Genomic DNA, 57,671 nt, shown 5'->3' with positions numbered 1-57,671 from the left:
AATTTCGTTTAAATAAAGTAGTTGACTAAAATCAATGTATATGATAAAATATTATGGAAATTAAATATGCTGGAGAGGTGGCCGAGCGGTCAAAGGCGCACGCCTGGAGAGCGTGTGACGGGCACAACCCGTCCGTGGGTTCAAATCCCACCCTCTCCGCCATAATATAAAAAATAGGAGCTTAAGCTCCTATTTTTTATATTAATATCTCCTATATAAGTTCACAACTTTTCCAATTATTTTCCATCTTAAATCTGGAGTTAAAATAATTGGTTCATACTTCGGATTTAAACTATATAACATTATAGTTCCATCAAATGTTTTCCTGAATACTTTAACCAGTGCGTCTTCACCATCATTTAATAATGCTATTACCCTATTTCCTGAATCTATATACGATTCCGGATCAACTATTACGTAGTCACCTTCTTTTATTTCTGGTTCCATACTATCCCCAACAACTTCAACTGCAAATGTTCCTTTCCAACCTTTTGGTATATAAATTTCATCAATAGGATAATCTACTGGTTGTGCTGCACCACTCACTCCTGCAGCAACTTTTTCATATACAGGAATTTTTTTCATTTCCACTCTTACATAAGTGTCATTACCTGATATATTATCCAATCCTAGCAAATAATCTGTACTTACATCAAAATATTTTGCCAATTCTATAATTACTTCAGCTGAAGGCTTGTTAATACCTGCTTCAATTCTATATACACTATTTCCCGCTATTCCGATAATAGCTCCAAGTTTTTCTCTTGATATTCCTTTTCTTTCCCTTAATTTTTTTATTCTTTCTCCAATTTCATTCTTCAATTTATTCACCTCACTTTTTTTATATCACTTATATTATACACCATTTTCTACCTTATAGTAGAATTGTAACATTAAAGTTACTCTTTCTTAATTGTATTAATGAAAAAAATATAGTAATATATAAATGTATTGATTATGATGTAGTAATTAAAAAGTATAAAAATACTAAAAGGAGGAAATAATATGATAAAAAGTGGTGAATTAGTAAAATGGTATGAAGAAAAAAAGCATTATTTTAAAAAATTCTTTATTAATCCAGATAATAATAAGTTTTACCTCGAATTAATTGGTCTGGAAAATGCTATCACAGAAAAAGATTTAACTTCTATTAATTCAATTGAAGAATTAGAAAGATATATTAAATATATTTTCGATATAGAAATTAAAAATATTTTTAAAAATAAAAACAAACAACCTCTTTCAGCATAAACGTAAAAAAAGCGGCTTTAAAAGCCGCCTTTATCTTATTGTGGATATTTTACAAAACCTATTAAATAATGTTGATATGGCATTATAGGATTATATGGAATAACTCTTACATTCCAGCCATACTGCCCTCTTTCATCTATTTCAAATTCACCTTCATACAAATATGTATCTTTATTTACTTCTTTTTTCAACTTCATATCAAACGATTTTAATGTAACTATTTTGTTGTCTTCCAATTTTGCTACAACAATTTGTGTAAGTACAGAATCCGGCCCAATTCCCGGTAAATAAACTTCTGCTTTTACTTCTATTTTTCCACCAGTTGAATATTCAATGTCTTCAGTTACATTTGAAAGAACTTTTATTCTAATATTTCCCCAGTTTTTCTCCAATATTTCTACCCAAGCAGAGAATTTCTTAGCTATTTCAAAATTATCTTTTACAAACTTTTCTCCTAATTCCGCTGCAGTCATATATAATTTTTGTGTATATTCTTTGAGCATTCTATGTGTATTAAAGAATGATGTAACTGATTTTATAGATTCTTTCATTATTTTTATCCATTCTCTTGAAACTCCCAATTCTTCATTATGGTCATAATAAAGAGGTACAATTTCTTTTTCAAGAGTATTATACATTGATGAACTATCTATTCTATCCTGTAATTCAAGGTCTGTGTAATCTCTTTCATCACCTATAGCCCATCCATTTTTTCCATTATAACCTTCAACCCACCAACCATCAAGAACACTAAAGTTCGGAGAACCGTTCATACCAGCTTTTTGACCACTTGTTCCACTTGCTTCTCTTGGTCTTCGTGGATTATTAAGCCATACATCAACACCGGCTACTAAATGCCTTGCAACATTCATATCATAATTTTCAATAAATACTATTTTATCTTTAAATTCAGGCATTCTTGAAATTTCGTAAATTCTTTTTATTAATTCCTGACCTGGTCTATCTGCCGGATGTGCTTTACCCGCAAAAATCAATTGAACAGGTCTTTCTGGATTATTTAAAATTTTACTGAGCCTTTCAAGGTCTTTAAAAATTAATGTAGCTCTTTTATATGTTGCAAATCTTCTTGCAAAACCTATTGTTAAAGCCTTTGGATTAAGAATATTTTCTATTTCTTCAAGTTGTTCTACTGTTTCACCATGTCTCATTCTTTGTTCTTTAGTTCTTTGATGTACAAATTCAATTAATTTTTTCTTTAAAGATTTTCTTACATTCCATAATTCTTCATCTGGAATCTCATCAATTTTTTTCCATAAATCAGGATCATCAATCTTTTCATGCCAGTCTTTTCCAAGATAATGAGCAAATAAATCCTGTAATTCTTTGGAAATCCATGTTGTTGCATGAACACCATTTGTTACATGTGTAATTGGAACCTCAACTGCTTCAAGTCCTTTCCATATGTCTTTTGCTAAATCCCGTGATACTTCACCATGTAATTTACTTACTCCGTTTGCTCTTGAGGATAAATTTAAAGCTAATGTTGTCATTGAAAATAATTCAGAACCATCAGCCCTTATTTCAGCTCCTAAGTCAAGAAATTCCCTTCTTGATGCTTTAAGTTGTGGCCAATAATCTTTGAAATATTTATCCATTAAATGAAAAGGAAATGCATCATGACCTGCTGGAACAGGAGTATGTGTTGTAAATACCGCACCAGCTTTTGCTGCTTGAACTGCTTCTCTAAATGTTAAACCGTGTTCCTGAACAAATTCTCTAATTCTTTCTAAACCTAAAAATGCAGAATGACCTTCATTCATATGCCATACCGATGGGTTATATCCAAGAGTTCTTAATGCTCTAACTCCTCCAATACCCAAAAGCATTTCCTGCCTTATTCGCATTTCCTGATCCCCGCCATATAATTGGTAGGTAATCATTCTATCTTCAGGATCATTTTGCGGAATATCTGTATCAAGATAAATTAAATTTATTCTTCCAACGGATAATTTCCATATCTTCGCATAAACTTTTCTATTATCCATTTCTACTGTTATATAAATTTCATTTCCTTCATCATCTTTTACTGGAACTACAGGAAAATTATCAAAATCATAAGGATTAAAAATAGCTTCCTGCCAGCCTTCAGAATTAATCCTTTGTTCAAAGTATCCCTGTTTATACAAAAGTCCAACAGCAACCAATGGAATTCCCAAATCACTTGCTGATTTTAAATGATCACCAGCTAATACACCTAATCCTCCAGAATAATTTGGAAATGATTCATGTAATCCATATTCAGCACAAAAATATGCAAATTCTCCACCTTTATATTGTTTATGTGTGGATTTAAACCATGTATTTTCAGTTTTCATATAATTTTCAAATTTTTCCACTACCTGAGAGTATAAACTCAATATAGCCTGATTTTGCGCTGCCTCGTTCAATTTTTTCTGGCTTACCTTTTTTAAAAATGCAACAGGATTTCTATTTACTTCAACCCATAAATCTTCATCAATTCTTTCAAAAATCTCCTGTGCATCATAATTCCAGGTCCACCAGAGATTTCTACTTAATTCTGGTAATTTTTTTAAATTTTCAGGCACTTTTGGTAATACATTTATCCTTGAAATAAATTCCATGGAAAGGCCTCCCTCCAATTTTTAATTTTAACAATACATATTATACCAAAAAAAGGTGTCTCAATTCAATATCTAAAGAAAAATTAAAATAATCAGGTTTATTTACTGTTTTTCAACTTTAAAAACGCAAAATTTTCTATATGAAAAGTATTTGGGAACATATCGAAAGGCTTTATTTTTTCTATATTATAGAATTCTTGCATTTTTGATAGATCTCTTGCCAGAGTGCTTGGATCACAGGATAAATAAAAGATATATTTAGGTTTCAATTCTGTTATCTTTGTTAAGATTTTCTTACTCAATCCACTTCTTGGCGGATCAAGAATGATTAAATCCAATTTTTTATCATAATTTTCTATAAATTTTTCCACATCTTCTTTTACGAAACTAACATTTTTTATGTTATTTATGTTCGCATTTGCTTTGGCGGCTTTTACAGACACATTATTACTTTCAACACCTGTAATGTGTTTTAATAGTGGGGCAAGATATATTGAAAATAGTCCAACTCCAGAATATAAATCTAATGCTGTTCCAGAAATTTTTTCAGATTTTACTATTTCAACAAACTCCTCTAAAATTTTCTTCGTTATAAAATAATTATTTTGAAAGAATGCTGTTGGTGGAATTTGATATTCAAAACCATCAAAATCCTCTTTTATTACTCCTTCACCTCTTAATGTTTTATATGGTCCTCTTAAAACAACAGAATCAGAACCATTCATGACATGGATAAAAGAATCTGCTTTTATATTTTTTAATATTAATTCCTTAAACTTCTTATAATTAGAAATGTATTCTGTTTTTGTTATAAAGATAGCCATAATCTCATTTTTTGAAAATGATTTTCTTAATACAAGATGTTTAAACTCTCCTTTTCTTCTTTTTGGATTATATATTTTCATATTTAAAGCTTCAAATATTTTTTTTACCTCTGTAATTATTCTATTAAATTCTTTTGGAGCTAATAAACAATTTTTTATATCTATAATTTCATTACTATTTCGTTGTTTTAATCCTAATTTTACTTCACCATTTTTATAAGCAAATGCAAATTCCATTTTGCTTCTATAATGGTTTATTTCATCAGATGGCACTACATTTTCTACAAGAGATTCATCGATTTTACCAATTCTTTTCATTTGTTCTTTTACAATGCTTTTTTTTATTTCCAATTGTTTTGAATAATCCATATCCAATAATTGACAACCACCACATTCATAAAAATGCGGACATACCGGTCTATTCCTATATGGTGCCTTTTCAAGATATTCAACAACTTCTGCAAAATACACATCTTTTTTATTATATTTTGTTTTTATCCTTACAAACTCACCAGGATATGCATGTTCAACCATATAAATTTTATTGTCATATCTGGCAAACCCATATCCTCCATATACCATTTTTTCTATAACAAGATCAATATAATCCATATCTCTCACCTCATTTTTATTTTTTATATTTAAATTATTATTTTTATTTCATTTTTACGCCTTTTTTTGATAAAATATAGTAGGTAGTTTATTGAGAATAAGTTTTGATATTCTACTATAATAAAATTTTATACTAATATATGCACCAGCTCCAATTAACGGCCAAAGATATCTGAATATTACTACATTAAAAAAAGATTTATACATAAAATAGGAAGACGCCACTGGTACGAGAAAAAATAAAATGTGGAGTATTTTCTTTTTTTTATCAACTACCAACCCCAAAACCGGCGGAAGTAAAAATGTGGTAAAAAATATCATTCCAAAAAGATCATTTATCATTAAAATTAAAAAACCCGTAGTTATTACAGAAATAATAAAATATTTCATATCCGTCAATTCATATACCAATACAAGCGGAATTAAACTAAAAAAAGAAATTAAAATACCAAATACAGGTATAAACATTTGAGCTGAAAATAATAATACCGCCAAAACGCTTAGTATAGCTGAGTAACTTATACTTTTCCCCATTTTAATACCTCTCTTTCTAAATATATATTATGAAATTATTAATAAAACAAAATAAGATAGGAGGAACATTATGGAAAAAACAAGAGTTCAAAACTTCGAAAAAATTATACGCGATATATGTTTCAAAGTTAAAGTTGAAGGAAGAAAAATTATAAAAAACAGTGATATTTCCCCTGCACAATTTGATTTACTCCAAATTTTATATTTCAGAGGTCCAAAAAGAGTCACAGATATCAGCCTTATTTTAGGAATTACTAAAAGTACTACAACAGGTCTTATTAATAGATTAGAAGCTTCTGGCTATTTAGAAAAAGTAAAAGATAAAAGAGATAAAAGAGTTACTACAATAACTATAACAGAAAAAGGTAAAAATGTTATTGATGAGGTTATAAAAGCTCGTGTTGAATTTATGCAAAAGGTTTTAGATAAAATGAAAAAACCAGAAGAAGTTATGGATCGTCTCGAGTGTCTTGATAAAATGATAAATGAGGTGAGGGAAAATGAAAAAGAATAAAATATTCCTGCTTTTATTTTTTATTGTCTTTAGTATATTATCCTTTTCATATCAATTAAAAATTTTTGCTCCAAAAGGTGCTTTAATCTATATCGATGGTCAGTATATTAAAGCTGTAAAAAATACTTTTGAATCCATCGATATTTCATCTGGAACTCATACAGTTACTATAAAAAAGTTTGGATATGAAGATTACATCAAAACCATGGATATTTCTTCTGATACCGAACTTAGGGTCTCTTTAATTCCTCTTGCCTCATTAAAAATTATATCAAATATTGAGCAATTTTATGTACAATATAACAATAAAAAATTCCTGGTAAATAATCATGATACGATAACAGTTCCAGTTAATATTAAAGATTTTTATTTTACTTTTGACAATTATAAACCTCAAAAATTACAAATTGACTTAAAACCTTTCGAAACCAGAGAATTATATTTAACCTTTATACCTGAAGGCATGATAAAAATAACTTCCAATCCAACATCAATATTATATATTAACAATGTAAAGATTGGTGAAACACCTTATTCTACAGTTTTAAATAAAGGAGTAAACTATAAACTAAAATTTGAGCGTAAAGATTATATCACTATTGAAAAAAACATTAATATTACTGAAAAAGTTAAAGATATATCTGTTCAATTAAAAAAGGGAATTAATTTATATGTGGACTCTTCACCAAGAAATGCTCTTGTTGTTATTAATAATAAAAAATACGGATATACACCTGGTAATTTCGTAGTCCCAGAAGGAACATTAAATATTGTAGTTTCTAAAATTGGATATATTTCAAAAAGACTAACCATAAACCTTGATAAAAAAACAAAATCCAAACAGTTATTTTTCGAATTATACGAAAATAGCAGAACTGTATTCTTTAAGGATGTCAAAAATTTAGAATTTTATCTTGATGGAAAATATATTGGCAAAGAAGTTGAGGAATTAGAATTAGATGGGATGCCGCATATTATAGAAATTGTATCTAAAAACGATAAAAATCTCTTTTTTAGATATATTATACATAAAGACGATCCAAAACAAATTGTTTTAAATCCAAAATTATATACATCTATAGAAGTTTTATCTTCAATTGATAAAGTCTTAACCTACATAGGTGATAAATTCGCATTTACTCCTTCAACAATATTGATAGATACAATGCAGGAAACCAAAAAAATTGATATTTATTATTTAAACGCAAAAAAAATGACAACTATTAGAAAAAATAGATCACAAACTGTATTTTTAACAGAAGATAAAAATGTTGGGGCGCTTTCATTATTTACAACATCTTCCAGAGCTTTAATATATATAGACGGAAATTATGAAAATACTGGATATCTAATAGGAAAAGTTTTAAAAACTGGAACACATAACATCACTTTTAAATTTCCTGATGGAAATATATATAATATAGATGTTTCTATTTCACAATATAATCATAAGGTTGTTTTCTTCTCGAGAGCAAATCTTGTACCCGTAAAAATATACAATAGAAAAGGATATGATTTATTTGTTGATGATGTAAAATATACAGGTTCAGAAGTAAATTTAAGGTTGGAATACGGTGTCCATAAAATTGCATTATATAAAGGAAATTTAAAAATCAAAGAAAAATACATTTATTTCACCGACGAAGGAAAATTTATTAACGTCGATAATTGGTATTAAGGGGGCTTTTATATGAAAAAAAGTTTTGTTATAGCATTAATTATTTTATTATTAAATACTTTAATTTTCGCTGAACTTGTTGATGTAAAACCTGCATCTCCTGTTTATCCACATGTACTAAAAGTAATAAATGCTGGTATTATGGATACGGACACTCAGGGAAAATTTAATGGTGCAATATCTGTTTCAAGATATGATCTTGCTATTTTTGGTTCTAAATTTCTTGATTATTTAGATGAAAATTATAAATTAAAAATTGAAACTATGGATGCTTCATTATCCAAGTTATTAAACGAAAAATTACCCGACAGAGTATACACTCTTGAAAATTTTATTTTTTCTCTTGATACTGATTATAAAAATACAAAAAATACAGTTTCAGAACTCAGTAAAGATGTATATTATTTAAAGCAGGCTATATCTATTAACTCTACTGAAACTAATAATCCAATTTTTAAAGCTATAGCTCAAAACGCTTCTATGATAGCCCAAAAAAAATCAGAAGAAACAATTAAGCAGTTATATGAAACAACACTTGCTACAATGATTACTTTTAGCAACAGAATGGATGAATTTGAAAAAAGCGTTGAACAGCTGGCAGAAGAATTTTCAAAAACCAAAGAATATATGATTAATACTCTTGATGATTATTTAAACAAAGAAAAAAATTATTATAAGTCATATATAGATGAACTATTTGAAAAAGAAAAAAACGGTCTAAAAGTTTATATTACAAATGAAATTTCTTCTCAAATTAGATGGAAGGGTAATACCGATGAAGCCACAATAACGCAATTGATGAATGAAATCAATACATTAAAAAATCAAATTGCCTCTTCAAATACATATGTAGATGATATTATCCAACAAAAATTTGATTTTGAAGTAAAACCTTTAATGGAGCTTACTTCAAAAATTCCAGAACTTGATAATCAAATTAAAATATTAAACGATAAAATAACAAAACTTGAAACTTCTGGAGTAAACATTTCAAATTCAGCAACTCTTTCAAATGATACGTTGTTATATAAAAAATTAAGAGATATTGATATGAAAGTAAATTCTTTACAGTCCTTACAAATAAAAGTTGAAGAACTTGAAAAAGCTGTAAATTCTTATTCCGCTATTTTAACTGATACAACTAATAGACTTAATAATATTGATAATAGAATCTTAGATATTCAAAAAAATATGAGTTCTTTAAAATCTGGAAATGGTGGAACTGTTCCTTCAGAAATTATCGATAGAATTGCTGTATTGGAAAATAGAGTATCCAATATAGAACGTCTTGAAAATGCGGCAGATGAAATTGATAAATTTAGTAAACAATTACAAAATTTCGATCAGAGAATAGGGTTACTTGAAGGTGCTGCTTTTGGTAAAGAAAATGAAAGCCTTTCAAATTTATTCACACGTCTTGACCAGATTGAATCAAGAATTAACACAAATGATTATGCTGTTTCTAATTTAACAGCTCAAGTTTTGAATATGTCAAAAGATCTCGATGCTTTCAGAGAAGCAGTAAAGGCAAGTGGCGTTAAAGACTCCTCTGAACTTTTAAAACAAATTGCTGAAGCTTTACCAAAAATAAATAATATTGAGGAATTGAGCAATAAAAATTATCAGGATATTCAGAAAATCAATGCTGATTTAAAATTAGTCTCTGAATTATCAGAACAGGTAAGAAATTTAAATAATATTGTTCAGTCATTGGCAATACAACCACCAACACAAAAATTACAAAATGAGGTTATTGCGAATTCAAAAACACTTTTTGAATTAAAAAGCGATTTCGATAAAAAATCAGCAAAAATCGATACATTAGAAAACAGATTAAAATCATTAGAAAAATCCATCTATACACTTGAAAATCTTCCTTCAAACAATCAAGATGCTTTAATAAATATAATAGATGATATGGTTTCACAGGAATTAATGAAAAAATCTGACGACATAAAAAATTATATTTATATGCAAATAAAAGATGATTTAATTAAGGAAAACATGAAATCATTAGAAGCTATAGTAACAAGATTAAACAACTTAGAAAATAAAGTAAACATGTCTGTTGATTCTTCTTATCTTGGCGATAAAATCTATAAAATAGAAGATGATATAACTGCTTTAAAAACTAAAAATAATCAGCTGGAAAATGAAATTCTTGAAATGAAAAAGAGCGAAATGTCTAATGATGCTTTAAATAGACGTCTTCAAAACCTTGAAGAACAATTACATTCACAAAATTTAATGTCTAACGTAATATATGCATTAATAGGTGGTGTAGTAGGCGGAATTGCAGTTTATATCCTATTAGGAGGGTTCTAATGAAAAAAGAATACGGATTAGCACTTGGAAGCGGCGGAATAAGGGGAATGGCACATATAGCATTAATTGAATATCTTGAAAATAAATATGAAACGCACCCAGTTGTAATAACTGGGTGCAGTGCTGGTTCATTAATAGGTGGATTATATGCTTTAGAACCAGATATAAATTCAGTATATAAAAAACTTTCTTATTCATTAAAAAATTTTGATACTGAAATAAAATCTATGAAAAAAAGTCTTGATTCAAAAATTTCTGGATTTACAAAATTGCTTTCCTCCATGGGAATTATGAAAAATGAAGTTCTATTTAGAATGTTAAAACCTTTGTTTTATAAGAAAAAATTTTCTGATTGTAAGATACCTTTTGGTGTTGTTGCTCTAAATATCGAAGAAGAAAAAACAGAAGAAATCACAGAAGGATATCTATTAGATGCCATTATGGCATCTTCAAATGTTCCTGGTGCTTTTACACCTACATTATTAGGGGGAATGGAATTATTAGATGGCGGAGTGCTTGAAGAAGTCCCAATACAACTTTGCAGAAAAATGGGAGCGAATTATGTTGTAGCTTCACATATTCCTTCTACGAATAAAAGTTTAAGTAGTGGATTTAATTATATAAATTATATTTCATCATTGAGTATAGATTTAGTTACAGATTTAAAACTTTCAGATGCTGATGAACCATATATATTTGAATCACAATATTCATGGTATGAGTTTGATAAATACGAGGAAATTTACAACGAGGCAAAGGCCAAACTAGCCCAACAAAAGAGTGGTGAAATAAATGTCGCAAATTAAAATTGCTTCTGGTGATTTTAAATACGGATTGTACTGGAATGCTGGAGTTGTTTCTTCTTTTTATGAAAAAAAATTAAATCCATTCTTAAAATTATCCGGTATAAGCGTTTTAATGCCGTTCTTTATTTCGAAATATAAAAGAAATTTTTTTGGAAAAATGATTGAATTCATTGAAAATACAAAAATTTTAAATAAGTTTGTGTTTAAAGACAGAATATATGAAAATTTATATAATCAAGCAACTGCGTTATTAAAATTAAACAAAAAAAAGCAATTTGAGTTCGAATCACATACAGAACTCACTAAAGAATTAAAAGCATATTTTGGAAATACAAAATTATCAGATTTAGGAGATTTTTTTCTAATCGAAGCATATGATATAAAAGATAATACAATATATTATTTTCAAAGAGAAGAATTATTCGTTGATGCATTAGTAGCCTCATTATCTTCACCTCCATATTTCAAATACTATGAATATAATGACAAATTTTTAATTCCCAGTGCAGAAATTTCACTATCGCCATTAAATATAGAAAATTATGACATAATAACCTCTTATGAATGTTCAATAAAATTACCAAAACCAAGAAATGGTGCTGAAATATTACTTTATTCGTTCTTTTTGAGAAAAAAGGAATTATTTGGTATAATTACTAAAGATAAAGATGTAATCTGCCCTCAAAAAGTAGAATTCTCTGCTTTAAATGCAAAAACTTATATGTACGCAAAAAGATTAGCTGACAAATGGATTAGCGATAAATTGGAGGGAAACAAATGAAAAAATGGTTGTTTTTATTAATCAGTGTTCTTTTATTTTCCATTGCACTTGCTGATACTATTCATGTAAGTGCAATAACCGTTAATGGTGGAGATGATTTTTATGTACTAAAAAATGATGTAAAGGTTATTAAAAATGATTTAGAAGTATTAACAGACCTCGCTACCGTAACTTTAGTAAATGAAGAATGGCGAAACCTCGAATCTTCAGGTGATATTTTTATTAAAACAGATACTATGGAAGCAACTTCTAATCTTTTAAAATATGATTTAAAAAAGGATATAGGTACTCTTTCAGGCGATGTTGAAACTACAATAAAATTAAAAGAAGACAATAAAATTATATATATTTTTTGTGATAAAATTGAATTTAATAATAAAGATAAAACATATTCTGGAAATATGAAAAGTGATGATGGTTTAGTAAAAATTTTAAAAGATGATTATGTAATTTTCGCAAAAAGTTTTGAATACGATGAAAATACAAAAATTCTTGTATTAAAGGATAATGTAACAATAAAAAATGATGTAAAAAAGATAAATATGAAAACATCAAAAGCTACCTTTAAAACAGATAAAAACGAAATATCTGCACAAAGAGTACAATTAACTCTTGAAATAAAAAATGATAATGAAAAAGAAGAGGAGGAAAATAAATGATAGATATAAAATTAATAAGAAGAAGTCCTGAAATTATCATTGAAGCTTTAGAAAAGAGAAATCATGAAACCGATTTAATCAATCGTATAAGAGAATTAGATGAAGAAAAACGTGAATATCAAAGAGAAGTTGAAGCTTTAAGAGCTGAAAGAAATACATATTCTAAACAACTTGCTAAATTAAAAGCAGAAGGAAAAATGGAAGAATTTGAAGAATTATCAAAAAAATCCAAAAGAATTGCTGATAAAATCAAAGAACTTGAATCAAAAATGAATGAAATTGAAGATAAAATACATATAAAATTACTATACATTCCTAATATTCCTGACGAAAGTGTTCCCGTGGGAAAAGATGAAAAAGATAATGTCGAGATAAGAAAATGGGGAACCCCTACAACATTTGACTTTAAACCAAAAGCACATTGGGATTTAGGTCCTGATTTAAAAATGCTTGATTTTGAAAGAGCTTCAAAATTAAGTGGTTCAAGATTTTCAATTATAAAGTCTCAACTTGCAAGATTAAATAGAGCTTTAATCAACTTTATGCTTGATGTCCATACACAGCAACACGGTTACACTGAAATTGTTCCACCACATCTTGTAAAACGAGATACAATGCTTGGAACAGGCCAATTGCCAAAATTCGAGGAAGATGCATACAATACAAAAGATGACGATTTATTCTTAATTCCAACAGCAGAAGTTGCTCTTGCTGGAATGCATCAAAATGAGATTTTAAGCTTTAAAGAACTCCCTTTAAAATATGTTGCATATACACCATGTTATAGAAGAGAAGCAGGAAGTTATGGTAAAGACGTTAGAGGAATGATCAGGCAACATCAATTTGATAAAGTTGAATTATTCTGGTACTCAGAACCAGAAAAATCCGAAGAAGCCCTTGAAGAATTAACTTCACATGCTGAAAAAATATTACAATTATTGAAATTACCATATAGAGTAATTACCTTATGTACAGGTGATTTAGGATTTGCAGCAGCAAAAACATATGATTTAGAAGTATGGCTTCCAAGTTATAATGCATACAAAGAAATCTCTTCATGTAGTAATGTAAAAGATTTCCAGGCAAGAAGAGGAAATACACGTTATAGAATGAAAAATAACAAAATGGCATATGTTCATACATTAAATGGTTCAGGATTAGCTATTGGAAGAACTTTAGTGGCTATTATGGAAAATTATCAGTTACCAGATGGAAGAATAAAGGTTCCTGAAGTATTGGTTCCATATATGAATGGCCTGGAGGTTATAGGCTAATGCCCAATGCCTTTTATGGTATTCTTTCTGATGAAAATTCAATTATACTTGATAAAAATGAAACTGCTCATCTTAAAATAGTGAGAATAAATATCGGCGAAGAAATCACCGTATATGATGGCACAGGAAATATTTATACATGCATAGTAGAAAAAATCTCAAAAAATCAAACAAAATGCAGAGTTTTAAATATACAAAATTACAATAAAGAATATAAACCAGAAATTGATTTTTACATTGGTGCCAGTAAATTCGATAGAATGAAAATTTTAATTGAAAAACTCGTTGAATTAAGAGTAAATAGAATACATATATTCCACGGTAAAAAATCTCAATTAACATTTAAAAATCTGGAAAAATTTAAAAAAGTAATAATAGAAAGTTCTAAACAATCTGAAAATCCAAAATTTCCTGAGATTTCATTTACTGACTTTAAAAAGATAAACAAGTTAGAAAATGCTATATTACTGGATTTAAAATCTTCTTTATCATTAAATGAAGCACTTTCATTAGAATATTTTAAAAAAAATAAAAAGATTTCTGTTATACTTGGTCCTGATATGGGATTTTCAAATGATGAACTGGAAAATGTTTCAAATAACATTATAAAGGTTAATCTCGGAAAAACTACTATGAGATTTGAAACAGCTGGAATATATGTAATGAGTATTCTTAATTATTTTTATAATAGACTTTATTAAGAACTTTTATCCCCTTTTATAAGTCATATTTAATGACTACATAATCACAAGGGGGGATTTGATGAAGTCATACGTAAAGTTTTATGAAGAAACAAAGAGGGAATATCATGAAATGCTTAACAAAGCAAAAAGACCTCAAGATGTCGTAGATGTTTTCGCAAAATATACACTCAATTTTTTAAAAAGCGCTTTCCCGGAAAAAATTACAGACGAACATTTAAATTATATTGTCTTTGATGAAGAGTTAGAAGATGGATATTATTTTGAAGAACCATTAATGGAATTATTAAAAGAAGAATTTGAAAATTCCGATTTACCTTCTATCCTAAAGAAAAAAGCCAAAGAGGCTAAAGATAGATATCTTCACATTATAAATGATAATGATAGAACAGAAACTTTTAGACTTTCAAATAACGCAAAAAGCTATTAATAATTAATAAAGCCGGCTCAAAAGCCGGCTTTTATATATAAAAACCATTACTAATGAATTTACTTAACTTTTCTGCAAATTTTTTACTTTCAGCATTAAAATTTACCTCCAATAATATTTCAATTAATTGGTTATTTATGTTATGCAAATGTCAAGTAACTCTGGAAAGGACCATTTTATTTTACCATTTACAATCATCTGGTTTTAATATTCCAAGCAATAATTTTATTGTTGTTGATTTCCCAGCTCCATTTGGCCCGAGATAAAAACAGATATCTCCCTTTTCTATTTCAAATGAAATTCCTTTAAGTGCTGTTACTACCTTGTCTTTTTTTAATTTATATTCTTTTACAACATTTTCAAATTTTATCATTTTTTTCACTCCTGTTTATTAATATTATATAATTTGAGAAATTTTTATCTTTATTTCTATAATATTATATATTAATTTTCATTTTCACTAAAATATGGAATTATATAAAACACCGTTATCAATATCCCTGTTATTCCTAAAAATATTAAATAATATCCACTGTGGATTTTATCTATTATTTTTCCTCCTATATATATTCCTACTATTGTTACTATTTGCATTATTACCATTTTTAATGATCCTATTCTACCTCTTATTTCATTATCTATACTCATTTGAAATTTCGAATTTATTATTACATTGGTAATTACAAGAGCTATATTAAATAAAAATAGCATTGTTGCTATTGATAAAAATTTGATAATTTCATTTGAATAATTCCAAAATATTATTATTCCTAAAAATAGAACTGCTATATTCATTATAATATTTGATAATTTAAAATATAATGTTTTTTTGTCATTTACCATTATAAAGGTTATTAGCGATGCACCTGCTAAAGAACCAACTGTCATAGCAGTTTCTGCTAATCCAACATATGTTGCAGAAAATCCTCCATCTCTTTTTATTATTACAGGTATAAATACTGCAAATATTGGTATCATCCATGCAGAATAATAGATAATTATATTCAATAGATGCTTTAACTCTTTTTTTCTTTTTAAATATTTTATTCCATCTTTTATTTCATCGTAAAAGGATATTTCTGATAATTTTTTCTTATTTTCCATATTATAATCATATTCAATATATAACTCACTTATTCCTGAAAGTAAAAAAGTTATTCCATTAATGAGCAATAGTATCTTAATTCCATATATGCTATATAATAAAGCACCTATTGGAGGACCTGACAATGAAGAAATATTTGAAACTATCAAAAGATATGAGTTTGCTTTTTCAAGATATTGATTTTCTACAAGTTCTGGCAACATTGCATAAGTTGATGTATCAAATAATGTACTCACAATAGATTGTACAATCAAATATATAAATATCGACCATATACTTATAATGTTATTGGCTATAAGATATGCCATAGTTAAACATAAAATACCACTAATAAAGTCCATTCCTACCATTATTTTTTTTCTATTATAATTATCAGCTATAACTCCTAAAAATGGTCTTATTATTATTTCAAAAACCATAATAAATATTGTTGCTAGTCCAAGTATTGTTGCCGATTGTGTAATATCCAACAATAACAACGGAAAACCTATAACCTGTATAGTATCCCCAAGATTGGAAATTAATCTTCCGAATATATATAACTTAAAATTTTTGTTCATACTTTTTCACTTCCTTAAATGAATGTATTATATATAATTAAATTATTGTTTATCCATTTATATATTAAATACTTAATCATTATCTTCTGCAAATATTATTGTTGAAAATATTATTATTCCTAAAAGTATTAATATAGTGATTTTTTCATATTTTCCACCTCCATTATTGATTTTACTATTTCTAACATGACTTTCAAGTGTTTTTTTTAAAATAAAAATCCGCTTTTTATCAGTATTTTAGAAGTTGATTTTTATTACATTTTAATTAACTCGTGTAACATCGAAAAATCCGGGATTTTATTTCGTTTTTTAAAATACTTTTATATTCATTATTTTGTCTTTTTCTTAATTCTTTATTATGTTACAAGAGAATGGTGATTTTAAAGTTTCTTACTTTCAAAAAAGATTAGTAAAAATATTTTTAACTTTTTGTAATTTGGAGGTTAAAAAAGTATTTGAAGAAAGCTGAAAGAAGATTATTGAATTCTGAAGATGTTGAAAATGCGGAATATAATATTTCACCATTTTATTTAGCAAGAAAAAAACTCATCACTGAGCTTTTTAAGAAAACAAAGAACTTTAAGGAATTTGTTTTTAATTATTTTAAGCTCAGTGATGAGGAATGAAAGTTTTTGATGTGTTTTTAAGAAATTGCGTTCGATACGATATTAAATGGCCCATTACTCCTTATCCAAAAGGAAAGGTTCGCGATTTTGCAATTAAATATGGTCTCGGTCAAAAACGTGTTGCTCTTGGTTATTACTCTTTTGAAGATGATGAAAGAGTTTTGATTGATGAGATTATTGAGAGGTTTTTATAACAAAATCCCCGTGAATAACACGGGGATTTTGTTATACTACTATTAAGCTATTATTGTTCTCATAATATCTGCTAAGTCTATAAATGATTCTTTTAATGATGCGCCTCCAACAAGACCACCATCGATATTTGGTTTTGTAAATAATCCAAAGTAATTTTCTGGTTTTACACTACCTCCATATAATATTGTTACTGATTCTGCAACATCTTCATCAAACATTTCGCTTAATAATTTTCTTATATATGCATGAACTTCTTCAGCCTGTTCTGGTGTTGCTACTTTTCCAGTTCCAATTGCCCATACTGGTTCATATGCAATAACTATTTTTTTGACATCTTCTTTTTCTATTCCATATAATCCTTCTTTAACCTGTTTTTCTATTACATTAAAAGTTAAGTCTTTTTCTCTTTCTTCTAATTTTTCGCCAATACAGAATATAGGTGTTAAATCTTTTTCAAGAGCTTTCTTGATTTTTTTGTTTATTATTTCATCTGTTTCACCAAAAATATTTCTTCTTTCTGAATGTCCAAGAATTACATAGTTTACACCTAATGACTTTAACATGTCAGCTGATACTTCTCCAGTAAATGCACCTTTATCTTCAAAGTGCATATTTTGAGCTGCAACATTTATATTTGTGCTTGCTGTTAAATCCACAGCCTTTTCTAATGCAAGGAATGTTGGAGCTATTACAACTTCAAATTTCTTTTCCTTGCCTATTTTTGCTGTTAATTTGGAAATGAATTCTGCTGCTTCAAGATTTGTTTTATTCATTTTCCAGTTTCCAGCAAGAATATATTTTCTTTTATTTATTTTTTTTTTAGATGCAATACTTGCTATACCTGGTAATTCTTTTCCTTCGAGGAATTCCAATGAAGCTCCTCCACCTGTTGAAACATGTGAAACCTTTCTTTCAAGACCGAATTTTTCTATGGCTGCTGCACTGTCTCCACCACCAATAATTGTTATTGCACCTTCATCTGTGATTTCAGCAACCATATTTGCAACTTCTTTTGTTCCTGTTGCAAAATCATCTATTTCAAATACACCCATTGGTCCATTCCATACAACAGTTTTTGCTCCAGCTAATTTTGACTTGAATAATTCTATGCTTTCAGGTCCAATGTCAAGTCCCATCCAGCCATCTTCAATGCCGTCTTCAATTTTTACTACTTTCTTTTCAACACCAGCTTCTAATTTCTGTGCAATAACTGCATCAACTGGCAATACTAATTCTACACCTTTTTCATTTGCTTTTTCCAATAATTCTTTTGCTAAGTCAACTTTATCTTCTTCAAATTTTGATGAACCTATTTCTTTACCTAATGCCTTGAGGAATGTAAACATCATAGCTCCACCAATTAATATTTTATCTGCAACTTCAAGTAAGTTTGTAATAACGCCTATTTTATCTGAAACTTTAGCTCCGCCAAGTATCACTACATATGGCTTTTCAGGATTAGCTGTAGCTTTTGAAAGGAATTTTATTTCTTTTTCCATTAAGAATCCTGCTACACTTGGTATATATTGTGCAATTCCAACATTTGAAGCATGTGCTCTATGTGCTGTTCCAAATGCATCATTAACATGAATATCTGCTAATTCTGCCCATTGTTTTGCAAGTTCAGGATCATTTTTTGTTTCGCCTTTCATATATCTTGTATTTTCAAGAACTAATACTTCACCTTCTTTTAATTCATCAACAGCTTTTTTAACTTCGTCTCCTACTACTTCTGGAACAAATTTTACTTCCTGGCCTAATAATTCTGCCAATCTTTCTGCTACTGGTTTTAATGAGAATTCTGGTTTTGGTTCTCCCTTTGGTCTTCCTAAATGTGATAATAATATCACTTTTGCACCTTCATTTAAAGCATGTTTTATTGTTGGCAATGCAGCTTTTATTCTTTTATCGTTTGTAATTACTCCATCTTTCATTGGAACGTTAAAATCAACTCTCATAATAACCTTTTTACCTTTTAATTCAATATCTTTAATTGTCATTTTATCCATTTATTCTCCCTCCCTTGTGTATAATCAGTAAAGGGGACTAATTAAAGTCCCCCTATTAAACTTATATTATATTAATTCTGCCATTCTTTCTGCTAAATCTACAACTCTTGTTGAGTAACCGTATTCGTTGTCATACCATGAAGCAACTTTAACTAATGTGCCGTCCATAACCTTTGTTAATGTTGCATCAAAGATTCCTGAGAATGTTGTTCCGATTATATCTGAAGAAACAATCATATCTTCATTGTATCCTAAAATGCCTTTTAAATATGTTTCTGCTGCTTCTTTCATAACAGCATTTACTTCTTCTGCAGTTGTAGCTTTTTCAACAACAACTGTTAAGTCTGTAATTGATCCATCTGGTGTTGGAACTCTCATTGCAATACCATCTAATTTACCTTTTAATTCAGGAATAACTACCCCAACAGCTTTTGCAGCACCTGTTGTTGTTGGAATAATATTAACTGCAGCTGCTCTTGCCCTTCTTAAATCGCTATGTGGTAAGTCTAATACTCTCTGGTCATTTGTAAATGAATGTACAGTTGTTAATAATCCTGTTTTTACACCAAATTTATCGTTTAATACTTTAATTACTGGTGCAATTGAGTTTGTTGTACATGATGCGTTTGAAACTACAACATGTTCTTTCTTTAATAATTCATCGTTTACACCTAAAACAACTGTTAAATCAACTTCACCTTTTGCTGGTGCAGTGATTATAACCTTTTTTGCACCTGCTTCAATGTGTGGCATAGCTTTTTCTTTGCTTCTAAATACACCTGTTGATTCAATAACAATATCTACTCCTAAATCTCCCCAAGGTAAGTTTGCAGGATTCTTTTCAGCAAATACCTTTATTTTTTTACCATTTACTACAAATCCATCTTCTACAACTTCTACTGTACCGTCAAATTTTCCATGTACACTATCGTATTTTAATAAGTGAGCTAATGTTTTTGGATCTGTTAAATCGTTGATAGCAACAACTTCAAAATTATCCCTTTTCATCATTTCTCTAAATACAACTCTCCCAATTCTCCCAAAACCGTTAATAGCAATCTTAATAGCCATTAATAAACACCTCCTGATATGTAATGTGAATTTACTTTGTTATTTTTTTCTCTAATATCATTATATCCCTTATTTTTAAAATTTATATTTTGCAATTATAAATTTTTGAAGTTGATTATATTTAATTAATGTTAATTACATTCCTAAATTTAATCCACCGATGTATTTTTGAGTAATTTTTTCTGTTTCTTCTTCTTTAAATTGTTTTGCTTTATCAATAGCTTCATTTGTAGCAGCAATAATCATATCTTTTATAATTTCAAATTCTTCATCTGCTAATTCTTCTGATATTTCAATATCTTTTACCCTTAAATCTCCAGTAACTATTACTTTTACAACTCCTCCACCACTTGTTGCTTCAAATTCCTTTATAGCTAATTCATTTTCAAAATTTTTAAGTTCTTGTTCCATTAATTCCTGAGTTTTTTGAGCTTCCTGCATTAATTTCATTAAATCGTTTTTCTTTCCACCTGATGATTTTAAGCTTCTTCCACCAAGTCCTCTGATTTTTTTAGCCATAATAACCTCCTTTGTCACTCTATTATTCTTTATGCTGAATTATCAGTTATATTATACCATAAATCTCAAATTTTAATGATTATGTTTAAATAAATTAAAAATTCTCATTTTTTGTATGAAATTTTTTTCATTGTTACTTAGACTATTTTTTCAATTTTTTTAATAAATATTTATATCCATCATATTCTACTATTTTTATACTTTTTTCTAATTCCTGAAATACCTTTTCTTTTTTATCCTTAAAATGATTTATTATTTTTTCTGCTTGTTCATATCTCAAAGGATGTTTTTCTGTAATATCTAATATTGCATCTAATGAATTGTTATATCTACTTACATCAAAATCGCCATCTTCCCTATATGCAATTGAGTATGCATTTGGTATTACAGATTGAGCATATTTTATTGCTTCTTCAGAAGGTATTTTCACCCATTTTTCAACCGGTGGTCTAACAGGTGTATTTATATATACCCTTTCCGGCAATGGATTAATAGAACCTATTATTTCAGCTAATTTATCTATATCTTTTCTGCTATCGTTTATTTCTTTCATTAACATTATTTCTATCCATATTTTTCCTGTATACTCTTTTGCAAATATCCTTAATCCTTCAATAATTTTTTTATATGAAATATTTTCAATAGGCCTATTTATTAACTTAAATTTTTTTTCATCCGGGGCATCAATACTCGGCAAAATAAGGTCAGCAAGTTTTAATTCTTCTCTTACTTTTTCATCATACATCAAAAATCCATTTGTTACTACAGCTATTTTAAATTTCTCTTTATGTTGTTCCTTTATCCATTTTATTATTTCACCTAAACCAGAATGCAATGTTGGTTCTCCATCGCCAATAAAGGTAATATAGTCAATTGGCAATTCTGTATTTTCTATTGCATATTTAAGTTCTTTGATAATTTCTTCGGTTTTTATATATTCTTTCCTTTGATTTGTAAAGTTTGTCGTTTTTCCTAATTGACAATAGATACATGCATAATTGCAGGTTTTTAATGGTGTTAAATTTATTCCAAGAGAATTTCCCAATCTTCTCGAAGGTACTGGACCAAATACATTACCCATATTATCATCTCCTTGTAATTATATATATAATACATATATAATTATACCACTATTTTGTAAAAAAATCCCCGACATTTTCATGTCGGGGATTGATGTTATTTCTTAAAAAATTATTCCTCCATTATTTCCACCTTTTGGTGCTTTTTTCATCTGATCAAGCTGATTAAGCAAGTCTGCTGGTGCAACACTAATATCTGGTGTATTCATAGCTTCTTGCTGCATTAAACTCTTTAATTGTTCTTCATATTCCTGCATTTTCTTTTTCATTTCTTCTAAATCATTTTTTACCCAGTTTAATATGTCATTTGACATTTCTTTTGCTTTGTCATCTGGAAGCTCTACATTTTTACCTTCTAATTCTGTGTGTGCCTTAAATTCATCTTTAATTGCTTCTACTAAGTTTTCCTCTGTTAAGATTTCATTTTTGTATAATACCCTTAAAGCAATATTTGTTCTAAATTTTAAATCTTCCATTGACATTTCAATAGCTTCAAGTCTTGCCATAATGATGTTTATTAATTGATCTAATGATACCTGCATTTTAATACCTCCCTGATTTTCAAAAAGTTCATCTTTCTGCTAATAAATTATATAAATTCTTTTTTAAATTATTATTTCTTTTTATTTCAAAAGAAATAATTTTATATATCATTTTAGGTTGTATCCAAGCCCTGTCATTTTTTCTGGATTTATCATTTTTTTTAGTTCTTTAATATTTTTGTTGTATTTTTCAGAGAGGTATTTAATGACGTTTTCAACTTCATAATCGTTTTTTTCAAGTGCTTCTGATACTATTTCATATCCAAATAATTCTATTAATGGAGTAATAAAGGTATATGAATTAATCAAATTTTTCTGACATCGCTTTTCATTGGCTTCTATTAGTTCTATATATCCTTTCAAAGCTGTAAGAGAATTATTAAGATATTCCATTGACTTCAATGTATAATGAATTATTAAAGGCGCCAGGTGGTTTAATTCAAGATTACCATTATAAGTTGCTGTTGTAATGAGGTTGTCAAACGAGATAACGCTTAGTGATAATTGAATTACATATTCTGGAATTACTGGATTAACTTTACCAGGCATTATTGAGCTTCCAGCTTGAATTTTGGGTAAAATTAATTCGTTATACCCTGATCTTCCTGATCCCAATAATCTTATATCATTTGATATTTTTATTAAATTTACAGCTAATGATTTTAATAATCCACTAATTTCCGAAAATACATCCCAATTTTGAGTGGCGTCAATAAGGTTTTCCGCTTTTGCAATTCCTATTTTTGTTATTTCTCTTACTACATTTACTATTTTTAAAACATACTCTTTTGGTGCCGCTATTCCTGTTCCTATTGCGGTTCCTCCAATGTTGACACTTCTTATTCTCTCTTCAACTTTGTACAATCGCCACCTGTCTCTACTCAATGCATCAGCCCATGCACCAAATTCCTGTCCAAGCATTATTGGTACAGCATCCATTAATTGAGTTCTCCCTATTTTTTTTATTTTCATAAACTCTTTTTCTTTATTTTGAATTATATCCTGTAATTTTATTACATTACTTACAACTTCTCTCAATTCTTTAATTATAGCTATTTTCCCTGCTGTTGGAAACACATCATTGGTTGATTGATGTAGATTTACATGATTCAATGGATTTACTATATATTCTCCCTTTTTTCCATTTAATATCTCTGTTGCTCGATTAGCAATTACTTCATTAAAATTCATATTAATAGATGTTCCAGCTCCTCCGGATAGAGGTTCAACAACTATATAATTTTTAAGATTTTTCCATTCATCGCAGGCTTTTACAATTGCCTTTGCAATATCTTTTTCTAAATATCCAAGTTCATAATTTAAAATTGCAGCGGCTTTTTTTATCATGAAAAAAGCCCAGATAAAATTCTCATTGTATTTTTCACCTGTAATCGGAAAATTTTTTAATGCTCTTGCTGTGTGTATACCATAATAAACATTATCAGGTATTTCCAACTCGCCAATAAAATCTCTTTCAACACGCATTTGACCACCTCATATTAATCCAATAACAATGATTCATATCCTTTATGTTTATTTCTTGATATTTCGGGGAATATTTCCAACGCTCTATCTATTGCTCCATGTAAATATGAAATTAATACACCATAATTTACTATTGGTATATTATACATAGTGGCAATATTTATACGTCTTAACATTGCTTTTCTCGTTAATGTACAACCTCCACAATGAATAATAAGCTTTGCATTTTTAACTTTTTCATATTCAGGAAATTCTGTTCCAGCAATAAATTCAAAATTTATATTTATACCAAGATGATTTGTAAGCCAACGTGGAATTTTCACTCTTCCTATATCCTCTGTAAGTGGTCTATGAGAACAACCTTCCATTATTATCACAGTATCTCCATCTTTTAATTTTTCAATGGCTTCCACGCTTTTTGATAATATTTCAAGATCTCCTTTATGACGAGCTTCTAAAATGGAAAATGTTGTAAGAGGAATATCGCTATCTATATTCGAAACAACTTTCATTACACTTTGAGAATCTGTAACTACAAGATCAGGTTTCCTTTGCAAATTTTCTAAGGTATGTTTTAATTCTCTTTCTTTTGTTACTATAGCTATTGCTTCACGATCAAGAATTTCTCTAATGGCTGTAACCTGTGGCATTATTAAGCGTCCTTTTGGTGCGCCAAGATCTATGGGAACAACTAAAACTATTAATTGTCCTGGTTCTATTAAATCTGCTATTAAAGGTATTTCCTCTTCTTTCGGTAATACTTTCGCTATTAATTCTTTTAAATCTTCAATCCCTTCTTTTTTTAATGCTGAAATTGAAATTACATTTTTTGTGTATTGTTTATAACTATTTTCTATTTCTATTATATTTTTTATTATATCCTTTTTGTTTATTACAACGATAAATGGAATTTTTAAATCTTTAAATATCTCAATAAGTTTTTTTTCATATTTGCTAACTTTATCATTTGTTACTATTAATCCAATGTCCGCTTTATATAATGCTTTATACGCTTTTTTTACCCTAAATTCTCCTATTTTACCTTCATCATCTATTCCAGGTGTATCAATAATAGTAACAGGACCTATTGGCTGCAATTCCATTGTTTTGAATACAGGATCAGTAGTGGTACCGGGAATATCGCTCGTAATAGCAATTTCTTGATCAAAAAGTGCATTAATAAGCGTAGATTTACCAGCATTTCTTCTACCAGCAATTGCTATATATTTTCTATATCCTTTCATAGGAGTAGCCATTTCTTTTCGCCTCCAAAATCCTTCTATATGTATACGGACTTAATTTTAAACCTTCTTCAAGAATTCTTTCCGCAGTTTCATAAAACTCAACTTTTATTTTTTCATCATATATATTGTAATTTTTCCTATATTTATCAGGAGTAATGTTTACCATTATTACATTACAACCACTTCTCAAAGCCTTAAATTGATAATCTCTTTTTAAAGTTCCCAAAGCTGTTGTTGCAGGCATTAATGCATATGGAATTGTTAATCTTGTTGCTGCATATGCATTTAACGTTAAATCAGCAGAACCATCTGGATATCCTTCTAATGGCGTATTATGCGTTGATATAAATGGTCCCATGCCAATCATTTTTATTCTATGATCTCTCATAAATATGATGTCATCAGCTATGTCTTTTTCTGTTTGCCCTGGAAGACCAATTATATTACCTGAACCTGTAATATATCCCAGGTATACAAGATAATCTAACAATTCTATTCTATATTCATAATCTTTATCTGGATGTATCTCATTAAATATTTTTTTGTTTATTGTTTCATGTTTTAGTAAAACCTTTGAAGCACCAGCTTCTTTAAATCTTTTATATGCTTCCTTGCTTCTTTCACCAATTGAAAGGGAAACAGATGTTTTATATTCATGATGAATTTTATATATTATTCTTTCCAGTGTTTCATCAGAAAAATACTCATCTTCTCCTCCCTGTAAAATTATGGTTGTTAAACCCATATCTACTCCGTTTTTTGCTATTTTTAATATTTCTTCTTCTGGTATTCTATATCTTTTTATACAATTATTTTGTACTCTAATTCCACAATAATTACAACTTTTATTACAATAATTGGTAAATTCAATTATTCCTTTTAATGTAATAAAGTCTGTAGTCAATGTTCTTGTTACTATATCTGCTACTTTATATATTTCTTCTTTTTTATTTTCGTTTTCTAACCTTAAAATCCATAATATTTTTTCATAATCCAATGTGAAGTATTTCAAAAAATAGTTTATTATTTCACTTACTTCTGAAGAAACATCATTTTGAATTTTTTTTAATTTCTCAATTAATCTTTCAAACCGTTTTGAAATATAAATCACCCCTTAGAAATATAAATCTCTTTCTCCAGCTTTTATTTTTTCTATTTTTTGAAGTAATTCTTTTTTTAACGGGGAATCTTGCATATTTTTAATTTCTTCTTCTATTCTTTTTGCACCAATTTTCTTTGTTGATTCTGGTGCATAGTCTTCTAAATATTCAAGAAATGTCAAAACAGCATTAGGAGTACAAAATCTCTTTACAAATCCCGGTATAGCAAATTCCATAAAATGTTCTCCTGTTCTTCCCAATCTATAGCATCCTGTACAGAATGAAGGCAAGTAACCTTCTTCACAAAGTTCTTCAATAATTTGATCTAATGTTCTATTATCTCCAAGCAGGAATTGACTTTTCTTTATCTTTTCTTCATCGGTTTCAGAATAACTTCCTACGCCTATACTTGAACCACCATCTATTTGGGAAACTCCAAACTTTAATACTTCATTTCTTATTTCCACAGGTTCTCTTGCTGTTAGTATTAATCCTGTATATGGTACTGCTAATCTTAAAATAGCTACCAGCTTTTTAAAATTTTTATCATCCAGTGCATATGGCGGTCTTTCTGCAATTGGTGTATCAAGTGCTGGTTCTATTCGAGGAAATGATATTGTATGAGGCCCAACATTAAATCTTTCTTCAAAATGTATAGTATGATATAATAATCCCATTGCTTCAAATTTCCAATCATATAATCCAAATAATGCACCAATTCCAACATCATCTAATCCTGCTTGAAATGCTCTGTCAAGACCATATAATCGCCATAAATAATTGGATTTTGGACCACTTATATGATATTTTTTATATGTTTCTCTATGATAGGTTTCCTGAAATATCTGAAAAGTTCCAATTCCAACCTCTTTAAATAATTTATAATCTTCAACAGTCTGTGGAGCTGCATTTACGTTTACTCTTCTTATTTCACCTTTTCCTTTTTTTGTATTATATATTGTTCTAATAGTTTCTGTCATAAATTTTGCATTATACTTCGGATGTTCACCAAAAACTACTATTAATCGTTTATGTCCTTTATCTTCAAGAGCTTCTACTTCTTTTTTCACTTCTTCAATACTTAAAGAACGTCTTACAATATTTTTATTAGTTACTCTAAATCCACAATACTGACAATTGTTTATACACTCATTTCCAATATACAAAGGTGCAAATAATACTATTCTATTTCCATATATTCTTCTTTTTAATTCTCTTGCACCTTCAAATATTTCTTCAAGCAACTCTTCATCTTCAACATTTAATAATGTTGCCATTTCCTCCGGATCTAATCGATTTTTATTAAGTGATTTTTGAATTATTTCACGAACTTTAAATTTGTCAGGATTTTTTGTAGTTTCTAAATATTCAAAGATTTTTTCTTCTGGAATAAAGGATTTTAAATTGTCTCTATCTTTTATATATAACATTATAAACACCTCCAGATAATTTAAATTTTTAAAGTTGTACTTTTAACCTTTACAGAATCAATTTGCCCTAATTTTCCAGATAATGCACCAAGCTCATCTGTTGTCATTTCCACCACAAGAAATATTATCGCTATTCCTTTTTCCTTCATTGGATAACCCACTCTCAAAAGAATTTTTTCACCATAATTGTGTAATAAATCACTTACTTTTTGATAAGCTAAGTCACGGTTATAAATTATTATGGACAATGTGCTTATCTTCTTTTCCATAAAAAAACACCCCTTCCTTTGGTATTTTCTATACACCAAGGAAGGGGAATATTGTATCCCTTATTTCCCCTCCCTTGATGTCAGGAATACTCCCTTCATCTCAGGAGAAAAATTTCACTTTTATATTTCGAGAAAATTATAACATACTTTTTTTACATAAATATTAACATATTAAAAAAATAAGGAGCATAAAGCTCCTTATTCTACTTCTATAACCTTTTCTGATTCCCATAAACCATGGAGGTTACAATATGAATGTGCTATTAAAGTTCCTTTTTTATCTAATTTTATATGTGTTAATACATGTGGTTCAGTTACTCCTGCACCAAATTCAAATCTTCCAAGATGAATGGTATTTGGATTATCCTCATAATGAACATATAAATCTATCCACGCAATATGATGTTCCACTGTATTTGGATGAGCTATATCTTTTCCAACCTGTACCTCAACTTTAAATGTCTCTCCTGCCTTTACCTTTTCAGGTGCATCTATAACTGGTACATGCTTTTCATTTTTGAAATCTGCTGATTTAATTACATCTCCTAATTTCATTTTTTCCCCTCCTTAAAACTCTTCAAATTGTGATGAGGTTGCACCACAAACTGGACATTTTTCTGGTATTTCATCAAATGTTGTATATCCACAAATCTTACATACATAAACCTTTTTATCTTCTAAATCTTCATTGGTTTCAAGATGCTTTTTTGCTTCTTTATACATTTCTTCATGTATTTTTTCAGCTTCTAATGCATAATGAGCACTTCTTACAGCTTCTTTTTCTTCCTGGAATTCTGAAGCATTTTTATATACTGGATACATTTCTTCAATTTCAAAGTGTTCTCCAGCAGCTGAATCTTCTAAATTATCTCCTACGCTTCCTAAATAGCCCAATGCTTTAAAATGATTTCGAGCATGTACAAACTCTGCATATGCAATTGCTCTCCATAATCTTGCAAGATTTTTTTTGCCCTGAGCTTCAGCATCTTCAGCATAAATTGTATACTTCATATGAGCTTTGGATTCACCACAAAAAGCATCTTCTAAAAATTTTCTTGTCATTTCTTTTTTTACCATAATTACATCCCCCTTATAGTTAAATTTTCAAATAAAAACAAATTTAAAATAATTACAAATATATTCTATACCGTTTATTTTACTTAAAAATTACAAAATTTTTACAGTTTGATTAGCTAACAAAAAAAGTGGGACGGTAAGCCGGATTCTGTTTTATCGGTCATTTATCTAAGCGGTCTACCTGGAAGGCGCCATAAAAGGCAAGCCGGGCAAGCTTAACCTTCCTATTTGACCTTGCTCAGGATGGGGGTTACCAGGCCATCAGGTTACCCTGATGCCGGTGAGCTCTTACCTCACCTTTCCACCCTTGCCATATTCGGCGGTTTTCGTTTCTATGGCCCTTTCCGAGGATCACTCCTCCCGGCAGTTAACCGGCATCCCGCCCTCAGAGTCCGGACTTTCCTCATGGCATGCGAGTATGCTGCCACGCGACCGATCGTCCCACTTTATAATATATTATCTATTTAAGTAATTAAATAATCTTCCCTGATAGGTATTTCTATTTTTCATTTCTTTTTCAAGTAAATTTATTATTTTAATTTTGGACATTCCCCAATTCCCATGCAAAACACCTTCTCTTGGTGGATCAGCTGCTAAACGATGAATTACAATTTCTGGATCAAGATATTCTAAAAATAATATATTTCTATTAATAAATTCTTCTAAACTTAAAGGCTTTACCTCACCATTTTTATACATTTTTCCAAGTACAGTATCTTCAGTTATATAAAGGGAATGCAATTTTACACCATCTACTTTTAATGCTGATAATATTTTTGCTCCTTCAATAATATCTTCTTCACTATCCCAGGGCAAATCCACTATCATATGCACTATCACTTCAAGGTTTCTTTGTTTTGCTCTATTAACAGCATCTATAAACTCTGCAAGTGAATGGCCTCTATTTAAAATTTTTAATGTGTTTATATTAACGCTTTGAAGTCCATATTCTATATAAACATCCATTTTTTCTTTATACGATGCAATTAAATCCAAAACATCGTCTGGCACTGTATCTGGTCGTGTTGAAATATCAAGAATTATTATTCTTTCATCTATTAATGCCGAATCGTAAATTTTTTTTAAAACATGTGTCGGTGCATATGTATTTGTATTTGATTGAAAATATGCCATAAATTTGTTTGCTCTACCTTCATATCTTTTCATCATTATTTGTATCTGTTCTGCAATAGGTGTTTTAGGAGATAATGCTGCAAACCCGCTCCCACTTTCTTCACAGTAGATACATCCACCAGTTCCTCTTACACCGGTTTTATTTGGACAGGTAAAACCAGCGTTTATAGGTAAACGCTGGACTCTTTCTCCATATCTTTTTTTTAAGTAATCACTTAATTTATTGTATAACACCTTCTCTGCTCCTTTTTTATCTTTTCGTTTCTCTAATATTATAAACGTTTATTTATTCTTTTTCTTTAATTTTATTTTCGAGATTAGTGTATAATTCATGAAATTTTTCGTAATAATTATTTTCTTTTAATTTTGGAAATTCACCATTGTAATAAACCCATTCGCCATTTACCATAGTTGCATAGACTCTATTGGATGGTGCTGAATATACTATATGAGATTTTAATCTATTTAAATCTACAGGATAGAATTCTATGTTATTTATATCAATAACTGCAAAATCCGCTTTGTAACCTTCTTCTATTCTTCCAATTTTTTCGTTTAGTGCATATCCTCCATTTTCCCATACCATTCTTAATGCTTCTTCTGTTTTAAACTTTTCAGGACCATATGATTTTTGTAATAATGCTGCTAATCTCATTTCTTCCCAGAGATTTAAAGTATTATTACTTGCTGCCCCATCTGTTCCAAGAGTTACATTGATTTCATGTTCCAGCATTTTTATTATAGGAGCAATTCCATTACCTAACTTTAAATTACTTGAAGGGTTATGCGCAACTGTTATCTCGTTTCTTGCCAGAATTTTCATATCTTTATCGTCTACATGAACACAATGTGCAGCAATTACGTTATTTTTAAATAATCCAGTTTTTTCTAAGTCTTCAAAGGAATACATATCCCTTTCATGTTTCGCCTCATATAAATGGATTGTAGCAAACGTATCGTATTTTTCCGTTAATTCAGCTATTTCTTCAAGTTTATTCATTGGACATGTATATGGAGCATGTGGTCCAAATCCCACTTTTATATTATATTTGTTATGATATTTTTCAAATAGCTCTATTGTTTCATCTATTCTTCTTTTCCATCCTTCATCATTATCATATCCCAATCCTCTTGTTAAATACGCTCTTACTCCTAAATCCTTTACTGCTTCTGCTGTTCCATTCATAAATAAATACATATCTACAATTGTTGTTGTTCCTTTGGATAACATTTCCATTGTTGATATTAAAGAACCATAATATGTGAGTTCATCTGTTAATAATTCTTCTCGAGGAAACATAACGTCAAACAGCCATTCTTTTAAGGTTAAATCATCACCTATTCCTCTGAACAAACTCATTGCAAGATGTGTATGTGTATTTATAAATCCAGGAAGTATGAGTTTATCTTTTAAATCTATTAATTCCACAGTATTGTCTTCATTTTCTATATTTTCTTCAATTTCTATTATAATTCCATTTTCAATTAAAATGTCCATTTTTTTTATTTCTGCATCCGCACTCATTAACACATATGCATTTTTTAATATTTTTTTCATTTTTTCACCTCTATACTATTGACATTATATTTTGAAATTATCCAATTTATTGTTCAACTCTTCTACTAATTTTTTTAATTCTTCTGCTTTTTCATTTACATTGCTTATTTCTTCGCTTTCTATCTGGATATCTCTTGTTATTTCGGATATTTCTTCAGAAATTTGATTTACCATTTGTGAAGTTTTTTCAGCTGCTGCCGCCATCTCTTCTGTTGAAGCACTTTGCTCTTCAGCACTTGAGGTTAACCCTTCGACTCGTTTATTTATATTTTCTATTTTTTCAAGGATTACTCCAAATTTTTCTTTTACATCATTAGCCTGATTTTCAACTTCATTTATTACTTCTACAGTTTCCTCTGTAGCTTTATTTGCCTGAATCGTACCATTTTTTATTTCTGTTAAGATTTTAGCAATTTCTTCTGTTGCATTTTTACTTTCTTCTGCTAATTTTCTTATTTCATCTGCAACTACAGCAAATCCTTTCCCGGCTTCTCCAGCCCTTGCCGCCTCTATTGCTGCATTTAATGCAAGTAAATTGGTCTGTTCTGTAATTGTTGTTATTGTATCAACAATTTCACCAATATTTTCAGCTTTTTCTGATAAGGTTTCAACTGCTTTTTCTGTTTCAGTTGATTTTTCTACTGCTTTTTGTATTATTTCATTAATTTGAATTATTGATTTTTCACCTTTTTCAGTTATTTCTGTAGCTTCATTTACTTCTTTTGATATTTCTGATGTATCGCTTGAAACCTTTTGAGCAGCAATTGAAACTTCATTTACACCTGTAGTTAGCATTTCTGTATATGATGCCGCATTTTCAGCATTTTCTTCTATATCCATGGCTTTTGATAATGATTCTTCATTTGCTCGCATTGTTTTGTTTGATATTTCCGTTAGTGTTTCTGCTGAATTTTCAATCTTATCTCCTGCTATTAGTATCCATTTTATTGTATCTTTAAGATTATTTGCCATATTTTGCAATGATTTTGCTATTAATGCCGTTTCATCTTTACTTTTTACTTTAAAATCTACTGTAAAGTCGCCAAGTGCAAATTTATCAACTTTTTTACTCAATTCAATTAGTGGACTTGATATTTTTTGTGAAAAGAATATTGATATGACTATTGAAATTATTAATATAATTACAGAGGTTATAGATAATATATTTCTGATTTTAACTGAATCTTCATAAGCCTCTTTTAATGAAACTTCTGCCACAAATATCCAGTTTATATCTTTAAAATTAAACAATGAATAGGCTACAATCACATCTTCATTGTTTATGTTTTTAGAAATCTCCCATCCAGAATTTCCTTTTAAAGCTTCTACAATATAGTCTGTATCAACTTTTTGTTTTAATAATGTATTTTTGTCTGGCAAATTACTTCTCATTATTTTATCTTTACCTACTATGTATGTAATTCCAGTTTTCCCCATTCCACTTCTATCCATAAAGATTTTTTCAAAATTTTCCACATTTAATCTAACTATTAAATAACCTATGTTTTGATTGTCATATATTAATTTCTTACCGGCAAAAAAAGCATATTTGCTGTCGCCTATATTATATTCTTCGATATCTGAAAAATGAACTTTATTTTCTTTATCTTCACTTAAAATTTTATATATCTTCGCCAAACTGGTATTTTTTAATTTTGACGAATTAATACTTTCTGCAAAATCATCGTTTTTCTTAACGGAATATAGTACGTATCCATCTGAAGATATGTAATAAATATCATAATATAAATTTTTAGTATTTATCAATTTTCTCAACAATGGATTTATTTTCTCATGAACTGAATTATATTGATATACTTCATCTAAAACATCTGAGGATATTTTATTTTGATCAAAATTGTCATCATAAAAGAAATTGTCAAGTTTTTCTTTTTCTTTATAAGGATTATTCTCATAATATATAAGTTTTAAATCTTTTAATAATGTATCAAAGTCATCTAAGCTTTTATAAAAATCTTCTTCGTCATAAAATCCTTTTAAATTTTCAACTATAGCATTCATATCGCTAAAGTAATCTAAATCATTTGAAACTTCCATCAATGTCTTTTGTAACAACATTATTTTTGAGTCCCGGGCTACTATTAATTTATTAACAAAACTCTTTTTTAAGGAATCCTGAGATTGCGTTAAACTTATCATAAAAAATACCAGAAATGATATAAACAACAAAGAAAATGTCAAAATCAATATTTTGGATTTTATTTTCATATTATCTCCCCCCCAAAAATTTTTTTAATATTTTTTATTCAATAAATTCAAAGATGGCTTCATAAAATTTATCTTTGTATTTTGGTTCATTAAATACTTCATGTTTGGCATATTTATGTTTTTTTAAGTATAAGGTATTTATTTTTTGAGATAACTTTTCAAGCTCATTGATATTCACAATTTTATCTTCTTCACCATATTGAAGTAATACTGGAATATCCAATTTTTCAGCACTATTCAGGGCTTTTTCTGCTTCAGAAAAAAGTTGTTTGGCAGTTTTCATTGAAATTCTATTGTGTACTAACGGATCATTTATATATTTTTCAACTGCTTCTTCGCTATAACATAATGCTGATGGAGATATTCCGTTACTTATTGTTAAACTTCCAAAAATACCTACTGTTGATAATAAAATTTTATGAAAAGAATTATATAATTTCCCAACTGCAGGTGAAGATAATATTAATTTTTCTGGTTTTTTCTCTGAAACTTCTGCATATCTTAAAGATATAAGCCCTCCTAAGCTATGTCCAAATAATATAAATTTATCAGGTGTTATTTCTTCTATATATTCATAAATTTTATAAAAATCCTTTATATGCCCTCTTTTACCTTCGCTTAAACCATGACCCGGTAAATCAAATGTAATTACCTGAAAATTTCTTTCTAACAACATTTCTATAAATGGTTTATACCTTCCTGAATGTTCTCCAAGTCCATGTACAATAACAAATGTAGCTTTTGGCTTAGAATCCTTTATAAATCTCTTTAAATACATATTATCCCCCCTGAAATTAAACTAATTTATAAATTTTTGCTTTTCAATTTCTTTGAACATTTTTTTATTTGTTTCATACTTTCTCATTAATCTGAATATCTCCATTATTGCTTCTTCTTTAGTAAGGTTATTTAGCCAATTTCTTAAAATCCATGAATATTTTAATTCTTCTTTTGAGAATAATAATTCTTCTTTTCTTGTTCCTGAAAGCTTTATGTCTATAGACGGGAATATTCGTTTATTTGCTAATTCTCTTGATAGAATCAATTCCATATTTCCTGTTCCCTTAAATTCTTCAAATATTACCTCATCCATTTTTGAACCTGTTTCAACTAAGGCCGTTGCAATTATTGTTAAACTTCCGCCTTCTCTAATTCTTCTAGCTGCTCCAAAGAATTTTTTAGGAAAGGTTAATGCCGATGGATCAACACCACCGCTTAATAATTTTCCGCTTGGGGGAACATACAAATTATATGCTCTGGCCAATCTTGTTAATGAATCCATTAAGATTATTACATCATGTCCAAATTCAACGAGCCTTTTTGCCATATTTAATGTCATTTCTGCAACTTTTATTTGGTTTTGCGGATCCATATCAAAAGGTGCAGCTATTACTTCTGCATCAACCGTTTCTCTAATATCTGTTACTTCTTCAGGTCTCTCATCTATTAATAAAACTATCCTTTTGGTTTCCGGATTATTTTTAGCAATTGAATTAGCCATATCTTTTAATAATGTTGTTTTACCTGCCTTAGGTGGTGCAACAATTAATCCCCTTTGACCTTTACCAATTGGTGAAAAAATATCTATTATTCTGGAACTTAAAGGACCATTTTCATATTCTAATATCAATCGTTCATTTGGATAAACTGGTGTTAAATTCTCAAATGAAACCCTATCTTTTGCTGTTTCAGGATCCTGGTAGTTTACAGCTTCAACACGTAATAATGCAAAGAATTTTTCTCCTTCTTTTGGAGGCCTAACCTGACCAGCAACTACATCACCTGTAGAAAGGTTAAATCTTCTAATTTGCGATTGTGAAACATATACATCGTCATTCCCTGTAAGCAAAGAATTATGGGTATTTCTTAAAAATCCATATCCATCTGGAAGAATTTCAAGGATTCCTTCGTGGAAGAAATATCCGAAAGATTCCGTTTGCTTGCTCAAAATTTTAAACTTTAATTCGTGATCTGTAAGAGTGGAATAATTTTCAATTCCGTATTTTCTTGCAAGATTGTATAATTGTCTCCGGCTCATTTGATTAAGTTTCCCCATATCTATTTCGACAGGGATAATTTCATCTTTTTGCTTTGATGCCTCTTTATTGTTTTCACTCATTTTCACACCTCTTTTGAAAGATTTTTGAAGTTTCTACCGAAGCTTCGATGGAGAGTTTTGAAAGAATATAACATTTAATTATATCATAATAAAACATTTTATTTTCAAAAATATAAATAATTTCTTTAGTTATTATAACATACTATAAAGATATAAAGGGCTTATAGATAAATAGCCCTTTATATTGATTATTTTATTGAATTGAGTATTATTATACTTATAACTGCTGTAAATATTGAAATTACTATATATTTAGTCAATGTTTTTTTAGTTCTATCAATTTTTATATTTATTTTCTTAGTTTGAATACCTTCTCCATTAAAAATAGTTAATGGTAAATTATATAACCCATCTTTTAATTCTTTCAAATTTATATATATAACATTTTTTCCTGGATTAATTTGTTTTATTATATTTAAAAATCCTATTTTCAAACTCGCTTTAGTATTGGAATACAGGATTATTTCTAAATCATCATTATACCAGTCATTATTTGGAGATATTTCTTTTGTATATTTATGAATAATCACTCTTGGCTGAATTTCTTTCTCAAAAGATATTTGAATGTTTTCTTTATTAAAATAGAACTCATATTCTTTTTCATGATATATTATTTTATTTTTACCAGAAGGAACTATAAATTTTTGTTCAGGAGAATATACTCTAATCTTTTCCCCGTCTATTATAACTTCTTCTGGATATTTACTTAATAAAAAAGTAACTGTGGAGATAATAGAATCTTCTATATATTTTATTTTTACTGTGTTTTCATAACTGGTTCCAGTACTTCCAATAGTAATTAAAAAACTAAAATTTATCTTTGTATATGCGAATAAAGAAATACTTAATAAAAGTATACATAATAATACTATTAATTTTCTCACTATAATCGCCTCACTTTGACCACCTTTCGGATACTGCAATATCCACTTTTAGAGGCACATCTAACTTAACAGCATTTTCCATAGTTTCCTTTACAATTAAACTAACTTCTTCAATCCTATCTTCAGGTAATTCTATTACAATTTCATCATGAACCTGAAGAATCATCTTAGCATATTCTGGCAAAACTTTATCTAATTTTATCATTGCCAATTTCATAATATCTGACGCTGTTCCTTGAATTGGAGTATTTACTGCAATTCTTCTTAAATCATTTTTGTTAAGATTCAACTTACTTAAAAATCTTTTTCTTCCAAATAATGTTTCGACATATCCATTTTTATTTAAATTGGATAATATTTCTTTCTGATATTTTTCTACATTTTTATATAGCTCAAAATACTTTTTTATGAATATTCCTGCTTCTTCTATAGAAATCCCTGTTCTTTCAGCTAAACCATATGAGGAAACACCATATATTATAGAAAAGTTTATCATTTTTCCAATTTGCCTCATTTTATTATCAACATTTTCTTCAGGAACATCAAACAATTTCGCTGCTGTAATTTTATGAATATCAAGGTTTTTATTGAATGAATCTATTAAAATTGGATCCTGACTCATATGAGCTAAAACACGTAATTCTATTTGAGAGTAATCCGCACTCATTAAAACATAATTTTCTTTTTCAGCTTTGACAGCTTTTCTTATCTTTTCCCCTTCCACTTCTCTAATTGGTAGATTTTGTAGATTTGGATCACTGCTGCTTAATCTTCCCGTGGCTGCCCCTGTTTGATTAAATGATGTATGAACTCTTCCCGTTACTGGATTTACTAATTTTGGTATTGCTTGAATATATGTTGATAAAAGCTTTTGGTATTTTCTATATTCTAATATAAGCTTAATTACAGGATGTTCATTTTTCAACTCTTCCAGAACCTGTGCATTTGTTGAATATTGACCGCCTTTTGTTTTCTTTTTCGGCTTTATTCCAAGTTTTTCAAATAACAATTCACGGATTTGTTTTGGAGAATTTGGATTAACACTATATCCTGCAATTTCCTGAATTTCATTTAAAATATTTTTGGTAATATTTTTATACTCTTTTTCAAGCTCTTTCAAATATGGAATATCAAAGAAAACTCCATTTAATTCCATTTTGGCTAGAACAGGAATTAGGGGATTTTCTATTTCTTCCATTACCTTTTCAAGTTGAAATTCATAGATTCGAGGTTTTAATACATAAAAAAGACGTAAAGTTATATCTGCATCTTCACCTGAATATTCCGCAACCTTTTCAGGATCTACATCTTTTAATGTATTGGCAAATAAGGTATCTTTTTTTACTATATCATCATATTTTATTGTTTCATAATCGAGATATTTTTTAGCTAAATCATCCATATTGAATCGTCGAGAATCTGGAGAAACAAGATATGCAGCAATCATTGTATCAAAATAAGGATTCTTTATCTCAAACCCATTAACCTTCATTATTGATAAATCGTATTTAAGATTTTGTCCAATTAAATCTTTTTCTTTGAGAATTAACCATATTTTTTTTAATATTTCAAGTTTTTCTTTTTTTTCAAGTTTTGATATATCGATGTAATACCCTATCCCTGGTTCTGTAGATAAAGCTATGCCAAGAATTTCTGCACGATACGGATCTACTGCGGTTGTCTCTAAATCAAATGATACAGGATTTGCATCCTTTATTTTCGATATTATTTCATCGATTTTATCAGGACTTATTAAATGATATTTTCCCTTTTTAGATAGATCTTCAAATTCCGGGATTTCAGGTGAGACTATTACTTTTTTTTCTTCCTTTAATCCTAATTCTCTAATTATTGATTTAAATTCAAATTCATTTAATAATTTCTCAAGTTCCTCTGTATAACCCCTATATATATAATCTTCCCAATTTATATCCAACTCAACATCTGTAATTAATTGAACCAATTTTTTACTTAAAAATGCCATATCTTTTCCTTCTGTTAATTTTTTCTGTATGGATTTAGTTGTATTTCTAACATTTTTATATATTTCTTCAAGAGTCCCATACTCTTTTATAAGCTTTGTAGCCGTTTTTTCTCCAATTCCTTTTACACCAGGAATATTATCCGCAGTGTCTCCAGTTAATGCAAGAAAATCTTGAATTTTTTTAGGTTCAAATCCATATCTCTCTTTAACTTTTTCTATATCATATTCTATTAAATCGGTAATACCTCTGCCAATTCTTAACATTTTTATTTTCTCATCTATTAACTGCATTAAATCTTTATCGGAAGAAAGAATATAAATATTTTTAAATTTTTCCTTTCCTTTTAAAGCCAATGTTGCTATAACATCATCTGCCTCAACACCTTCTTCAGCAATTATCTTTATTCCAAGTGCATTAACCATTTCAAGTATATAAGGTATTTGCTCTTTGAATATTTTAGGTGTTTCAGGTCTGTTAGCTTTATACTGTTCTAATAATTTGTGCCTATAGGTTACAGTTTTTTTATCCATTACGAAAATAACTGCATCTTCATTTGTTTTTATATATTTTTTTAAGATTTTTATAAGCATTTTGGTAACACCATAGATTGCATTAGTTGGAATTCCTGTTGATGTTTGCAATTCCTGATCCAATGCAAAAAATGCTCTATATGCTACTCCGCTTCCATCTATAAGATATAAATTACTCATATTTTCTTTATTCCCCTCTTACATATTTTTTTGTTCCATCTGGTAATTTAAATTTCACAACAACACCTTTAGCAGGTTTTTCTTCACCTCTATATATTTTATGCACATTTTGAGGAGTTACTCCATATTGAGCTCCTTCACTGCTAATATGTACATCAAAAGGATGTTCAGAATATACGAATACTGTAATTTCAACTTCTTTCATAATAACACCTCCAAATTTTTTTTAAAATGTTTTTTCTGAATCTAATAACAAAGTTACTGGGCCATCGTTTATTAACTCAACTTCCATTTCTGCTTGAAAAATCCCTCTTTCAACCTTTATATTATAATTGTCTTCAATATATTTCATAAACTTCTCATAATATTCATTAGCTTTATCGGGTTTCGCTGCATTTGAATACGAAGGTCTTCTGCCTTTTCTACAATCTCCATATAATGTAAATTGAGATACAACAAGTATTTCTCCCTTTATATCAAGCAAGGACAAATTCATCTTATCATTTTCATCTTCAAAAATCCTTAAATTCATTATTTTATCTGCTAACCACTTTATATCGTTTTCTGTATCGTTATGCCCTACTCCAAGTAGAACTAAAATTCCCTTTCCAATTTTTCCAACTATTTCATTTTCAACTACCACAGAAGCTTTTTTTACTCTTTGCAATACAGCTCTCAACTTTAACTCCTCCTTACACTATATACTCCCTTTATATTTTTTATTGCCGTTAAAACTCTCATTAGATGTTGTACATCTTTTACAGCTAATCGCATCTTTAGATCTATTCTATCAGTTTTTCTTGTGGTTTCATACATTTCTATATTAGCTTTTTCATTTTTTATTTTTCTTCTTATATCATCAAGAACAGATTTGTTTTCCATTTCTATTAAAAGATGTGTAACGAATTTTGTATTTTCTGCATCTTCTGTTACCCAACTAACTTTTATTACTCTATTTGGTGGAACTTCACGTATATTCATACAATTTCTTCTATGAATACCTATACCTCTTCTACTAACAATACCTATAATGTCATCACCAAGAACAGGATTACAACATTTTGCAAAATAAACATCTATACCTTCCTGACCATCTACTATAACTCCTACTCCTTTTCGCTTATAGGTAATGTGATGTACTTCTTCTTTCTTTTCTTCTATTCTTGGTTCTTCTTTCTTCTCAAATAATTTGTATATCTCCCTTGGGTTTAAATCTCCAAAACCAAGACGAATATATAATTCTTCTTCATTTTTTATCTTGTGTTTTTCACAAAAAATCTCATTATTTCTTATTTCGTGAATTAGATTATCTATGGACATATCAAGGTCTTTAGCAATTTCACGAATCTTGTCTCTTCCTTTTTCTTCAAGATTCTTTTCATTTTTTAATCTGTAATATCTTTTTATTTTATGCTTTGTTCTTGAAGATTTTGCATATTTCAACCAATCTATACTTGGACCAGAAGAGTTTCTGTTAACTATTATTTCTACAATATCTCCATTTTGAAGCTCATAACTTATAGGAACTATTCTTCCATTAACCTTTGCACCGGCAAAATGATTTCCAACGTTAGTATGAATGGCGTATGCAAAATCAATTGGAGTTGCGCCATATGGCAAATGCAAAATCTCACCTTTTGGTGTAAATACAAAAACTTCATGCGCCTGAAGTTCCTCTTCTATTTCACTCATATTAAATGCAGATTGGGCTATTTCTTTATGTAAATCCATTAATCTTTTTACGAAATACATTTTTTTAGCGTCTACACCCTGTTTGTATGCCCAATGTGCTGCAAGACCATATTCACTTTCTTCATGCATTTCCCAATCTCTAATTTGAATTTCAAGCGTTTCACCTTTATTTGTAATAACAGTAGTGTGAATTGACCTATAACCATTTGATTTTGGAACGGCTATATAATCTTTTATTCTTCCGGGCACAGGTCTCCAAACAGAATGAACAACACCTAAAGCTGCATAACATGCTGTAGGAGACTCCGTTATAATTCTTAAAGCAATAAAATCATAAATATCTTCAAAACTTTTGTTTTTTCTTAGCATTTTTTCCCATATACTATATAGATGTTTTGTTCTTCCTTGCAACGTAGCTTTTATATTGTGTTTTTCTAATTGTTCTTTTATTGTTGTTTTATATTCTTCCATCCTGTCATGAACATTTGATACACGTTCTTCCAACTTTCTTTTTAAATCTTCATAGGCTTCTGGATACAGATATTTAAAAGATAAATCCTCTAATTCTGCTTTTATTTTATGAATACCAAGTCTATGGGCAATCGGGGCATAAATTTTTAATGTTTCTTGAGACTTTATCACCTGTTTTTTATATGGAACATACTGTAAAGTTCTCATATTATGTAGTCTATCTGCTAATTTAACAATAATAACCCTTATATCATTTGACATTGCTAACAACATTTTCCTGATAGTCTCTATTTTCTCAAGCGATTTCATATCTACTTTATTTAATTTTTCATTTAATTTTAAATTACTAATTTTGGTAACTCCATCAACTATTCTACTTATTTCCGGTCCAAATTCATTGGTAATCTTTTCAATAGGAACATCACAATCTTCAACAACATCATGCAATAAGGCAGAAGCTATACTTTCAACATCCATCTTCAATTCAGCAAGAATTTTAGATACAGCTTTAGGATGTTCGAAAAAAGGCTCCCCAGAAGCTCTCATCTGACCATTATGAGCTTCCTTAGCAAGATAATATGCTTTCCTCAATATTTCGATTGATTCATCAGGTAGTTTTTTTTCAAGAATATTCTCTATTTCAGTAATATATTCCCTGAATTCCTGTTCCATTTATCCACTCCCTTTCATATGTAAATTATATCATACAATAGATTGTATTACAAAAAATATGCTATAATATAATGTGATTTGATTTTTATTAAAAAGTTCAAAGGAGGAAAAAGAATGAAATTAGAAAATAAAATATGTGTAGTAACTGGTGCAAACAGAGGTATTGGCAAAAAAATAAGTGAAGTTTTTGTAAGCGAAGGAGCTACCGTTTTGGGGTTTGCAAGAAACCTGGATGCTTTGAAAAAAGTAGAAGAAGAATTAAATGAAAAAGGGCCTGGAAAGTTCATCGGATACAAAGTCGATGTTTCAAATAGTGATGAAATTAATAATACAGTTAAGACAATTGCTAAAGAATTTAAAAGAATTGATGTTCTTGTCAATAATGCAGGTGTAACTAAAGATATGTTGTTATTATTAATGAAGGAAGAAGATTTTGATTTTGTTATCAATGTAAACTTAAAAGGTGTATTTCTTGTTACCAAAGCGGTTGCAAAAGTTATGAGAAAACAAAAAGAAGGATCTATAATAAATATTTCCAGTGTTGTTGGGCTTGAAGGTAATATTGGACAAACCAATTATTCTGCAAGTAAAGCAGGAGTTATTGGAATGACAAAAACATGGGCAAAAGAATTGACAATGAAAGGAGAACAAATTAGAGTAAATGCTGTGGCTCCAGGATTTATCGAAACAGATATGACTAAAGAATTAAATGAAGACTTTAAAAAAGCTGCTCTTGAAAGAATATTATTAAAAAGAATGGGAAGCGCAGAAGAAGTCGCAAAAGTCGTTTTATTCCTTGCATCAGATGATTCATCATATATTACAGGACAGGTTATACGAGTTGATGGAGGTATTGCACTGTAATGGCATATGTTCCTTCTTACATAAAACTTTATGAATCAGGCGAATTACAAAAGAGACGAGATATTTTATATGAAAAACTTTTTTCATGTAATTTATGTCCAAAGCAATGTCAAATAAATCGACATAAGCATGTTGGTGTATGTGGTGTAAGTAATAAGATTAAAGTTTCTGAATTTGTACTTTACAAAGGAGAAGAACCTCCTTTGGTTGGAGATACTGGTGCAGGAGGCGTTTTCTTTAGTAATTGTGTAATGAAATGTGTTTATTGTCAGAATTTTAATTTTTCTCAAAAAGGCTTTGGTAAAGAATTTAACGTTGAAGAATTGGCAGAAAAATTTCTCTGGTTACAAAACGAAAAAAAGGTTAAAAATATAGATTTAGTTACCGCCACGCCCTATCTCCCGTTTATTTTTGACGCATTAATCATCGCTATTGAAAATGGATTAAATATTCCTTTATTATGGAACACTTCGTCTTATGAAACAGTTGAAACTTTAAAATTTTTAGACGGCGTTATAGATATTTACCTTGCAGATATTAGATATACAACTGAATATGCTGCTAATCGATATTCTAAAACTCCAGATTACTGGAAATTTGCACAAGATGCTGTAAAAGAAATGTATAGACAAGTTGGAAGTAATTATATCTTTGAAAATAACCTTTTAAAAAGAGGATTGATTATAAGAATACTTGTATTACCTAATAACATTGATGAGGCACAGGGGGCTCTTAAATTTGTTGCAAAACTGGATAAAAATATATTGGTTAGTTTGATGGATCAATATGTTCCTGTATATAAAACCAAAGAATACCCGGAAATAAATCGTATATTAAAATACTCAGAATATAACAAAGTTATTGATACAATGGTTGAATTGGATTTGGACGGATGGATTCAGGAACATAAATTGTTAGAGGGGGAATTGTGACATGACTAATGCAGAGATGATTATGAGTATTTTAGAAGATATTCAAGAAGCAGTTATTTTAATTAATGATAAAGAAGAAATTATATTTTTAAATAATTCTGCTGCTAAAATACTCAGTGTTCCAAAAGAAAAGGTATTACATACAAAGGTTACTGATAGTATAACTGATACAAGACTTCATATCGTTTTAAAAACTGGCATTCCAGAACTTGATAGAATACAGAATCTCGGTAAAAAGATTATTGTTACCTCAAGATTTCCAATAAGAGATGAAAATGGGGAAATCATTGGTGCTGCAGCAGTATTTAGAGATGTAACGAGTATTCAAAAATTAGCTGAAGAAGTTACAAATTTAAGGGAATTAGATTCTTTGTTACGAGCCATAATTGATTCTACATATGATGCAATTTCTGTTGCCGATGAAGAAGGTAGAATTGTAATGGTTAATAAAGCTTATACAAAAGTAACTGGTCTTTCAGCAAAAGAAGTTATTGGAAAATTGGCTACTTACGATATTGCTGAAGGGCAGGAAAGTATGCATATTAAATGTTCAAGAGAACAAAAACCTATATTAAATGTTAGAACTAAGCTTGCTACTAATAAGAAAGAAGTTATAATAAACGTTAATCCAATTTTTGTAAAAGGAGAATTTAAAGGTAGCGTTGGTGTTATTCATGATATTTCAGAAATTGAAAGATTATTGAGAGAATTAGAAGCAACTAAGAGATTATTAAAAAAGGAAGAAGCAAGATATACCTTTGAAGATATTGTTAGCGAATCAGAAATAATGAAAAATGTAGTTACTCAAGCTAAAAAGGCTGCAAATACAAAAGTTAATGTATTATTAAACGGAGAACCAGGCGTTGGCAAAGAAATATTAGCTCAAGCTATACATAATTTCAGCGAAAGAAGAAATTATTCATTTGTTGCAACTAATCTATTATTATATGATGAAAAGAAACAATTAGAAATATTTTTCGGAAATGAAAATAACTTTTTTGAAAAGGCACACAAGGGAACTTTGTTTATAGATAATACACATTTAATGGGTCCAGATGTTCAGGAATTATTTTTCGAATTTTTAAATACTGGAAAGGTTATTTTTAACGATAAAGAGATTAAATCTGATGTAAGAATTATATTTGCTACACCGGAAAATTTAAAAGAGCTTATGTCACTTGGAAAATTTTCAAGAAGATTATACTACAAAATCTCTGTAGTGACTATTGACGTACCTCCTCTTAGAGAAAGAAAAGAAGATATTCCAAAAATGGCAAAACAGATTTTGCATATTTTAAATCAAAAACATGAAAAAGTTGTTTATGGATTGTCAGAAGATGCCGTTAATATTTTAAAAAGTTATGATTGGCCTGGAAATATTAGAGAACTTGAAAATGTGCTTGATAGAGCTTTAATGAATATGACACAAACTGAAACCATGATAACCTCCATGCATCTACCAGAATTAAAAAATGAAGACCTTGAAAAGAAATTAGATGGCACTTTAAAAGAGTTACTCTCAGAATATGAAAAATATATTATAATAGAAACATTAAAAAGTTGTCAGGGAAATAAAACAGCTGCGGCTAAAAAATTGGGTTTAACCGTGAGAAATTTATATTATAAACTTGAAAAACTCGGAATAAAGTAGTTGATTTAAATGAGGTTTAGATTTAATCTTGAAAGACTTAAAAATTTAAGAGAAAGACTTGAAGAAGATGCAAAAAGAATATTCCTTGAAGCAACTGCCAATCGAATAAAGGCAGAAGAAGATTTGATTGCTATAAATGAAAAAATAAAAAATGAAAACGAAAAATTCATAAAAATGCTTTCAGAGAAAACTTTAACTATTCAAGAGGTAATACAATGGAGAAGTTATTTAGAAGCACTTGAAGAAGAAAAAATAAAATTAGGAGAAATTTACAGACAAAAAGTTGCACTTGAAGAAGAAAAAAGACAGATTTATTTAGAAAAAAGAAAAGATAGGATAATCCTCGAAAAACTGAAAGAAAGGAAATTTGAAGAATTTAAGGTTGAATTTCAAAGGGAAGAAAATAGAATGATGGACGAAATAGGAATTCAAATGTTTTATAGAAACAGAGAAAAATAAATTTAAGTAAATTTTATGTTTTCTTCTATATAACTTAATAATATTTGTGGTATAATTATTCACGGTTAAGGCAACGTAGCCAAGGGGTCTAAGGCGGCGGTCTGCAAAATCGCTATTCGTGGGTTCAAATCCCACCGTTGCCTCCATTCTATACCCTGCAACATGAGATTGTATGTCGAAGGTATAGGCCGGTTTGAAAATCCCCCGTTAATTCGGGGGATTTTGTTTTATACAAAGCCTTTTAGATTTTTGTTACGCTAAAAAATCTTCTTCATCTCTTCACATTGAGCTAAGTCATCCGGTGTAACAAATTCTGGATTTGGTTCAATTATTATACCCGCGTCTTTAAACATTCTTGCGACAAGCTCACTACATATCATTTTTTTAGGATCACTGTACGGAAGTTGTTTTTCAAAATATCTTTCGAGTGGTTCAAAGCCCAAACTAAGAATTTCAGGAAGTCCATTAAGAATCAAAGATGCGAAGTCATACGGCATATTAAAATATTTAGCCACATTTTTTCTTATTACTTTCCTTTTTTCTTCATCCATTTTTTCATGTCTGTATATATCGAATTTACTCAGAACTTCGAGAGGATACTTTACTAAATGCACACCATTGAACCATGCTGCAAGGACATATCCATTTCCTACATATAACTCTGAATGAATGTATTCATGTTTTTCAATTTTCGCCACAAAATCAGCAAAATCTTTCCCGAGAAATTTTTTTAAGAATGTGTAAGCTCCTGGAGCATTTTCTTTTTTCAGAAGTAATACATCTCCTGTTTTAAGTTCGATCATTTCTTAACACCTTCTTTTTTCAGTCTAAAAAACCACGACTTTTTATTATCAATATAATATTCCTCAATTATCATATATCCATCGTATTTCATGGCCAAATAAGTTAGTGCCTCGTCTTTGTTTTCTAAAGGCACAATTACATCTATTATTTCTTGATCCGACATATTCTGATATTCCTGCAGCACCTCCTGACGTTGTGGTTGATAAGGATAAACAAAAGCCAGGCCAACAGCTAAAACACTTGCTATTATAACTATCCATAATTTCCAATCACTCAAGTTCATTACTTTCATCTCCTTTCTCTAAATTCATATAAAAGACCATGCTTTCAATTATTGTGTCTATTATTCCATCAGAAACGTTAATGTGTAAATCTTTCAGCATGTTTTTAGCAACAGTTTTTGCATATTGCTTTTTTTGATTTCCGTGTAAGTCTTCAATTTTTGATACTTGCTCTACATATTCCACGGCGTGTTTTATTACCTTCCTTATAGTTTTAACTTCGCTTTCAAGTTTTTTGGATTTCAATAACGAATTTACAAGGATATACACAATGCCAACAGCTACATACACAATGGTTTTTAATAAAACTTCTTCCACAAATAACACCTCCTAAAAACTTTTTTATAAAAGGATTTCACACGCTAAAATCTGAAGATGTTAGCGCTGTTTTTATGCTTTTATGATTGTTTATATATAAATAAAAAAATAACACCCTTAGAGAGTGTTATGTGTTTTAAGAAAGTATTTCAGTTTGTTTTCTTGAATATTACTCAATAATTTTGAAGAATGTATGCTTCACTCCTTCAAATTTTGCAGCTTCAACCTTAAAAATTGTACTCGGTTTTTTCCCTGTTAAATTGAAAAAGAACAGATCACGATATACTGGACTTGATCTTAATTCAATAAATGCTCTATCCACAGCTTTGATACTTTCTTCCATTGCATCTCTTGACACATTGTTTATAACTATTTTCCTATTGTATCCAAGAAAATCTTTTTCCAAAGGATTGAATTTATATTTTTTTTGATGTAACCATCTATTCCAACCAACACAAGCAACAAGGAATTTTTCAAATGTGCTACAATTCTCACACTCTCCCATAACTGCAATAGCAAGCTTTGCTCTATAATCTTCCCAATCCATATTCTCAACCTCCAAAGAACTTTCCAATTAAAAAGCCTATAATTCCTGTTCCTAATGCACTACCTATTGCACCTAATAACCATTTTCCAGCTCTTCGTTCAAGGGCTTCATTCACTTTTTTTGAGATTAAACCATTATGAAGTTCTTCATTTAGTTTATCTATTTTTTGAGTGAGATTTTCGATTTCTTCTTTAAGTTGAAGCAAAATAACATTATGCTCAACGTTTTTTAATTTTAAATCCCCAATTTCTTTTTCATAGTCCATGTTTTCACCTCGCCAAAACTTCAACTTTATGATTTTTTTCTGTATAAAGACGTATTCTAAATATTCCTCTTGCTGTTGGTGCAAGTAATTTCTGCACAGCATATTTTTCATCATTCCATGCTGGAACAGTTACATCTACCACGTCTTTTTTTCGTATCTTTTTGTTCTTGGAATCATACTCAAAAATGGAAAACTTATGCATTTCTGGAACATGTGTATGTCCTGCCAAATAAATATCAATGCCAGTAATAACATCAAAAAAATATCTATGCTGTCTCATGCTTCTTTCTGGAAATCTTCCACCGCTTGAACCATGATGACAAGCTATTTTGTAGTTTATTCTATTCTTGCTTCCCCTAAGTTTTTTCCCTTTTTGTTTTAAATTAATATCAACAACCATAAGATCATCGCTATATGGAATACCTTTTTCTTCACAGAGTAATGCAATTGGATCAACTCCGACTTTGCGCCAGGTTCTACGTTCGTGATTTCCACCAACAACTCCCAAAATCCTTTCCCTAAAAGCATTAAATAATGCATTTACTTGTTGGATAGTTTCATGTGGGTTATCTCTTTGTGAATACACATCACCCAAAGAATTTGCAATAGCATTGTCAATTAAATCACCAAGAAAAATTATTTTTGCATCCTTTTCTTGTTCTAATGCTTTAATTATTTTGTTAAAATCTGAAGTTTCACTTCCTAAATGTAAATCTCCTATTGGCAAAATGTCAATATAATCTGTTTCAAATTCGTATGTTGCTACTTCCAAAATTCCACCTCCAAACATGAACAATAAAAAAAGAACCCCGAAGGGTTCTATTTTTCATTAGTTTTCTTTTGAAATTCTTGCTTTAACTTTGAAATTTCGTTTTTTAATTTTTCGTTTTCACTTATAAGTTCATTTATATACTCGATAATATCTTCTATAAACATATTTATATTCATGAACTTTAATTGTATTTTTTCTTTTTTCGTCATCATACACCTCCTAATTAGATAGTAGCTATTTTTTTTACACCATTTGATGTTTTAACATATAAATATCCATTATATTCTGCAATTGTTCCTACAGGACAAGTATTTAAATCACCAGTGTCCATGCGTCCAACTTTTATAGGGAAATAACTACTTAAATAAGGATTTTCTGCAGACTGATAAATAGCTAATAAATCATAATAATTTGCTCCATACCATGTATATCCATGAATAACAAAATCAAGTGATTTAAACTGTAAAAAATACCAACTTGCAGATATACCCATATAATCTGGATTGGATATAAACCTTATGCTTCTATTTTTTCCAGCATGATAAAAATATAAACTAGCACCTTTACCTCCGATTGCACCATCATATATTTCCCACCCACTATCTTCAAATATTATTTCTCCATATTCTGAACTTAATCTTAATGTTGCTCCTTTTATTTCGATATTTGAGCCATCATACTTAAAGTATTTCGAATCATCAGAACCTGAATATCCTAATTGTAATGTTCCATTTGTTAAGTCAAGTTTTGTTTCTCCTGATGAGTTTTGCAACACCCCAGCAGTTAATGTTCCTACATTTGCTGTAAGCGCTGAAAGTTCATTTACGCTTATATGATTTGCATAAACTTTATCTGCTGCTAACAAATCCGCAACTATACTATTTTTTGGAGCATTATCAGGTGTTAGTGTAATTGTAGGCGCAAGGTTTACTTCATCATAACCCACTGGCGTGATTTGATTAATTTCATCTACAAGAGAGTTAGTGAAATAAGCAATTGCTCCAGCTGGAACGCTAAAAGCAGGTTGCATAATTAATTTATCTGCGGTTATAGTTCCAGCTGCTATTCTGTCTGCATCTAAATATCCTGTTTTTATTTTACTTGCGTCTATACTTGCTATTTTAGCGTCATCTACAGCCAAATCTGCTATTTTCGCATTTGTTATTGCTGCATCTTTTATTTTAGCTTCTGCAATACTTGCATCTTTTATATGTGCTTCTTGAATTACACCTGTTGCGATATTTGCGGCGTTGGTTATGATTTTGTTTGCTCCTATATGTTCTGCTAAAATACTTTCTGCCAATATATTATCTGCTTTGATTTTTACCATTTTATCAAGGTTAGAATATTCATAACCTTCTGGCACAAGTTGGTTTATTTCATCAACAAGTGAATTAGCCCAATATGCGATTGCTCCTTGTGGAAGAGAAATAGCTTTATATCCTAAACTTATATTTAAGTTTTCAATATCGTTTTGAGCGTCTTCCAAAATAGCACTTTCTAAATCTTCATCATAAACCTTTGCAGTTGTTGCTGAAACACTTGCACTCCAATTACTTATATTACCACTTTGATCTATAGCTCTAATTCTGAAATAATATGTTGTATTAGATGCTCCGGAATATGTAAAACTTGTTGTATTAAATTTTATGTTTTCTACATTTTGTGTAAATTCGCTATCAGTTGCTACTTGTAATTCATATTCTTTGAAATCTTCTTCTGAGTTTGCATTCCATGAAACCTGTATTTTTTGAAATAATCCTGTGGCTGTTAATCCTGCTGGAATCGCAGGTGGTGTTTCATCTTTTGCACTTGTTATGTTTTGCACTGCACTCCAGTTTGATTTCTTTCCTTCTGCGTCTAAAGCTCTTAATTTTACGTATATTGTTTTATTTCCTACTACTTCAAATTTCACGAGTGTTTCAGATGTTTTTATATAATTCCAGTCTGTTCCATCGTAACTCCATGCTAGTTCATATCCAATAAGATCGCTTTCTGTGTTTGCGTTCCACGATGCTTTTATAAAACTTAATCCATTCTCGTTTATTGTTGTTAATGATAGATTTAATGGAGTTGCAGGAGCTTTTCCGTCTAAATAGCTTGTTCTATTATCAACCTCATCAGTTTGTGTTTGAAGTGCTTGTACTTGCCCTTGTATTTCTTCGATTTGTGTTTGTTCAGGAGGTTTTACTACTGCATCCGACTTTATAGATTTGGTTATTATTTTATTATTAATATCAAAAGCTATATTTTTCCATTCTGTTATATCGATTACTGTTTCAAACTTTGATGGAGTAAGTTTATGATTAACTTTGTTGATAATGAATATACCATTTGCTATTCCTTTTGGCGCAAGAGAAACATCTATCAAATTTCCAGCGTAAATATCTGGATAAAATTCATTCATTCTAAGATTAAAGTGTATTTCTTTTTCTGAGTTAGAATATGCAACATCAGCAACATTTGAAAGCATACTTTGATTTGAATAATAAGATTTGATTTTTAATTCTGAATCAGGTTCATTAGTTGTATTTGGAAGCACAACATTGTCTAAACTTATTTTCTTTATAGGTCTTCCTTTAAATCCAACATAATCAATTCTATAATCAGCACTACTTGAAAGATTTGTAATTTTTAAAACTAGTTTCCCCGGATATGCTGTTAATTCATCAACTCTTATTAATCCGTTGTTATCTCCTTGTTGAAAACTTCCTTTATCTTCAACTATAGTATCTCCTTCATATACTGTTAAAGTTACATATGTATCAAAGTCTTTTCCATAGTCACTTGTGTATTCGAGTTCAAATGTAGCCTGTTTTCCAGCTGAAATTATTGCATTATCTCCCTGGAGTTTCGTATCTATAAGTAATTCTGTTTTTGTAGCTCCAATTTCATACCCTTCACTCTCAACAACAATTCTATTATATTTTTTATCTTTAGTTAATTCATAATTTGCAAAATTATTTTCATCAATATTTAGGGCTGTAGCTGGTTCGGTAAAGTTTTCAATTCGAGTTCTAAATTTTATTTTTCCTTCCGGGCTTACTGATAATCTTCCCTGTGTTGCATTCACTATTTCTTGAATCACTTGCCAGTAAGTTTTATCTTGCCCTGCAATAAATACATCAAATGTCGTTGTTAATGATTGCAAATCGTGATAACTGCTATCTATTCCTGCTCTTGTTAATAAGTCTGCTATTATTTCATTTGGTTTCATTGCGGTGTATAATAACGGATATTCTAATTTCTTTTGAGAAGTTATCCATAATAAATCTTTTATTGCTATTTCTGCTTTTTTGTGTTTTTCTGCTATTCCTTGTTGTAATTTCCAGCCATAAAAAATAGGAACATCAATATGAGATGTTCCATTATCAACTCTAACAAGAATTTTAACTTCCCATATTTTATTTAAATAATTATCATTAACAGTTCCATTTATCTTTCCATTTACAGGATCGAAAGTATCATTATATTGCGTTGGAGTGAATTCATTGTTTAAGTTAGCTACTGTGATTTTTGCTTCATCAAATGCAGGTTTGGAAAGAAGTTGAATTCTATTTGTTGTTGTAATTTTTTGAACATAATTACTCAAATCATACCAATTTTGCCCATCTATTTTTGCATAAAATAATATCTTTTTATATCTCGTTGGATCTCTAATATATTGCAAATAATTTTGATCTATGCTCAAAGGTTCGAACATTTATTTCACCTCACAATTAAAAAAGGAGCATTACGCTCCTTCAATTATATTATTGGTATCTTAGCTGGTACTGCAAATGGTTTCTTAGCGTTGTAAATTTCTTGAATGAATTCGTCTGTCCAGATTACATTACCGTCTTTATCTTTATAATCTCCTATGAAAAGGTTTGAAATTAAACCGTTTAATAATCTTTGTTTTGTTCCACTATCTCCGATTTTAAACATATATTGTTTTACTGATTCATTGTTTATATTGTTTGTAAATGTAGTGTCCCAAAATAATGAATTTTCATCATATAATTTTATAAATCCTATATCATTATCAAAACCAATAACAACAAACCACCATTTGTTAGTTACATCTGAATTTGATATATAAGAACTTAATAACTCTATAGTATTTGCTTTTAATTTAAATTTACTAGTAATTTGTTCATAATAAAATCCAAAATCGTCAACGCTATTAGTATCATCAGGCGTTTGATCAAAAATTCTCGGATATGGATTATTTACTTTATTTATTTTAAACCATGTAGATAATACAAGATTTTTATAATCCATTTTTTTTGAAAATTTAAATTGTCCATATGGTCTTGTCCCATTTACAAACGAGGTGGTGAAACTTTTTTGTTCGACTTGAATATTTTTTACCCATATGAAATCTTTATTAGGGTCAAATGTTTGACCTTCTAAAGGTCTAAACACTAAATAACCTACTTGTGTTGTGGTATCTACATAACTAAATCCTTCATTTATAAACTTATAATAATCATTATATTTTATGTGATATCTGTTACCTTCATTATTCATAGGTTGATTAACATAGTTAATACCTCCAAAGTTTGTAAATTTACTTTCATCAGAAAACTTTATTAAACATTGTGCTGAATAATAACTCCCACCAGTGAATGTTATTGAACCTATATTAACAATATACGGATATGTTCCGCCAGTCCAAGTACCAGATAATGCATATTTTCTCCAACCGTTTGAATCAATACCTAAATCAGTCATAGTTACGCCTCTCCCGGAGCTTGTAATCCAAAGTTTGTCTTTTCTGTCTGCAATTAGATTTGTCGTCCCCTCTTCAACTGCAAAACTTTTTACACCCTCGAACGGCACATCATCATCATGCAAAGTTACACACAAACTGCCATCATCGTTATAAATGAGGTTGTATGGTGTTTTTATCAAAGCCATGATTTACCACTCTCCAATGTTTATTTCTTTTGGTATTTTAGTATTAGCTAAGGCGAGGTTTTGCATTATTTCATCTTTTTTAGCTGCATACATTGTTTTTAAAACTTCTGGAATAACATTTTTCATGAACAAATCAAATTCACTTTCAAAAACAAATTGTTCATATTCATACATTGTTTGAGTTTGCATTACTTCATTCCCTTGTTCGTCAATTATTGGAACTTCTTCTTGAATTTCTTGAATATTGTAATTAAACGCATATTTCACTTTTGTTCTTCCTTTTCTAACATCATCAGTAACATTTATAATTTGAATTTCAGAAGGTTTTTCTGAGCTTCTTACCATTTAATTCACCTCCGTAGTTAGTTGACTTAACAACAAATATGTTGTATAATTATATTGAATTACAAATAAATGGGGAGTTAATTATGAATGAAAGAAAACTTTATTTTGATAAAAAGGTTCTAAAATATTTAGATAAACTGGCTTCTAGTACCAAAACTGAAGATATGGAATTACATGCTGAAATTTTTAAAACCTTTGACTTATTGATGAAATTTGGTTCAGAATTAAAAATGCCATATTCAAGACCTTTTAGAAATTATAAATATAAAGGAACTGTTTTAAAAGAACTAAGAATTAGATCACATATTCAATTAAGAATTTTCTATTTCATAAAGGATAATGTTATTTTTGTTTTATTCGATTATAAAATAAAGAAGACACAAAAATTTGGCCCGACTATATTAGATCCTATTTTTAAAAAGATGAAAAGAATAATTGATGAAATGGAGGGATGATTATGGGAAAAATCGAATTATATGATTACGAGGAATACAAAAAACAAGTTTTTGAAAAAAATCCAAAATTAAAAGAAAAATATGATGAACTCGATTTAAAATATCAAGCTATAGCTACTGTTATTGAATATCGACAAAAACACCATCTTACCCAAAAAGAATTTGCTAAAATTGTTGGAATTAAACAACAAGCCCTTTCTCGTTTTGAACGTGGTTTAGTAAATCCAAGAGTTGATTTTTTACAAAAATTATTTAAAGCTATGGGCAAAAAAGTTATAATTAAATAATAAAAAAGAGACCGTTTTAGGTCTCTTTTTGATATTCAGGTTCATATTTAAGTTCTACTTTAAAAATCTCCCTTTGAATACTTGTAACTACGCCAAGAACTGTACATTCGTTTTCCCATACTACTTCTATACCATCTATTGTTGGTTGTAAATTATAGAAAAAAATCCTTCCATCATGCCTGTTTCTTGCACATCTTTTTAGAATTTTTTTACCTTTGTAATATATAACTACATCATTTCCAGGCTCATAATCCTTTTTCTCATAATAAACAATATCTCCTTTCTTATAAGTTGGTTCCATTTTATCATTATCAATTAATAATTTATTTGACATATTTTTATTGTATGGTGGCAACGGAATTATTCTTTTGTTTGTTAATAGTTTTAAGATTTCTGATTCAATTGTTTTCTTGGTCATTTCATCCAAATCTTCATTTTCTTTTAGAAATTTCTGAAGTTGTAAAGCCCTTAATCTGTTTTCTCTTTGCTTTCTTAGTGAAATTACTTCTTTCATTTTTTCTAATTTTTCAAATTCTGTTTTTTTAGTTTCAACTTCATACTTTCCATATTTTCTTATTGAAGGCAATACTTCATGAGTAACCCATCTTTTAAATTCTTTTGCTTGAGGTTTTTTACTTCCAAGTATCGCATTGTAAAGTCCTGATTCGTTGATTATGATTAGGTGTCTCACCTTTGAATTTGTACCCTCCAATTTGGAGTTTGCAAAATTTGTACTATTTATCAATATTTTCTCATCATCATCAAGACGTGCATACATTTTATCAGGTTTTGTATACCCTAAAACGTCAGCAACATCTTTCCCAACCCACCAAGGTTCTCCGTCTCTTAACAATACTCTCACTTCGTTACTTTTAAAATTAAATTTAACTAAATTTGCCATAAACATCCCTCCAGTGTGGTATAATATATTTGTCGGTTTTGCAGAGGGGCTGCTCTGCCACCGGTTTCCAGTGTGGCCGGTGAACCGACATTTTTATTATACACTTTTTAATATATATTGTCAATAGCATATATCTAAAAAGATATATATTGTTTTTATATTATATTTTTAGTATAATATATATGTTATATTTTGAATAGGCGAGGGATTAAAATGATCATAAATAAAATTGATGAAATTCTAAAAAAACAAAATAAATCAATATATTGGTTAGCTCAGCAAACAGGTATGAGTTACTCAAATTTACACAAAACAATAAAAGACAAAAATCGAACTATAAATTTTGATAACTTAGATAAAATAATGAAAGCTTTAGAAATAACTGATTTTAATGAAATTTTAGAACTGATTGATGATGAGTAATTTTTATGACAGGAATAATATGCCTATTATATTAAATTAAGCGAAGCTCCATAAACGGGCTTCGCTTTTAATTTATGCAAATTTCAATGTTCCATTGTCGAATAATTCTTGAACTGTCTTTGCTAAGTATTCTTTGAAACTACTTTCTCCATCCATTATAAAACTATCATTTGCATTTATGATAAATGTATTATTCACAACTTCTGGACCAGAACGTTGCACTGTACTTGTATATTGACTTTGATAGGAATTTTCTACATTTTGTTCAACGTTCATATCAATTTCTGAAACTTTTTCATTTGCTTCTCTTACAATTTGGCCAAAACTTTTTACAGCTCTTTTTCCTATGTCTAAAACTCCAAAGGTTAATCCTTTAACTATATCTGAAACAACATTATACAACCAATTAAAAGCACTTGCGATCATTCCAAATACCACATAGAAACCTCTGCCAATTGGAACAAGAACTGAGTTATAAATCCAAGTTAAAACTGCTCCAATTGCTTGTAATCCAGCGAATAATGGACTGAATAGCGGTATTAATAATGTTCCTAACATTTGTCCAAGTGCTTTTAATATATTTACAAATGGTTGTAAAGCACTATTTATTAAAGGTCCTATTACTGCCATTAAACTTTCCACAATAGTTGTTATTGGATTTAAGATAGATACTACATTGCTAAGACTCATAATTGCTTGAATAACTGG

59 protein-coding genes, 2 tRNA genes and 1 other RNA gene (1 of these 62 cut by a window edge) are annotated in these 57,671 nt (G+C 29.2%); 21 read left to right on the top strand and 41 right to left on the bottom strand.

Annotated features, from left to right (window positions below):
- The first annotated feature begins 71 nt into the window (after window positions 1–71).
- Window positions 72–162, top strand: a tRNA-Ser gene (locus XO10_RS00980).
- A gap of 39 nt (window positions 163–201) precedes the next feature.
- On the opposite strand, the gene XO10_RS00975 is transcribed toward XO10_RS00980, so the two are convergent.
- Window positions 202–822, bottom strand: a complete 621-nt coding sequence (locus tag XO10_RS00975) for a LexA family transcriptional regulator (RefSeq protein WP_014295661.1) — start codon at window positions 820–822, stop codon at window positions 202–204.
- A 183-nt stretch (window positions 823–1,005) separates the two neighbouring features.
- Between XO10_RS00975 and XO10_RS00970 the strand changes: the two genes are divergently transcribed.
- Window positions 1,006–1,251, top strand: a complete 246-nt coding sequence (locus tag XO10_RS00970; RefSeq protein WP_014295660.1) for a hypothetical protein — start codon at window positions 1,006–1,008, stop codon at window positions 1,249–1,251.
- 35 nt (window positions 1,252–1,286) lie between these two features.
- On the opposite strand, the gene glgP is transcribed toward XO10_RS00970, so the two are convergent.
- The 3 genes from glgP to XO10_RS00955 all read right to left on the bottom strand — a co-directional run bounded on the left by glgP (window position 1,287) and on the right by XO10_RS00955 (window position 5,824).
- Window positions 1,287–3,854 carry an alpha-glucan family phosphorylase gene (gene glgP, locus XO10_RS00965; protein ID WP_175421017.1) on the bottom strand — a complete coding sequence of 856 codons (2,568 nt, stop codon included), beginning with the start codon at window positions 3,852–3,854 and terminating at the stop codon, window positions 1,287–1,289.
- A gap of 98 nt (window positions 3,855–3,952) precedes the next feature.
- Window positions 3,953–5,290, bottom strand: coding sequence for a 23S rRNA (uracil(1939)-C(5))-methyltransferase RlmD (gene rlmD, locus XO10_RS00960; RefSeq protein ID WP_075780114.1), 1,338 nt, complete (start codon window positions 5,288–5,290; stop codon window positions 3,953–3,955).
- 54 nt (window positions 5,291–5,344) lie between these two features.
- On the bottom strand, window positions 5,345–5,824 hold the full coding sequence (locus XO10_RS00955) for a DUF2232 domain-containing protein (protein ID WP_014295657.1): 480 nt from the start codon (window positions 5,822–5,824) through the stop codon (window positions 5,345–5,347).
- A 70-nt stretch (window positions 5,825–5,894) separates the two neighbouring features.
- Here XO10_RS00955 and XO10_RS00950 point away from each other — a divergent pair, with 70 nt between their 5' ends.
- From XO10_RS00950 to XO10_RS00910, 9 genes are all read left to right on the top strand, one after another.
- Window positions 5,895–6,338, top strand: coding sequence for a MarR family winged helix-turn-helix transcriptional regulator (locus tag XO10_RS00950; RefSeq protein WP_014295656.1), 444 nt, complete (start codon window positions 5,895–5,897; stop codon window positions 6,336–6,338).
- A complete protein-coding gene (locus XO10_RS00945; RefSeq protein WP_014295655.1) occupies window positions 6,325–8,016 on the top strand; it encodes a PEGA domain-containing protein in 1,692 nt (563 codons plus the stop codon). Before XO10_RS00950 ends, XO10_RS00945 begins: the two co-directional genes overlap by 14 nt.
- A 12-nt stretch (window positions 8,017–8,028) precedes the next feature.
- The gene (locus XO10_RS00940) at window positions 8,029–10,341 is read left to right on the top strand and encodes a hypothetical protein (RefSeq protein WP_175421016.1); all 2,313 of its coding nucleotides are present in this window, start codon (window positions 8,029–8,031) and stop codon (window positions 10,339–10,341) included.
- Complete coding sequence (locus XO10_RS00935; protein ID WP_075780112.1) at window positions 10,341–11,147, top strand: patatin-like phospholipase family protein; 807 nt, start codon at window positions 10,341–10,343, stop codon at window positions 11,145–11,147. Before XO10_RS00940 ends, XO10_RS00935 begins: the two co-directional genes overlap by 1 nt.
- Window positions 11,134–11,928: a patatin-like phospholipase family protein gene (locus tag XO10_RS00930; RefSeq protein ID WP_014295652.1), complete on the top strand. Its 795-nt coding sequence runs from the start codon at window positions 11,134–11,136 to the stop codon at window positions 11,926–11,928. The genes XO10_RS00935 and XO10_RS00930 overlap by 14 nt, the downstream gene beginning before the upstream one ends.
- Window positions 11,925–12,587 carry an LptA/OstA family protein gene (locus XO10_RS00925; RefSeq protein WP_014295651.1) on the top strand — a complete coding sequence of 221 codons (663 nt, stop codon included), beginning with the start codon at window positions 11,925–11,927 and terminating at the stop codon, window positions 12,585–12,587. Before XO10_RS00930 ends, XO10_RS00925 begins: the two co-directional genes overlap by 4 nt.
- Window positions 12,584–13,861 carry a serine--tRNA ligase gene (gene serS, locus XO10_RS00920; RefSeq protein ID WP_014295650.1) on the top strand — a complete coding sequence of 426 codons (1,278 nt, stop codon included), beginning with the start codon at window positions 12,584–12,586 and terminating at the stop codon, window positions 13,859–13,861. Before XO10_RS00925 ends, serS begins: the two co-directional genes overlap by 4 nt.
- On the top strand, window positions 13,861–14,562 hold the full coding sequence (locus XO10_RS00915; RefSeq protein ID WP_014295649.1) for a 16S rRNA (uracil(1498)-N(3))-methyltransferase: 702 nt from the start codon (window positions 13,861–13,863) through the stop codon (window positions 14,560–14,562). The genes serS and XO10_RS00915 overlap by 1 nt, the downstream gene beginning before the upstream one ends.
- A 61-nt stretch (window positions 14,563–14,623) precedes the next feature.
- A complete protein-coding gene (locus XO10_RS00910) occupies window positions 14,624–14,992 on the top strand; it encodes a hypothetical protein (RefSeq protein ID WP_014295648.1) in 369 nt (122 codons plus the stop codon).
- Between the two features lie 181 nt (window positions 14,993–15,173).
- Here the strand turns inward: XO10_RS00910 and XO10_RS00905 are convergent, their stop codons facing one another.
- Window positions 15,174–15,365 carry an ATP-binding cassette domain-containing protein gene (locus XO10_RS00905; RefSeq protein WP_075780110.1) on the bottom strand — a complete coding sequence of 64 codons (192 nt, stop codon included), beginning with the start codon at window positions 15,363–15,365 and terminating at the stop codon, window positions 15,174–15,176.
- A 71-nt stretch (window positions 15,366–15,436) separates the two neighbouring features.
- Window positions 15,437–16,657, bottom strand: coding sequence for an MFS transporter (locus tag XO10_RS00900; protein ID WP_075780109.1), 1,221 nt, complete (start codon window positions 16,655–16,657; stop codon window positions 15,437–15,439).
- Window positions 16,658–17,112: 455 nt separating this feature from the next.
- Between XO10_RS00900 and XO10_RS10550 the strand changes: the two genes are divergently transcribed.
- Window positions 17,113–17,283 carry a hypothetical protein gene (locus XO10_RS10550; RefSeq protein WP_232223910.1) on the top strand — a complete coding sequence of 57 codons (171 nt, stop codon included), beginning with the start codon at window positions 17,113–17,115 and terminating at the stop codon, window positions 17,281–17,283.
- Complete coding sequence (locus tag XO10_RS10545; RefSeq protein WP_232223907.1) at window positions 17,280–17,477, top strand: hypothetical protein; 198 nt, start codon at window positions 17,280–17,282, stop codon at window positions 17,475–17,477. Before XO10_RS10550 ends, XO10_RS10545 begins: the two co-directional genes overlap by 4 nt.
- Before the next feature lie 42 nt (window positions 17,478–17,519).
- Here XO10_RS10545 and tpiA read toward each other — a convergent pair whose 3' ends face one another.
- The 23 genes from tpiA to XO10_RS00780 all read right to left on the bottom strand — a co-directional run bounded on the left by tpiA (window position 17,520) and on the right by XO10_RS00780 (window position 42,757).
- Window positions 17,520–19,487 (bottom strand): triose-phosphate isomerase, encoded by a 1,968-nt coding sequence (gene tpiA, locus XO10_RS00890; RefSeq protein WP_075780108.1) that lies wholly within the window; start codon window positions 19,485–19,487, stop codon window positions 17,520–17,522.
- A 66-nt stretch (window positions 19,488–19,553) separates the two neighbouring features.
- Window positions 19,554–20,558 (bottom strand): type I glyceraldehyde-3-phosphate dehydrogenase, encoded by a 1,005-nt coding sequence (gene gap, locus XO10_RS00885; protein ID WP_014295640.1) that lies wholly within the window; start codon window positions 20,556–20,558, stop codon window positions 19,554–19,556.
- Between the two features lie 135 nt (window positions 20,559–20,693).
- Window positions 20,694–21,077 (bottom strand): YbaB/EbfC family nucleoid-associated protein, encoded by a 384-nt coding sequence (locus XO10_RS00880; protein WP_014295639.1) that lies wholly within the window; start codon window positions 21,075–21,077, stop codon window positions 20,694–20,696.
- A 142-nt stretch (window positions 21,078–21,219) separates the two neighbouring features.
- Window positions 21,220–22,158: a radical SAM protein gene (locus tag XO10_RS00875; RefSeq protein ID WP_075780107.1), complete on the bottom strand. Its 939-nt coding sequence runs from the start codon at window positions 22,156–22,158 to the stop codon at window positions 21,220–21,222.
- A 102-nt stretch (window positions 22,159–22,260) separates the two neighbouring features.
- Window positions 22,261–22,698, bottom strand: a complete 438-nt coding sequence (locus tag XO10_RS00870; RefSeq protein WP_075780106.1) for a hypothetical protein — start codon at window positions 22,696–22,698, stop codon at window positions 22,261–22,263.
- Between the two features lie 108 nt (window positions 22,699–22,806).
- Entirely contained in the window at window positions 22,807–24,183 is a 1,377-nt protein-coding gene (locus tag XO10_RS00865) for an aspartate ammonia-lyase (protein ID WP_175421015.1), read from the bottom strand.
- Window positions 24,184–24,197: 14 nt separating this feature from the next.
- Window positions 24,198–25,439, bottom strand: coding sequence for a [FeFe] hydrogenase H-cluster maturation GTPase HydF (gene hydF / locus XO10_RS00860; protein WP_075780104.1), 1,242 nt, complete (start codon window positions 25,437–25,439; stop codon window positions 24,198–24,200).
- Window positions 25,414–26,538: a [FeFe] hydrogenase H-cluster radical SAM maturase HydE gene (hydE, locus tag XO10_RS00855; RefSeq protein ID WP_014295634.1), complete on the bottom strand. Its 1,125-nt coding sequence runs from the start codon at window positions 26,536–26,538 to the stop codon at window positions 25,414–25,416. Before hydE ends, hydF begins: the two co-directional genes overlap by 26 nt.
- Before the next feature lie 3 nt (window positions 26,539–26,541).
- On the bottom strand, window positions 26,542–27,960 hold the full coding sequence (hydG, locus tag XO10_RS00850; protein ID WP_041638678.1) for a [FeFe] hydrogenase H-cluster radical SAM maturase HydG: 1,419 nt from the start codon (window positions 27,958–27,960) through the stop codon (window positions 26,542–26,544).
- Between the two features lie 17 nt (window positions 27,961–27,977).
- Window positions 27,978–28,226: a TM1266 family iron-only hydrogenase system putative regulator gene (locus tag XO10_RS00845; RefSeq protein WP_014295632.1), complete on the bottom strand. Its 249-nt coding sequence runs from the start codon at window positions 28,224–28,226 to the stop codon at window positions 27,978–27,980.
- A 198-nt stretch (window positions 28,227–28,424) separates the two neighbouring features.
- Window positions 28,425–28,781 (bottom strand): class II SORL domain-containing protein, encoded by a 357-nt coding sequence (locus XO10_RS00840; RefSeq protein WP_014295631.1) that lies wholly within the window; start codon window positions 28,779–28,781, stop codon window positions 28,425–28,427.
- A 12-nt stretch (window positions 28,782–28,793) separates the two neighbouring features.
- On the bottom strand, window positions 28,794–29,306 hold the full coding sequence (locus XO10_RS00835) for a rubrerythrin family protein (protein ID WP_041638405.1): 513 nt from the start codon (window positions 29,304–29,306) through the stop codon (window positions 28,794–28,796).
- 118 nt (window positions 29,307–29,424) lie between these two features.
- Window positions 29,425–29,751, bottom strand: an RNA gene (gene rnpB, locus XO10_RS00830) — RNase P RNA component class A.
- A gap of 8 nt (window positions 29,752–29,759) precedes the next feature.
- Window positions 29,760–30,671: a TIGR01212 family radical SAM protein gene (locus XO10_RS00825; protein WP_175418007.1), complete on the bottom strand. Its 912-nt coding sequence runs from the start codon at window positions 30,669–30,671 to the stop codon at window positions 29,760–29,762.
- A 52-nt stretch (window positions 30,672–30,723) separates the two neighbouring features.
- Window positions 30,724–31,995: an amidohydrolase gene (locus XO10_RS00820; protein ID WP_014295628.1), complete on the bottom strand. Its 1,272-nt coding sequence runs from the start codon at window positions 31,993–31,995 to the stop codon at window positions 30,724–30,726.
- Between the two features lie 24 nt (window positions 31,996–32,019).
- Window positions 32,020–34,224 (bottom strand): methyl-accepting chemotaxis protein, encoded by a 2,205-nt coding sequence (locus tag XO10_RS00815; RefSeq protein ID WP_175421014.1) that lies wholly within the window; start codon window positions 34,222–34,224, stop codon window positions 32,020–32,022.
- Between the two features lie 34 nt (window positions 34,225–34,258).
- Complete coding sequence (locus tag XO10_RS00810; protein WP_014295626.1) at window positions 34,259–35,002, bottom strand: alpha/beta hydrolase; 744 nt, start codon at window positions 35,000–35,002, stop codon at window positions 34,259–34,261.
- Between the two features lie 21 nt (window positions 35,003–35,023).
- Window positions 35,024–36,343, bottom strand: coding sequence for a transcription termination factor Rho (rho, locus tag XO10_RS00805; RefSeq protein WP_014295625.1), 1,320 nt, complete (start codon window positions 36,341–36,343; stop codon window positions 35,024–35,026).
- A gap of 188 nt (window positions 36,344–36,531) precedes the next feature.
- Window positions 36,532–37,227 (bottom strand): hypothetical protein, encoded by a 696-nt coding sequence (locus XO10_RS00800; RefSeq protein WP_014295624.1) that lies wholly within the window; start codon window positions 37,225–37,227, stop codon window positions 36,532–36,534.
- Window positions 37,228–37,237: 10 nt separating this feature from the next.
- Window positions 37,238–39,922, bottom strand: coding sequence for a DNA polymerase I (polA, locus tag XO10_RS00795; protein WP_175421013.1), 2,685 nt, complete (start codon window positions 39,920–39,922; stop codon window positions 37,238–37,240).
- Window positions 39,923–39,929: 7 nt separating this feature from the next.
- The gene (locus XO10_RS00790) at window positions 39,930–40,127 is read right to left on the bottom strand and encodes a hypothetical protein (protein ID WP_075780096.1); all 198 of its coding nucleotides are present in this window, start codon (window positions 40,125–40,127) and stop codon (window positions 39,930–39,932) included.
- A 21-nt stretch (window positions 40,128–40,148) separates the two neighbouring features.
- Window positions 40,149–40,601, bottom strand: coding sequence for a D-aminoacyl-tRNA deacylase (dtd, locus tag XO10_RS00785; protein ID WP_014295621.1), 453 nt, complete (start codon window positions 40,599–40,601; stop codon window positions 40,149–40,151).
- Window positions 40,602–40,603: 2 nt separating this feature from the next.
- Window positions 40,604–42,757 (bottom strand): bifunctional (p)ppGpp synthetase/guanosine-3',5'-bis(diphosphate) 3'-pyrophosphohydrolase, encoded by a 2,154-nt coding sequence (locus XO10_RS00780; RefSeq protein ID WP_014295620.1) that lies wholly within the window; start codon window positions 42,755–42,757, stop codon window positions 40,604–40,606.
- A gap of 114 nt (window positions 42,758–42,871) precedes the next feature.
- Here XO10_RS00780 and fabG point away from each other — a divergent pair, with 114 nt between their 5' ends.
- From fabG to XO10_RS00755, 5 genes are all read left to right on the top strand, one after another.
- Complete coding sequence (gene fabG / locus XO10_RS00775; RefSeq protein WP_014295619.1) at window positions 42,872–43,621, top strand: 3-oxoacyl-[acyl-carrier-protein] reductase; 750 nt, start codon at window positions 42,872–42,874, stop codon at window positions 43,619–43,621.
- A complete protein-coding gene (locus tag XO10_RS00770) occupies window positions 43,621–44,553 on the top strand; it encodes a radical SAM protein (protein ID WP_014295618.1) in 933 nt (310 codons plus the stop codon). The genes fabG and XO10_RS00770 overlap by 1 nt, the downstream gene beginning before the upstream one ends.
- A 1-nt stretch (window position 44,554) precedes the next feature.
- A complete protein-coding gene (locus tag XO10_RS00765) occupies window positions 44,555–46,204 on the top strand; it encodes a sigma-54-dependent Fis family transcriptional regulator (protein WP_014295617.1) in 1,650 nt (549 codons plus the stop codon).
- Window positions 46,205–46,213: 9 nt separating this feature from the next.
- Window positions 46,214–46,663: a flagellar export protein FliJ gene (gene fliJ, locus XO10_RS00760; protein ID WP_014295616.1), complete on the top strand. Its 450-nt coding sequence runs from the start codon at window positions 46,214–46,216 to the stop codon at window positions 46,661–46,663.
- A gap of 69 nt (window positions 46,664–46,732) precedes the next feature.
- A tRNA-Cys gene (locus XO10_RS00755) sits at window positions 46,733–46,809 on the top strand.
- Between the two features lie 111 nt (window positions 46,810–46,920).
- Here the strand turns inward: XO10_RS00755 and XO10_RS00750 are convergent.
- The 10 genes from XO10_RS00750 to XO10_RS00705 form a co-directional block, all read right to left on the bottom strand.
- A complete protein-coding gene (locus XO10_RS00750; RefSeq protein WP_175421012.1) occupies window positions 46,921–47,466 on the bottom strand; it encodes a hypothetical protein in 546 nt (181 codons plus the stop codon).
- Window positions 47,463–47,750: a hypothetical protein gene (locus tag XO10_RS00745; protein WP_175421011.1), complete on the bottom strand. Its 288-nt coding sequence runs from the start codon at window positions 47,748–47,750 to the stop codon at window positions 47,463–47,465. The genes XO10_RS00750 and XO10_RS00745 overlap by 4 nt, the downstream gene beginning before the upstream one ends.
- Window positions 47,737–48,066: a phage holin, LLH family gene (locus tag XO10_RS00740; RefSeq protein ID WP_175421010.1), complete on the bottom strand. Its 330-nt coding sequence runs from the start codon at window positions 48,064–48,066 to the stop codon at window positions 47,737–47,739. The genes XO10_RS00745 and XO10_RS00740 overlap by 14 nt, the downstream gene beginning before the upstream one ends.
- Window positions 48,067–48,235: 169 nt before the next feature.
- On the bottom strand, window positions 48,236–48,613 hold the full coding sequence (locus XO10_RS00735; protein ID WP_175418002.1) for a hypothetical protein: 378 nt from the start codon (window positions 48,611–48,613) through the stop codon (window positions 48,236–48,238).
- A gap of 4 nt (window positions 48,614–48,617) precedes the next feature.
- Window positions 48,618–48,878, bottom strand: a complete 261-nt coding sequence (locus tag XO10_RS00730; RefSeq protein WP_014295863.1) for a hypothetical protein — start codon at window positions 48,876–48,878, stop codon at window positions 48,618–48,620.
- 4 nt (window positions 48,879–48,882) lie between these two features.
- Complete coding sequence (locus tag XO10_RS00725) at window positions 48,883–49,650, bottom strand: metallophosphoesterase (protein WP_175421009.1); 768 nt, start codon at window positions 49,648–49,650, stop codon at window positions 48,883–48,885.
- Between the two features lie 47 nt (window positions 49,651–49,697).
- Window positions 49,698–49,859 carry a hypothetical protein gene (locus XO10_RS00720; protein ID WP_014295861.1) on the bottom strand — a complete coding sequence of 54 codons (162 nt, stop codon included), beginning with the start codon at window positions 49,857–49,859 and terminating at the stop codon, window positions 49,698–49,700.
- A 14-nt stretch (window positions 49,860–49,873) separates the two neighbouring features.
- Complete coding sequence (locus tag XO10_RS00715; RefSeq protein ID WP_175420954.1) at window positions 49,874–53,353, bottom strand: hypothetical protein; 3,480 nt, start codon at window positions 53,351–53,353, stop codon at window positions 49,874–49,876.
- 44 nt (window positions 53,354–53,397) lie between these two features.
- Window positions 53,398–54,552, bottom strand: coding sequence for a hypothetical protein (locus XO10_RS00710; RefSeq protein ID WP_175421008.1), 1,155 nt, complete (start codon window positions 54,550–54,552; stop codon window positions 53,398–53,400).
- Window positions 54,553–54,555: 3 nt separating this feature from the next.
- Entirely contained in the window at window positions 54,556–54,897 is a 342-nt protein-coding gene (locus XO10_RS00705) for a hypothetical protein (protein WP_175421007.1), read from the bottom strand.
- 83 nt (window positions 54,898–54,980) lie between these two features.
- On the opposite strand from XO10_RS00705, the gene XO10_RS00700 reads away from it, so the two are divergent.
- A complete protein-coding gene (locus XO10_RS00700) occupies window positions 54,981–55,352 on the top strand; it encodes a type II toxin-antitoxin system RelE/ParE family toxin (protein WP_175421006.1) in 372 nt (123 codons plus the stop codon).
- 2 nt (window positions 55,353–55,354) lie between these two features.
- Window positions 55,355–55,639, top strand: coding sequence for a helix-turn-helix domain-containing protein (locus XO10_RS00695; RefSeq protein ID WP_175421005.1), 285 nt, complete (start codon window positions 55,355–55,357; stop codon window positions 55,637–55,639).
- Window positions 55,640–55,655: 16 nt separating this feature from the next.
- Here XO10_RS00695 and XO10_RS00690 read toward each other — a convergent pair whose 3' ends face one another.
- Window positions 55,656–56,540 carry a BRO family protein gene (locus XO10_RS00690; protein WP_175421004.1) on the bottom strand — a complete coding sequence of 295 codons (885 nt, stop codon included), beginning with the start codon at window positions 56,538–56,540 and terminating at the stop codon, window positions 55,656–55,658.
- Between the two features lie 213 nt (window positions 56,541–56,753).
- On the opposite strand from XO10_RS00690, the gene XO10_RS00685 reads away from it, so the two are divergent.
- Complete coding sequence (locus XO10_RS00685; protein WP_175421003.1) at window positions 56,754–56,963, top strand: helix-turn-helix transcriptional regulator; 210 nt, start codon at window positions 56,754–56,756, stop codon at window positions 56,961–56,963.
- Between the two features lie 72 nt (window positions 56,964–57,035).
- Here the strand turns inward: XO10_RS00685 and XO10_RS00680 are convergent, their stop codons facing one another.
- On the bottom strand, window positions 57,036–57,671 hold the 3' portion of the coding sequence (locus tag XO10_RS00680; RefSeq protein ID WP_175421002.1) for a phage tail tape measure protein. Its footprint extends 3,288 nt past the window's final position; 636 of the gene's 3,924 nt are visible here — the last part of the coding sequence; the start codon falls outside the window, past its right edge; the stop codon is at window positions 57,036–57,038.

It is taken from the genome of Marinitoga sp. 1135 (assembly GCF_013363245.1).
GTDB classification, from domain to species: Bacteria; Thermotogota; Thermotogae; order Petrotogales; family Petrotogaceae; genus Marinitoga; species Marinitoga piezophila.
This window is presented reverse-complemented; position numbering and strand designations above follow the sequence as displayed.

Bases quoted from the DNA above. Each gene is read 5' to 3' on its own strand.
- polA (WP_175421013.1), bottom strand. From the start codon at position 39,922: ATGAGTAATTTATATCTTATAGATGGAAGCGGAGTAGCATATAGAGCA.
- XO10_RS00770 (WP_014295618.1), top strand. From the start codon at position 43,621: ATGGCATATGTTCCTTCTTACATAAAACTTTATGAATCAGGCGAATTA.
- XO10_RS00820 (WP_014295628.1), bottom strand. From the start codon at position 31,995: ATGAAAAAAATATTAAAAAATGCATATGTGTTAATGAGTGCGGATGCA.
- XO10_RS00705 (WP_175421007.1), bottom strand. From the start codon at position 54,897: ATGGTAAGAAGCTCAGAAAAACCTTCTGAAATTCAAATTATAAATGTT.
- XO10_RS00945 (WP_014295655.1), top strand. From the start codon at position 6,325: ATGAAAAAGAATAAAATATTCCTGCTTTTATTTTTTATTGTCTTTAGT.
- XO10_RS00685 (WP_175421003.1), top strand. From the start codon at position 56,754: ATGATCATAAATAAAATTGATGAAATTCTAAAAAAACAAAATAAATCA.
- XO10_RS00710 (WP_175421008.1), bottom strand. From the start codon at position 54,552: ATGGCTTTGATAAAAACACCATACAACCTCATTTATAACGATGATGGC.
- XO10_RS00815 (WP_175421014.1), bottom strand. From the start codon at position 34,224: ATGAAAATAAAATCCAAAATATTGATTTTGACATTTTCTTTGTTGTTT.
- fabG (WP_014295619.1), top strand. From the start codon at position 42,872: ATGAAATTAGAAAATAAAATATGTGTAGTAACTGGTGCAAACAGAGGT.
- XO10_RS00700 (WP_175421006.1), top strand. From the start codon at position 54,981: ATGAATGAAAGAAAACTTTATTTTGATAAAAAGGTTCTAAAATATTTA.
- XO10_RS00695 (WP_175421005.1), top strand. From the start codon at position 55,355: ATGGGAAAAATCGAATTATATGATTACGAGGAATACAAAAAACAAGTT.
- XO10_RS00720 (WP_014295861.1), bottom strand. From the start codon at position 49,859: ATGACGAAAAAAGAAAAAATACAATTAAAGTTCATGAATATAAATATG.
- XO10_RS00690 (WP_175421004.1), bottom strand. From the start codon at position 56,540: ATGGCAAATTTAGTTAAATTTAATTTTAAAAGTAACGAAGTGAGAGTA.
- XO10_RS00745 (WP_175421011.1), bottom strand. From the start codon at position 47,750: ATGAACTTGAGTGATTGGAAATTATGGATAGTTATAATAGCAAGTGTT.
- serS (WP_014295650.1), top strand. From the start codon at position 12,584: ATGATAGATATAAAATTAATAAGAAGAAGTCCTGAAATTATCATTGAA.
- XO10_RS00845 (WP_014295632.1), bottom strand. From the start codon at position 28,226: ATGGAAAAGAAGATAAGCACATTGTCCATAATAATTTATAACCGTGAC.
- hydF (WP_075780104.1), bottom strand. From the start codon at position 25,439: ATGGCTACTCCTATGAAAGGATATAGAAAATATATAGCAATTGCTGGT.
- XO10_RS00865 (WP_175421015.1), bottom strand. From the start codon at position 24,183: ATGCGTGTTGAAAGAGATTTTATTGGCGAGTTGGAAATACCTGATAAT.
- XO10_RS00780 (WP_014295620.1), bottom strand. From the start codon at position 42,757: ATGGAACAGGAATTCAGGGAATATATTACTGAAATAGAGAATATTCTT.
- rho (WP_014295625.1), bottom strand. From the start codon at position 36,343: ATGAGTGAAAACAATAAAGAGGCATCAAAGCAAAAAGATGAAATTATC.
- XO10_RS00730 (WP_014295863.1), bottom strand. From the start codon at position 48,878: ATGGACTATGAAAAAGAAATTGGGGATTTAAAATTAAAAAACGTTGAG.
- XO10_RS00925 (WP_014295651.1), top strand. From the start codon at position 11,925: ATGAAAAAATGGTTGTTTTTATTAATCAGTGTTCTTTTATTTTCCATT.
- XO10_RS00870 (WP_075780106.1), bottom strand. From the start codon at position 22,698: ATGCAGGTATCATTAGATCAATTAATAAACATCATTATGGCAAGACTT.
- XO10_RS00915 (WP_014295649.1), top strand. From the start codon at position 13,861: ATGCCCAATGCCTTTTATGGTATTCTTTCTGATGAAAATTCAATTATA.
- XO10_RS00735 (WP_175418002.1), bottom strand. From the start codon at position 48,613: ATGGATTGGGAAGATTATAGAGCAAAGCTTGCTATTGCAGTTATGGGA.
- XO10_RS00810 (WP_014295626.1), bottom strand. From the start codon at position 35,002: ATGTATTTAAAGAGATTTATAAAGGATTCTAAGCCAAAAGCTACATTT.
- XO10_RS00875 (WP_075780107.1), bottom strand. From the start codon at position 22,158: ATGGGTAATGTATTTGGTCCAGTACCTTCGAGAAGATTGGGAAATTCT.
- XO10_RS00880 (WP_014295639.1), bottom strand. From the start codon at position 21,077: ATGGCTAAAAAAATCAGAGGACTTGGTGGAAGAAGCTTAAAATCATCA.
- XO10_RS00930 (WP_014295652.1), top strand. From the start codon at position 11,134: ATGTCGCAAATTAAAATTGCTTCTGGTGATTTTAAATACGGATTGTAC.
- rlmD (WP_075780114.1), bottom strand. From the start codon at position 5,290: ATGGATTATATTGATCTTGTTATAGAAAAAATGGTATATGGAGGATAT.
- XO10_RS00950 (WP_014295656.1), top strand. From the start codon at position 5,895: ATGGAAAAAACAAGAGTTCAAAACTTCGAAAAAATTATACGCGATATA.
- XO10_RS10545 (WP_232223907.1), top strand. From the start codon at position 17,280: ATGAAAGTTTTTGATGTGTTTTTAAGAAATTGCGTTCGATACGATATT.
- XO10_RS00840 (WP_014295631.1), bottom strand. From the start codon at position 28,781: ATGAAATTAGGAGATGTAATTAAATCAGCAGATTTCAAAAATGAAAAG.
- glgP (WP_175421017.1), bottom strand. From the start codon at position 3,854: ATGGAATTTATTTCAAGGATAAATGTATTACCAAAAGTGCCTGAAAAT.
- XO10_RS00905 (WP_075780110.1), bottom strand. From the start codon at position 15,365: ATGATAAAATTTGAAAATGTTGTAAAAGAATATAAATTAAAAAAAGAC.
- XO10_RS00715 (WP_175420954.1), bottom strand. From the start codon at position 53,353: ATGTTCGAACCTTTGAGCATAGATCAAAATTATTTGCAATATATTAGA.
- tpiA (WP_075780108.1), bottom strand. From the start codon at position 19,487: ATGGATAAAATGACAATTAAAGATATTGAATTAAAAGGTAAAAAGGTT.
- gap (WP_014295640.1), bottom strand. From the start codon at position 20,558: ATGGCTATTAAGATTGCTATTAACGGTTTTGGGAGAATTGGGAGAGTT.
- XO10_RS00750 (WP_175421012.1), bottom strand. From the start codon at position 47,466: ATGATCGAACTTAAAACAGGAGATGTATTACTTCTGAAAAAAGAAAAT.
- XO10_RS00940 (WP_175421016.1), top strand. From the start codon at position 8,029: ATGAAAAAAAGTTTTGTTATAGCATTAATTATTTTATTATTAAATACT.
- XO10_RS00910 (WP_014295648.1), top strand. From the start codon at position 14,624: ATGAAGTCATACGTAAAGTTTTATGAAGAAACAAAGAGGGAATATCAT.
- XO10_RS00970 (WP_014295660.1), top strand. From the start codon at position 1,006: ATGATAAAAAGTGGTGAATTAGTAAAATGGTATGAAGAAAAAAAGCAT.
- XO10_RS00765 (WP_014295617.1), top strand. From the start codon at position 44,555: ATGACTAATGCAGAGATGATTATGAGTATTTTAGAAGATATTCAAGAA.
- fliJ (WP_014295616.1), top strand. From the start codon at position 46,214: ATGAGGTTTAGATTTAATCTTGAAAGACTTAAAAATTTAAGAGAAAGA.
- XO10_RS00790 (WP_075780096.1), bottom strand. From the start codon at position 40,127: ATGAAAGAAGTTGAAATTACAGTATTCGTATATTCTGAACATCCTTTT.
- XO10_RS00900 (WP_075780109.1), bottom strand. From the start codon at position 16,657: ATGAACAAAAATTTTAAGTTATATATATTCGGAAGATTAATTTCCAAT.
- XO10_RS00955 (WP_014295657.1), bottom strand. From the start codon at position 5,824: ATGGGGAAAAGTATAAGTTACTCAGCTATACTAAGCGTTTTGGCGGTA.
- XO10_RS00935 (WP_075780112.1), top strand. From the start codon at position 10,341: ATGAAAAAAGAATACGGATTAGCACTTGGAAGCGGCGGAATAAGGGGA.